Annotated in this window: 52 protein-coding genes and 3 tRNA genes (1 of these 55 running past the window's edge); 20 read left to right on the forward strand and 35 right to left on the reverse strand. The window is 38.7% G+C overall.

Annotated elements, in window-relative coordinates; translation table 11 throughout:
• Positions 1–309 precede the first annotated feature (309 nt).
• Entirely contained in the window at positions 310–876 is a 567-nt protein-coding gene (gene gmhB, locus C0T34_RS10080) for a D-glycero-beta-D-manno-heptose 1,7-bisphosphate 7-phosphatase (RefSeq protein WP_098942028.1), read from the reverse strand.
• Between the two features lie 192 nt (positions 877–1,068).
• Here gmhB and metN point away from each other — a divergent pair, with 192 nt between their 5' ends.
• From metN to proS, 6 genes are all read left to right on the forward strand, one after another.
• Entirely contained in the window at positions 1,069–2,100 is a 1,032-nt protein-coding gene (gene metN / locus C0T34_RS10085; protein ID WP_109850119.1) for a methionine ABC transporter ATP-binding protein MetN, read from the forward strand.
• On the forward strand, positions 2,093–2,746 hold the full coding sequence (locus C0T34_RS10090; RefSeq protein ID WP_023582692.1) for a methionine ABC transporter permease MetI: 654 nt from the start codon (positions 2,093–2,095) through the stop codon (positions 2,744–2,746). Before metN ends, C0T34_RS10090 begins: the two co-directional genes overlap by 8 nt.
• Before the next feature lie 66 nt (positions 2,747–2,812).
• Positions 2,813–3,628 (forward strand): MetQ/NlpA family lipoprotein, encoded by an 816-nt coding sequence (locus tag C0T34_RS10095; protein ID WP_098942027.1) that lies wholly within the window; start codon positions 2,813–2,815, stop codon positions 3,626–3,628.
• Positions 3,629–3,758: 130 nt separating this feature from the next.
• Entirely contained in the window at positions 3,759–4,169 is a 411-nt protein-coding gene (rcsF, locus tag C0T34_RS10100; protein ID WP_083629073.1) for an Rcs stress response system protein RcsF, read from the forward strand.
• Positions 4,166–4,873, forward strand: coding sequence for a tRNA (N6-threonylcarbamoyladenosine(37)-N6)-methyltransferase TrmO (tsaA, locus tag C0T34_RS10105; RefSeq protein ID WP_109850120.1), 708 nt, complete (start codon positions 4,166–4,168; stop codon positions 4,871–4,873). Before rcsF ends, tsaA begins: the two co-directional genes overlap by 4 nt.
• A gap of 207 nt (positions 4,874–5,080) precedes the next feature.
• A complete protein-coding gene (gene proS, locus C0T34_RS10110; RefSeq protein WP_098942025.1) occupies positions 5,081–6,796 on the forward strand; it encodes a proline--tRNA ligase in 1,716 nt (571 codons plus the stop codon).
• A gap of 92 nt (positions 6,797–6,888) precedes the next feature.
• Here the strand turns inward: proS and nlpE are convergent, their stop codons facing one another.
• Positions 6,889–7,569 carry an envelope stress response activation lipoprotein NlpE gene (gene nlpE, locus C0T34_RS10115; protein ID WP_083629074.1) on the reverse strand — a complete coding sequence of 227 codons (681 nt, stop codon included), beginning with the start codon at positions 7,567–7,569 and terminating at the stop codon, positions 6,889–6,891.
• Between the two features lie 262 nt (positions 7,570–7,831).
• Here nlpE and rof point away from each other — a divergent pair, with 262 nt between their 5' ends.
• Positions 7,832–8,092 carry a Rho-binding antiterminator gene (gene rof, locus C0T34_RS10120; protein WP_098942023.1) on the forward strand — a complete coding sequence of 87 codons (261 nt, stop codon included), beginning with the start codon at positions 7,832–7,834 and terminating at the stop codon, positions 8,090–8,092.
• A gap of 33 nt (positions 8,093–8,125) precedes the next feature.
• Here the strand turns inward: rof and tilS are convergent, their stop codons facing one another.
• The 20 genes from tilS to rpsB form a co-directional block, all read right to left on the reverse strand.
• Positions 8,126–9,457, reverse strand: coding sequence for a tRNA lysidine(34) synthetase TilS (tilS, locus tag C0T34_RS10125; RefSeq protein WP_109850121.1), 1,332 nt, complete (start codon positions 9,455–9,457; stop codon positions 8,126–8,128).
• Positions 9,458–9,493: 36 nt separating this feature from the next.
• Positions 9,494–10,387, reverse strand: a complete 894-nt coding sequence (locus C0T34_RS10130) for a DMT family transporter (RefSeq protein ID WP_098942021.1) — start codon at positions 10,385–10,387, stop codon at positions 9,494–9,496.
• A 147-nt stretch (positions 10,388–10,534) separates the two neighbouring features.
• Positions 10,535–11,278: an SDR family oxidoreductase gene (locus tag C0T34_RS10135; protein WP_098942020.1), complete on the reverse strand. Its 744-nt coding sequence runs from the start codon at positions 11,276–11,278 to the stop codon at positions 10,535–10,537.
• A gap of 239 nt (positions 11,279–11,517) precedes the next feature.
• Positions 11,518–12,477, reverse strand: coding sequence for an acetyl-CoA carboxylase carboxyl transferase subunit alpha (gene accA / locus C0T34_RS10140; RefSeq protein WP_075671682.1), 960 nt, complete (start codon positions 12,475–12,477; stop codon positions 11,518–11,520).
• Between the two features lie 12 nt (positions 12,478–12,489).
• Positions 12,490–15,972 (reverse strand): DNA polymerase III subunit alpha, encoded by a 3,483-nt coding sequence (gene dnaE, locus C0T34_RS10145; protein WP_098942019.1) that lies wholly within the window; start codon positions 15,970–15,972, stop codon positions 12,490–12,492.
• 21 nt (positions 15,973–15,993) lie between these two features.
• Complete coding sequence (gene rnhB / locus C0T34_RS10150; RefSeq protein ID WP_098942018.1) at positions 15,994–16,584, reverse strand: ribonuclease HII; 591 nt, start codon at positions 16,582–16,584, stop codon at positions 15,994–15,996.
• The gene (gene lpxB, locus C0T34_RS10155) at positions 16,584–17,756 is read right to left on the reverse strand and encodes a lipid-A-disaccharide synthase (RefSeq protein ID WP_098942017.1); all 1,173 of its coding nucleotides are present in this window, start codon (positions 17,754–17,756) and stop codon (positions 16,584–16,586) included. Before lpxB ends, rnhB begins: the two co-directional genes overlap by 1 nt.
• A 7-nt stretch (positions 17,757–17,763) precedes the next feature.
• Positions 17,764–18,567: an acyl-ACP--UDP-N-acetylglucosamine O-acyltransferase gene (gene lpxA, locus C0T34_RS10160; protein WP_098942016.1), complete on the reverse strand. Its 804-nt coding sequence runs from the start codon at positions 18,565–18,567 to the stop codon at positions 17,764–17,766.
• Positions 18,568–18,570: 3 nt separating this feature from the next.
• Positions 18,571–19,023 (reverse strand): 3-hydroxyacyl-ACP dehydratase FabZ, encoded by a 453-nt coding sequence (gene fabZ / locus C0T34_RS10165; RefSeq protein WP_006535887.1) that lies wholly within the window; start codon positions 19,021–19,023, stop codon positions 18,571–18,573.
• A 123-nt stretch (positions 19,024–19,146) separates the two neighbouring features.
• Positions 19,147–20,175: a UDP-3-O-(3-hydroxymyristoyl)glucosamine N-acyltransferase gene (gene lpxD / locus C0T34_RS10170; protein ID WP_098942015.1), complete on the reverse strand. Its 1,029-nt coding sequence runs from the start codon at positions 20,173–20,175 to the stop codon at positions 19,147–19,149.
• Between the two features lie 3 nt (positions 20,176–20,178).
• Complete coding sequence (locus tag C0T34_RS10175) at positions 20,179–20,676, reverse strand: OmpH family outer membrane protein (RefSeq protein WP_036934019.1); 498 nt, start codon at positions 20,674–20,676, stop codon at positions 20,179–20,181.
• A 92-nt stretch (positions 20,677–20,768) separates the two neighbouring features.
• Positions 20,769–23,162, reverse strand: a complete 2,394-nt coding sequence (bamA, locus tag C0T34_RS10180) for an outer membrane protein assembly factor BamA (protein ID WP_109394054.1) — start codon at positions 23,160–23,162, stop codon at positions 20,769–20,771.
• A 39-nt stretch (positions 23,163–23,201) separates the two neighbouring features.
• Entirely contained in the window at positions 23,202–24,554 is a 1,353-nt protein-coding gene (rseP, locus tag C0T34_RS10185) for a sigma E protease regulator RseP (RefSeq protein WP_098942013.1), read from the reverse strand.
• A 9-nt stretch (positions 24,555–24,563) separates the two neighbouring features.
• Positions 24,564–25,427, reverse strand: a complete 864-nt coding sequence (cdsA, locus tag C0T34_RS10190; protein WP_098942012.1) for a phosphatidate cytidylyltransferase — start codon at positions 25,425–25,427, stop codon at positions 24,564–24,566.
• Between the two features lies 1 nt (position 25,428).
• On the reverse strand, positions 25,429–26,187 hold the full coding sequence (gene ispU / locus C0T34_RS10195; protein WP_109850122.1) for a (2E,6E)-farnesyl-diphosphate-specific ditrans,polycis-undecaprenyl-diphosphate synthase: 759 nt from the start codon (positions 26,185–26,187) through the stop codon (positions 25,429–25,431).
• Positions 26,188–26,413: 226 nt separating this feature from the next.
• On the reverse strand, positions 26,414–27,607 hold the full coding sequence (gene ispC / locus C0T34_RS10200; RefSeq protein WP_098942010.1) for a 1-deoxy-D-xylulose-5-phosphate reductoisomerase: 1,194 nt from the start codon (positions 27,605–27,607) through the stop codon (positions 26,414–26,416).
• 192 nt (positions 27,608–27,799) lie between these two features.
• Entirely contained in the window at positions 27,800–28,357 is a 558-nt protein-coding gene (frr, locus tag C0T34_RS10205) for a ribosome recycling factor (protein WP_075671704.1), read from the reverse strand.
• A 113-nt stretch (positions 28,358–28,470) separates the two neighbouring features.
• Positions 28,471–29,199: a UMP kinase gene (gene pyrH, locus C0T34_RS10210; RefSeq protein ID WP_023582710.1), complete on the reverse strand. Its 729-nt coding sequence runs from the start codon at positions 29,197–29,199 to the stop codon at positions 28,471–28,473.
• A gap of 136 nt (positions 29,200–29,335) precedes the next feature.
• On the reverse strand, positions 29,336–30,187 hold the full coding sequence (gene tsf / locus C0T34_RS10215; RefSeq protein WP_098942009.1) for a translation elongation factor Ts: 852 nt from the start codon (positions 30,185–30,187) through the stop codon (positions 29,336–29,338).
• Between the two features lie 135 nt (positions 30,188–30,322).
• Positions 30,323–31,048 (reverse strand): 30S ribosomal protein S2, encoded by a 726-nt coding sequence (gene rpsB, locus C0T34_RS10220; RefSeq protein WP_023582712.1) that lies wholly within the window; start codon positions 31,046–31,048, stop codon positions 30,323–30,325.
• Positions 31,049–31,647: 599 nt separating this feature from the next.
• Between rpsB and map the strand changes: the two genes are divergently transcribed.
• The 4 genes from map to C0T34_RS10240 all read left to right on the forward strand — a co-directional run bounded on the left by map (position 31,648) and on the right by C0T34_RS10240 (position 36,560).
• Positions 31,648–32,445, forward strand: a complete 798-nt coding sequence (gene map / locus C0T34_RS10225; protein WP_098942008.1) for a type I methionyl aminopeptidase — start codon at positions 31,648–31,650, stop codon at positions 32,443–32,445.
• A 153-nt stretch (positions 32,446–32,598) separates the two neighbouring features.
• The gene (gene glnD / locus C0T34_RS10230; RefSeq protein WP_109850123.1) at positions 32,599–35,244 is read left to right on the forward strand and encodes a bifunctional uridylyltransferase/uridylyl-removing protein GlnD; all 2,646 of its coding nucleotides are present in this window, start codon (positions 32,599–32,601) and stop codon (positions 35,242–35,244) included.
• Positions 35,245–35,278: 34 nt separating this feature from the next.
• Positions 35,279–36,103, forward strand: a complete 825-nt coding sequence (gene dapD / locus C0T34_RS10235) for a 2,3,4,5-tetrahydropyridine-2,6-dicarboxylate N-succinyltransferase (RefSeq protein WP_098942006.1) — start codon at positions 35,279–35,281, stop codon at positions 36,101–36,103.
• Positions 36,104–36,173: 70 nt separating this feature from the next.
• Positions 36,174–36,560 (forward strand): DUF3461 family protein, encoded by a 387-nt coding sequence (locus C0T34_RS10240; RefSeq protein ID WP_006535910.1) that lies wholly within the window; start codon positions 36,174–36,176, stop codon positions 36,558–36,560.
• Between the two features lie 144 nt (positions 36,561–36,704).
• Here the strand turns inward: C0T34_RS10240 and C0T34_RS10245 are convergent, their stop codons facing one another.
• The 6 genes from C0T34_RS10245 to syd form a co-directional block, all read right to left on the reverse strand.
• Complete coding sequence (locus C0T34_RS10245; RefSeq protein ID WP_098942005.1) at positions 36,705–37,148, reverse strand: flavodoxin; 444 nt, start codon at positions 37,146–37,148, stop codon at positions 36,705–36,707.
• 190 nt (positions 37,149–37,338) lie between these two features.
• Positions 37,339–38,802, reverse strand: a complete 1,464-nt coding sequence (locus C0T34_RS10250; protein WP_109850124.1) for a hypothetical protein — start codon at positions 38,800–38,802, stop codon at positions 37,339–37,341.
• A 129-nt stretch (positions 38,803–38,931) separates the two neighbouring features.
• Positions 38,932–40,377 (reverse strand): PTS glucose transporter subunit IIBC, encoded by a 1,446-nt coding sequence (gene ptsG, locus C0T34_RS10255; RefSeq protein WP_098942003.1) that lies wholly within the window; start codon positions 40,375–40,377, stop codon positions 38,932–38,934.
• Between the two features lie 302 nt (positions 40,378–40,679).
• Positions 40,680–41,444, reverse strand: coding sequence for a tRNA pseudouridine(65) synthase TruC (gene truC, locus C0T34_RS10260; protein WP_075671720.1), 765 nt, complete (start codon positions 41,442–41,444; stop codon positions 40,680–40,682).
• 8 nt (positions 41,445–41,452) lie between these two features.
• Entirely contained in the window at positions 41,453–41,776 is a 324-nt protein-coding gene (locus C0T34_RS10265) for a YqcC family protein (protein WP_098942002.1), read from the reverse strand.
• Between the two features lie 466 nt (positions 41,777–42,242).
• The gene (gene syd / locus C0T34_RS10270; RefSeq protein ID WP_162556825.1) at positions 42,243–42,794 is read right to left on the reverse strand and encodes a SecY-interacting protein; all 552 of its coding nucleotides are present in this window, start codon (positions 42,792–42,794) and stop codon (positions 42,243–42,245) included.
• Between the two features lie 156 nt (positions 42,795–42,950).
• Between syd and queF the strand changes: the two genes are divergently transcribed.
• The 3 genes from queF to xni all read left to right on the forward strand — a co-directional run bounded on the left by queF (position 42,951) and on the right by xni (position 46,011).
• A complete protein-coding gene (queF, locus tag C0T34_RS10275) occupies positions 42,951–43,796 on the forward strand; it encodes an NADPH-dependent 7-cyano-7-deazaguanine reductase QueF (RefSeq protein ID WP_098942001.1) in 846 nt (281 codons plus the stop codon).
• Between the two features lie 91 nt (positions 43,797–43,887).
• Positions 43,888–45,255 (forward strand): nucleotide 5'-monophosphate nucleosidase PpnN, encoded by a 1,368-nt coding sequence (gene ppnN, locus C0T34_RS10280; protein WP_098942000.1) that lies wholly within the window; start codon positions 43,888–43,890, stop codon positions 45,253–45,255.
• A gap of 6 nt (positions 45,256–45,261) precedes the next feature.
• Positions 45,262–46,011: a flap endonuclease Xni gene (gene xni, locus C0T34_RS10285; protein WP_109850125.1), complete on the forward strand. Its 750-nt coding sequence runs from the start codon at positions 45,262–45,264 to the stop codon at positions 46,009–46,011.
• Positions 46,012–46,143: 132 nt separating this feature from the next.
• Here the strand turns inward: xni and rlmM are convergent, their stop codons facing one another.
• The 3 genes from rlmM to C0T34_RS10300 are packed head-to-tail and all read right to left on the reverse strand — an operon-like array spanning position 46,144 to position 48,593.
• Entirely contained in the window at positions 46,144–47,241 is a 1,098-nt protein-coding gene (rlmM, locus tag C0T34_RS10290; RefSeq protein ID WP_109850126.1) for a 23S rRNA (cytidine(2498)-2'-O)-methyltransferase RlmM, read from the reverse strand.
• Positions 47,234–47,629 carry a DUF423 domain-containing protein gene (locus C0T34_RS10295; RefSeq protein ID WP_075671732.1) on the reverse strand — a complete coding sequence of 132 codons (396 nt, stop codon included), beginning with the start codon at positions 47,627–47,629 and terminating at the stop codon, positions 47,234–47,236. Before C0T34_RS10295 ends, rlmM begins: the two co-directional genes overlap by 8 nt.
• A 43-nt stretch (positions 47,630–47,672) precedes the next feature.
• Entirely contained in the window at positions 47,673–48,593 is a 921-nt protein-coding gene (locus C0T34_RS10300; protein ID WP_023582728.1) for a transcriptional regulator GcvA, read from the reverse strand.
• 663 nt (positions 48,594–49,256) lie between these two features.
• Between C0T34_RS10300 and csdA the strand changes: the two genes are divergently transcribed.
• Entirely contained in the window at positions 49,257–50,468 is a 1,212-nt protein-coding gene (gene csdA / locus C0T34_RS10305; protein ID WP_098941997.1) for a cysteine desulfurase CsdA, read from the forward strand.
• Positions 50,469–50,473: 5 nt separating this feature from the next.
• On the forward strand, positions 50,474–50,926 hold the full coding sequence (csdE, locus tag C0T34_RS10310; protein WP_098941996.1) for a cysteine desulfurase sulfur acceptor subunit CsdE: 453 nt from the start codon (positions 50,474–50,476) through the stop codon (positions 50,924–50,926).
• A 138-nt stretch (positions 50,927–51,064) separates the two neighbouring features.
• Here the strand turns inward: csdE and tcdA are convergent, their stop codons facing one another.
• Together tcdA and mltA are read right to left on the reverse strand one after the other, a co-directional pair.
• Positions 51,065–51,883, reverse strand: a complete 819-nt coding sequence (tcdA, locus tag C0T34_RS10315; RefSeq protein WP_098944048.1) for a tRNA cyclic N6-threonylcarbamoyladenosine(37) synthase TcdA — start codon at positions 51,881–51,883, stop codon at positions 51,065–51,067.
• Between the two features lie 110 nt (positions 51,884–51,993).
• Complete coding sequence (mltA, locus tag C0T34_RS10320) at positions 51,994–53,088, reverse strand: murein transglycosylase A (protein WP_098941995.1); 1,095 nt, start codon at positions 53,086–53,088, stop codon at positions 51,994–51,996.
• 293 nt (positions 53,089–53,381) lie between these two features.
• Between mltA and C0T34_RS10325 the strand changes: the two genes are divergently transcribed.
• The 3 genes from C0T34_RS10325 (at position 53,382) to C0T34_RS10335 (ending at position 53,664) form a co-directional block, all read left to right on the forward strand.
• Positions 53,382–53,458, forward strand: a tRNA-Met gene (locus C0T34_RS10325).
• Positions 53,459–53,488: 30 nt separating this feature from the next.
• Positions 53,489–53,565: transfer RNA gene (locus C0T34_RS10330), tRNA-Met, on the forward strand.
• A gap of 22 nt (positions 53,566–53,587) precedes the next feature.
• Positions 53,588–53,664 (forward strand) — tRNA-Met (locus C0T34_RS10335).
• Between the two features lie 214 nt (positions 53,665–53,878).
• Here the strand turns inward: C0T34_RS10335 and amiC are convergent.
• Complete coding sequence (amiC, locus tag C0T34_RS10340) at positions 53,879–55,141, reverse strand: N-acetylmuramoyl-L-alanine amidase AmiC (RefSeq protein ID WP_098941994.1); 1,263 nt, start codon at positions 55,139–55,141, stop codon at positions 53,879–53,881.
• Between the two features lie 240 nt (positions 55,142–55,381).
• Between amiC and argA the strand changes: the two genes are divergently transcribed.
• Positions 55,382–56,716 (forward strand): amino-acid N-acetyltransferase, encoded by a 1,335-nt coding sequence (argA, locus tag C0T34_RS10345; protein ID WP_098941993.1) that lies wholly within the window; start codon positions 55,382–55,384, stop codon positions 56,714–56,716.
• A 73-nt stretch (positions 56,717–56,789) separates the two neighbouring features.
• Here the strand turns inward: argA and recD are convergent, their stop codons facing one another.
• On the reverse strand, positions 56,790–57,671 hold the end of the coding sequence (recD, locus tag C0T34_RS10350) for an exodeoxyribonuclease V subunit alpha (RefSeq protein WP_098941992.1). It continues 1,029 nt past the right edge of the window; the window shows 882 of its 1,911 coding nt (coding positions 1,030–1,911); its start codon lies off the right edge, out of view; its stop codon occupies positions 56,790–56,792.

A 57,671-nucleotide genomic window follows, 5' to 3' on the forward strand; every position in this document is an offset into this window, starting at 1 on the left:
TCTAATATTTTAGAAGATATCGTCTCTGCGAGTGCCCACACAGATTGTCTGATAATTTGTTAAAGAGCAGTGCAACAATCGCTGCCGTTTCCGGTCTTCTGCGTTGTTGCGAGGAGGTGAATTCTACATCTTCCTCATTCAGTGTCAAGCGTTTATTTTCAAGGCTTTTCACTTTTTTCTTCGTTCTCTCAGCCAGTTCGCTTAGCGCCCTGTGCCGTGACAACGAGGACGCATTATAGGGAGTTTTCTGAAGCTGGCAATAGTTTTTTTAAAAAAAATGTTCGTTTGTTGGTAAATTAAACGAAGTGCCTATTTTTTGTAGCTTTTTAGCCATTTTGGTAAGTCTGCAAGGCTATCGAGAACAAAATCTGCACACTGTTGTGCCTCTTCAGTTATCTCTTTTCCTGTGCGAACAAGAATTTTATGCCCCACTCCCGCAGCTTTTGCTGCCAACATATCTTCTTTTTTATCACCTACCATATAAGAAGAAGCCATATCGATGTTTAATTGTGCTTTTGCATCCATAAACATACCTGAGGCTGGTTTGCGACAATCACACTCTTTCTTATATTCTTCTACAGTGGCATCAGGATGATGAGGACAATAATAGATACCGTCTAAATCAACACCTCTATCAGCCAAAGACCAATCCATCCACTCAGTTAGGTGTAAAAATTGATCTTCACTATAGTAGCCACGACCAATACCCGATTGATTAGTCACTAGTACCAAGGCATATCCCATAGCTTTTAATTCAGCCATTGCCTCAATGACACCATCGATAAATTCAAAGTTATCAATTTCAGACACATAGCCATGGTCTATATTAATAGTTCCATCGCGATCTAAGAAAATCGCAGAAATCCCCTTGCTCACAGCATTACTCCATTTAGATATTTTTATTAGTATCGCATGTTTTTTCTTATATAGAGAATGATATCCACGGCTTTCTTTCTTTATTATTCTTCAACTCTTTTTTATTGACTTAGCCGTCTAGACGCCTTAACATCTATTTTAACTCGGGCAGAATAGTCTTTATGTCCCATATCTACTTATATAAAGAAAAACATGATTAAACTGACGAATATAAACAAAGTGTTTAAGCAGGGAGAGCGTTCTATACAAGCGCTATCAAACATTAACCTGCATGTGCCTCAAGGGCAGATTTTTGGTGTTATCGGATCGTCAGGAGCGGGTAAAAGTACACTTATACGTTGTGTGAATATGTTAGAAAAACCGACTTCAGGTGAAGTACTTGTTGATGGTCGTGATCTAACTAAGTTATCTGATAAAGAGTTAACAAAAGCACGTCGTGGTATTGGCATGATTTTCCAACATTTCAACTTACTGTCTTCTCGTACAGTATTTGATAATGTGGCACTGCCATTAGAACTTGATAGTACGCCTCGTGCTGAAATTAATAAGCGTGTTAATGAATTACTTGAATTAGTCGGTTTGTCAGATAAGAAAGAGTATTACCCAGCAAACTTATCTGGCGGACAAAAGCAACGTGTTGCAATTGCACGCGCACTAGCAAACTCACCAAACGTTTTATTGTGTGATGAAGCAACTAGCGCACTCGATCCAGCGACAACACGCTCTATTTTAGAATTATTAAAAGACATTAACCGTCGTTTAGGCCTCACCATTTTATTAATCACGCATGAAATGGATGTTGTAAAACGTATTTGTGATCAGGTTGCAGTAATAAGTGGTGGTGAATTAGTTGAAAGTGATGCCGTGAGTGAAGTTTTCTCTCATCCAAAAACACCAGTTTCTCAAGCGTTTATCCAATCAACACTACAATTGGATATTCCTGAAGATTACAAAGAACGTATGAAATCAGAGTGGGAAGAAGGTTTATTTCCATTATTAAAACTTGAATTTAACGGTCAATCAGTTGATGCACCATTAATGTCCATCGTTGCACGTCGTTTTGACGCAGATATTAATATCTTAAGTTCACAAATGGACTATGCCGGTGGTGTGAAGTTTGGTGTGATGTTAGCTGAGTTACACGGTAAGAATGGTAATACTGAAAAGTCGATTGCGTTTTTAGAAGAGCATCATGTGAAAGTAGAGGTTCTCGGTTATGTCTGAAGGAATGGTTTATTTATTAATTAGTGGGATCTGGGAAACCTTAGTCATGACCTTCGTTTCAGGCTTCTTTGGTTTTGTTATCGGGCTACCACTTGGTGTTTTACTTTATGTCACACGTCCTGAACAAATTATGGCAAACCCACCTGCCTATCGTGTTATCTCAGCACTTGTGAATATTTTCAGGGCTATCCCTTTTATTATCTTACTTGTATGGATGATCCCTTTTACTCGTTTGGTTGTAGGAACATCTATTGGCTTACAAGCAGCTATCGTGCCATTAACTGTTGCGGCAGCACCTTTTATTGCTCGTATGGTCGAAAATACGCTATTGGAAATCCCACAAGGATTAATTGAAGCATCTCGTTCTATGGGTGCAACACCAATGCAAATTATTAAGAAAATTTTATTACCAGAATCTTTACCAGGCTTGATTAACGCTGCAACTATTACACTGATTACATTAGTAGGTTACTCAGCGATGGGTGGTGCCGTTGGTGCAGGTGGTTTAGGTCAAATAGGCTATCAATATGGTTACGTTGGCTATAATGCAACAGTAATGAATATTGTGATTGTTCTACTCGTTATTCTTGTTTTTATCATTCAGTTTTTCGGCGATCGCTTAGTGAAGCTGACAACACATAAATAATTAAATTAAAGGTTTCAATTATTAAATCGAAACCTTTTAGTTAACGGATCAAATAAGGGTAAATGTATGTCATTAAAATTTAAATCGCTCGCAGTCGTAAGTGCTTTAGTTGGCGCATTAGCATTAGCTGGTTGTGGTGAAAAAGAAAAAGATCCAAACCATATTCGTGTTGGTGTTATTTCTGGCTCTGAGCAACAAGTGGCCGAAGTAGCAAAACAAGTTGCTAAAGATAAATACGGTCTTGATGTAGAACTCGTTACTTTCAATGACTTCGTAATGCCGAATGAATCATTGAGTCGTGGTGATATCGATATTAATGCATTCCAGCACAAACCTTATTTAGATCAGCAAATTAAAGATCGTAATTTCAAAATTACAGCTGTAGGAAATACATTTATTTATCCTATTGCAGGTTACTCTAAAAAAATTACTGATTTAGCCGATTTACCTGATAGTGCTCAAGTCGCTATTCCTAACGATCCAACTAACTTAGGCCGTTCACTGCTGTTATTAGAAAAAGTAGGATTAATTAAATTAAAAGATGGTGTGGGCTTATTACCAACTTCTTTAGATATTATTGAAAATCCTAAAAATCTAAAATTAGTAGAATTAGAAGCACCTCAATTACCACGTTCATTAGATGATCAAAAAATCTATTTAGCGGTAATCAATACAACTTATGCTAGCCAAGTAAACTTAACACCAGCAAAAGACGGTATTTTTGTTGAAGATAAAGACTCTCCATATGTAAATATCATTGTTGCCCGTGAAGATAATAAAGACAGTGAAAATGTGAAGAAATTTATCCAAGCTTACCAAACTGATGAAGTAGATAGCGCTGCAAATAAAATCTTTAACGGCGGTGCTGTAAAAGGCTGGTAATACGTTAAAATTTAACTTAATTATAAAAAAGGCGGACATTTGTTCGCCTTTCTCTTTTTTACTTGGCTAATTTGCATTAAATTAGTGCCGTTTAATTTTTGTATAGACAATAATAAAGAGGATATTACCCATGCACATGCGCTTGCTACTTATTGGCATCATGGCGCTGTTTATGACAGGCTGTTCAATGCAAAAATCATCTGATGTTGATCAGTCTAAATTTACGGATATGCGTTTAAATAAACCCGGACAGCCACCAAAACCAAGATCACAGACTTTACCTTCGGTGCGTATTGTTGAAAAAACAGAAGACCTTTTAGGTGCTCCTTTTAAAGATCTCGGTATCGTCGCCGGTGAATCTTGTCGTCAAACATTGCAAGATCCACCAGCAAGTTTACCTATTGCTAAAAAAAGTATGGCAGCAAAAGCGGCTTACAAAAATGCGAATGCCGTTTTATTGCATGAATGCCAAATTGTCACAGGCTTAGGTTGCTATCAATCCGCTATTTGTGAAGGCACAGCATTACTCATTACCAAATGAACACCTACCAAATGAATCCTATAGGGTATATCTCAAGCCCTTATAAAGAAAAATTTGCCGTTCCACGCCAACCTGGATTGATCCAGGATGGCGACGGTCAACTTATTCTACATACACCCTATAATCACCCTGATGCAGTTCGAGGCTTAGAGCAATTTAGTCACCTTTGGTTGATTTTTGTTTTTCATCAAACAGCACAACAAGGTTGGCATCCTCTCGTTCGCCCCCCTAGATTAGGTGGAAACGTCAAAATTGGTGTATTTGCAACTCGCTCAACCTTTCGCCCCAACCCAATTGGCATGTCATTGGTTGAATTGAAAAAAGTAAACACGGGCAACCAGTCTGTTATTTTAGAATTGGGTAGCCTTGATTTAGTGGATGGCACTCCTATTCTTGATATCAAACCTTATTTACCGTTTGCAGAATCGCGCCCAAATGCGATTGCAGGGTTTGCACAAGAAGCACCTAGTAACGAAATGCCCGTTTTCTTTTCACAGGTTGCATCAGAACAACTGCAACACTATGCCAATGAGTACCCTCATCTTTTACGTTTTATTACCCAAGTATTACAGCAAGATCCTCGTCCTGCTTATAAAAAGGGCGAACAAAGTGATAGAATTTATGCGGTACACTTACTCGAATTTAATATTCGCTGGCAAGTCAATGGACAACAGACACTTGTTCTTAGTATAGAACCGCGGTAACTTGCTACTATCTTCATTGATATTGCTATCATGAATAGTCTAATCTGAGAGTCATTCTCATGTCTTTAGACAAATCAGATTGAAAAAAATGCTTTGCCCCTTTTGGCAGACCTAAGTCACTGGTAGACTAAAGTCTTTCTCTAATTATATTGATGTAGACTGGCGTGACAGTCAGCCTAAGTATTTTTGTTCTAATGGAACCTAATAATGCGTACTAGCCACTATTTGCTCTCTACTTTAAAAGAGACACCTGCTGATGCAGAAATTGTCAGCCATCAACTTATGCTTCGCGCAGGCATGATCCGCAAACTCGCTTCTGGTCTTTATGATTGGATGCCGACAGGGGTTCGTGTTCTAAGAAAAATTGAAAAAATTGTTCGTGAAGAGATGGACAACGCAGGATCACTTGAGATTTCAATGCCCGTTGTTCAACCCGCTGACTTATGGCTAGAAAGTGGTCGTTGGGAACAGTATGGCCCTGAATTACTGCGTTTTTCAGACAGAGGCGAGCGCCCATTTGTTTTAGGCCCAACCCACGAAGAAGTTGTTACTGATATTGTTCGTAATGAAATTACCTCTTACAAACAACTTCCACTGAATTTATATCAAATTCAAACTAAATTCCGCGACGAAGTACGCCCTCGTTTTGGTGTTATGCGCTCGCGCGAATTTATCATGAAAGATGCTTACTCTTTCCATATCTCTCAAGAGTCTTTACAAGAGACTTATGACAGAATGTATGAAGCCTACAGCAAAATTTTCTCACGTATTGGTTTAGATTTCCGTCCAGTGCTTGCAGATACTGGCTCTATTGGTGGCAACGCCTCTCATGAATTCCAAGTTTTAGCTGACAGCGGTGAAGATGATATCGTCTTCTCTACCGGCTCTGACTATGCAGCCAATATCGAATTAGCCGAAGCAGTAATGCCTGCAACGCCACGTGCAGCTGCAACTGAAGAATTACGTTTAGTAGATACACCAAACGCTAAAACAATTGCTGAATTAGTTGAACAGTTCAATTTACCAATTGAAAAAACAGTTAAGACACTGATTGTTCATGGTACGAAAGAAAGTGGTCATCCATTAGTTGCATTATTAGTTCGTGGCGACCACGAGCTTAATGAAGTTAAAGCAGAAAAATGCGCTATCGTTGCGGCTCCTTTAACTTTCGCTACTGAAGCTGAAATTCGCCAAGCTGTAAATGCAGGTCCAGGTTCATTAGGCCCAGTTAATCTGCCACTACCTGTTATTATGGATCGTTCTGTCTCTGTAATGAGTGATTTTGGTGCTGGTGCAAACGTTGATGGTAAACACTATTTTGGTATCAACTGGGAGCGTGACCTGCCTGTTGCTGAAATTGCTGATATCCGTAATGTTGTTGAAGGTGATCCAAGCCCAGACGGTAAAGGAACATTACTGATCAAACGTGGTATTGAAGTTGGTCATATTTTCCAACTTGGCACAAAATACTCAGAAGCATTAAAAGCAACGGTACAAAACGAAGAAGGTCATAACCAAATTGTTACTATGGGTTGTTATGGTATCGGTATAACTCGTATTGTTGCTGCCGCTATTGAACAAAATCATGATGCTCGCGGTATTATTTGGCCAGATGCGATTGCACCATTCCAAGTAGCTATTTTGCCAATGAATATGCATCGTTCTTATCGTGTTAAAGAAGTTGCTGACAGACTTTATGACGAATTGCGTGCTCAAGGTATTGATGTTCTGTTTGATGACCGTAAAGAGCGTCCGGGTGTAATGTTTGCTGATATGGAACTTATCGGTATTCCACACACTATCGTGATTGGTGATCGTAATCTAGACAACAATCAAATCGAATATAAAGCGCGTCGTAGTGATGATAAATCACTAGTCAATGTTGACGATGTTGTTGCCTTTATTAAAGAGCAACTCGCTTAATTATTAGTCCCCTAATCTTTAAGGGGCTTGATTGATAAAACAAAAAACCCGCATCAGCGGGTTTTTTATTAGAAAGAAATAGAGACTAAAACTTAGCTTCTGCCACCACGATGGTTTCCGCAAGAGCCATGGCGATTAAAACGAGGTTTTTCATCAGTAACCACTAACGCTCTGTCATATTTACCATCTTCCATTGAAGGACGAATGCTGTAATAACCATTAACTTCAAGGTAAACAGGTGTGCCACCATCGACACCAGTTGAGAAATAGCCTTTTTCCAATTCAATACCACTAGCTGCGTAAACACGCCCCGATTGACAATCTTTAAATGTTCCAGCATCAGCAAAATAGGTAAACTCGCCAGCAAGCTGTTTAGGCTGAACCTTAGCTAAAGTATAATTCAGCTCTGAATTAATCACGTTACCATCAATATCAAGCATGACTAATTTATCTTCACGAGGTAAGTAATAGCTTTTCTCACCATAGCTATTAGTCAACGTCAGCTTATCTTTACCTAATACCCATGTTCCTGATTCAAAGAAACTACGTTTATCATCAGGTGAACCTTGATAGCTTTGCTCCATAACATAAGAGCCATCTTGATTAACAAGAATTGTCGTGTCGATACCTGAGCAATCGGCACAAGGCAGAATACTGTTGTAAGTTTGGTCTACAATCTTTCCATCAAGTGATAAGCCAATATTATTTTGGCAACCTGACAGTACAAATAACCCAGCAGCAACGGCTGCAAATAAAAGTTTTTTCCCCATCATCGACTCCCTACATTCTGGGTACTTTTTAATAAATCATTCTCAATACGATTCTAACATTTTTTAAAATAAAAGGGGGCAATAAAACAAGCTTTAAGATAAATGCACCCATAATTATTAATTATTTCTCAAATCACTTCGAATAAAGAACTATTTCAGAAAATTATTATAATAACTATTGTGCTCACATCGAATAACAGCATAATGATTTTATTCTGAATTATTCACTGGCGGCAACACCGCCACGAACGAGTGGTGAGGGAATATGTCAACAAATACAGAATATCAACCAATTAACTGTGATGATTATGAGTATCTGGAGTTAGCATGCCAGCGTAGTTTAGCGCTCCATATTGAACTGCATGATGGTGAGCTTATTGAAGGCGTTGCGGATGACCTTTTCTTAAGCAAGAAGGTTGAATACTTAAAAGTTAAAACGTCTGAAGGTTCTAAAGACTTAAGGCTGGATATCATTGCCAGTTTTTCAAATCCCGAACTTGGGACTATTGTTATAAAATCGGAATAACCGAATAAAGAACAACCGCCAACCGGCGGTTGTTCATTCATGAGCCTCTCTCCACTCAATAGTAATAGCGTGTTCTGATGTTGTTTTTCCCTCAAAAGTAACAAACGTATTAATAGCTGCAATTAACGTATCATTATAATAAATCAAAGGAATTCTAGTTCTACGCCAAGGCGCAACTTCAAGCTCTTGCCAAATCTTTTTACTGTGTCGAGCGTGCTCTCGCCCTACAATACGCAAAGATGCTTGTGTTAAACCAAAACGCACTGTGACTTTTTCATCACTAAAAGGCGCTCTAACGGTGTTTTTTCCTGTTTTGGCTACAAGTGATAAAGTCCCTAATCCATTAGGTAAACACAAAGGCTCAGTGAGCGACCACTCGATAGCATGATGAATCGGGTCTTGGATAATTGAAACTAGATAAAGGCGCTGTTTATAGCGTCTAACTTCATCTTGATAAAATTGCAATCGAGGCTCGGCATCTTCTTTTGCTAAGGCAACCTCTTGCCATAATCGTAAAATTTGTTGTCTTGATGGCATGGTCTTATTGTGCTTAGCAAACCAGCGCCTCAATAAAGCATTACGTTTGATAACACTACAGTGAGCCAGTTGATTGATATCTAAACTGTGCTCACTGTCCATTAAAGCATTAAGTTCAGAATCTAATAGTTCATCTAATAGTGCTTCTTGTTCACCACACAGAGCCGCACTTCGAGTCACTGCTTGAGAAAAGTGAGGCCATCGTTGAGCCAATAAGGGCATAACACGCAAGCGCAAAAAATTACGATCATAGCGATCATCTTGATTACTATCGTCTTCTATCCAATCTAGCCCTTGTTCAGTAGCATAAGATTCAATTTGCTCACGCGTAATATTGAGTAATGGTCGAAGCAAATAGCTATTTTCAAATACCATTTTTGCTGGCATTGAAGAAAGCCCTGCCGGACCACTGCCTCGCTTTAAAGCCAGTAAAAAGGTCTCAGCTTGATCATCTTGATGTTGAGCAGTCACTAACACTTGTTGTGGCTGTAAATATCGACGAAAGGCTTGGTAACGTGCCTCTCTTGCACCATTTTCAAGACCGCCTTCTTTAGGATCTACATTCACTTTTTCACTGATAAAATCGACACACCATTGCTGACAACATTGTTCACAATGAGCAAGCCAGTCATCCGCTTTAATGTTTAATCCATGATGAATATAGATAGCCGTTAATTCTAAAGGTAATTGGAATTCATCACGTAAACGCACAAGCCCTTGTAATAAAACTGTGGAATCGACTCCACCACTAAAACCCACCAAAATTTTAGTGTAAGGATCAATTTGTTGTTTGATTTCTCTAAGGAGTAAGCCGTATTCCTGTTTCATCGTATCGTCATTTATCAGTGAATTCAGATGATTATGTTAATCTTTTCTACCTGATTTTGCACGAATACAAAGTATTCCTGCAATTAATACCAAACCTAGTCCTACTGCATAAGCAATAACAAAAGGATCGTGAAATATAACGACTAACCAAATCATTGAAAGCACAGGCGAAAGAAAAACAATGGAAGCTATTTTGGTCGACTCACCACTATTCATGGCTTTAAACCATAAAATATAAGAGACACCGTTGATTAATACACCATTTAAAACGACAGAAAGCCAAGATGGACTATCTGGTAGTTTAAACTCACTAAACATCAACATTAGAATCAATGAAACCAGTGTTGAAAAAATAAATAACCATACCGTGCTCATATAAGCATCAAGTGAAAATTGTTTGGAAAGCACAGACATTAATGCAAAACAAAAGGCTCCAGCAAAGACGAGTAATAAAGCTTGAGGATTATCGACGGCAATTTCTGTGATGTTTCCTTTAGTGAAGGTGATAATAACGGCAATAAAACCTAAAATAACCCCAATGATTTGACCTAAAGTTAGCCTATCTTTCAGCAAAATAACCGATAATCCAATAATTAATAATGGCCAACTATACTGTATTACCAATACCGCAATGCCATTCTCTAATGTGTAACCGTAATAGAGCAATAAATAGAATAGACAATCTAACCCACCAAGAATAAACACTTTCCAATAGATCGATTTAGATAAATTAAATAATTGTGTTGGCGTTTTCTTCATAAAAAGTGCAGTGAGAATAACTGCAATCATTGAGAAAACATTGGACCAGAATAAAAATTGAAAATTATCTAAAGAAGCTTGCCCTATACGAGAAATAACGGGAATAAAACTCCAAATTAACACACATAGTAATGCGTAGATAAGGGATTTTGTGGTAATTGAGAATGCCATATAAAAACCAAAATAGTTAATTTATTGTTAAAATCGTATTTTTGATAATAAAGCGTTTAAACAAAAAAGACAGTAAAGAATAGAAGTAAGAGATAAATAAAAATCAGCAGAATAATGATTATTCTGCTTTATATTAAAAAAACACCATTAAGCAGTAAAACCACCATCTACTAAATAAGAGGCGCCAGTAACAAAGGAGGCTGCATCACTAGCTAAAAATACCACAACATTAGCTACCTCTTCTGGCGTACCGAGACGACCAATAGGATGCAGTGTCGCTAACTTTTGCTTATCAAGTTCACGATCATCTAATAAAGGTGTATCAATATATCCCGGACAAACTGCATTAACACGAATACCTTTGCTTGCATAATCAATAGCAAGTGTTTGTGTCAGTAATTTAACACCGCCTTTTGATGCGCAATAGGCAGGAAATTCATGTTGACCAACAAAGGAACAAATCGAACTGCAATTAACAATCGCACCTGATAGTTGGTTTTTCAGCCAATATTTAATTGCTGCACGATTAATCAGAAAGAGTCCATTAAGATTAACATCTAATACCCCTTTCCATTTTTCATACTCTAATTTATCTGCGATGTTATCGGTTAAAACACCTGCATTAGCAAAGATAAAATCCAATTGCCCATATTTGTTTACGACATAATCAATAAGTTGTTCGTTTTCTTTTTCACTTTTCACATCCATTTGTATAAATTCACCTAAAAGTCCTTTCTCTTTTAGATGTTTTTCTGCTTTTTTGCCTCGTTCTAAATTACTACCAGTGATAACAACTGATGCACCTAAGGATAAAAATTTTTCCGCAGAAGCCAAACCAATACCACTATTACCGCCTGTAATAATTCCAACTTTACCATTAAACGATATCATCGATTTTTCCTCATAAAAGAAGTAAATGACTCTATAAAATAATAGATATGACTAATTATTCTTTTAGTAAAAAAGTGAATTAATATTGTTTTTGAGATCAACTTAACATATTGATATATAATATATTATAGTTAATATCACCTGGATTTATTGTCTTGGAAAGGGATAGTTATATGGATAAAAAAAACCTCATGTCGTCAACATGAGGCTCTCTTTTATTTTTGAATAGCACCATGCTATCAGCAGTAACCGTATTCCATTAAACGTTGGTAACGACGGTTTGTTAGCTCTTCTGAGTCAAATGTATCTAACTCTTCTAAATCAGATTTAATTTGTGCTTTTAAAGACGCTGCAATTTCATCATGATGACGATGTGCGCCACCTAAAGGCTCAGGAATAACCGTATCAATTAGCTTAAGCTCTTTTAAACGGTTTGCAGTGATACCCATTGCTTCTGCAGCTAGAGGAGCTTTATCTGCACTTTTCCAAAGGATAGATGCACAACCTTCTGGTGAAATAACAGAATAAGTGCTGTATTGCAGCATATTCACTTTGTCACCAACACCAATGGCTAACGCACCACCAGAACCACCTTCACCAATAACAGTACAGATGATTGGCACACCAAAGCGTGACATTTCACGTAAGTTACGTGCGATTGCTTCTGATTGGCCACGTTCTTCTGCACCCACGCCAGGATAAGCACCCGGAGTATCAATAAAGGTGATAATAGGAAGATTAAAACGTTGTGCCATTTCCATTAAACGAAGTGCTTTACGATAACCTTCCGGTGCTGGCATACCAAAGTTACGGCGGATTTTCTCTTTTGTTTCACGTCCTTTCTGGTGCCCAATAACCATAACAGGACGACCGTCTAAACGCGCGATACCACCAACAATAGCTTTATCATCAGCATAAGCGCGATCGCCCGCTAATTCTTGGAAGTCAGTAAAGATACGATGAATATAATCCAGTGTGTAAGGTCTTAATGGATGACGTGCAAGTTGTGCAACTTGCCATGCACCAAGATCAGAAAAAATCTTACGCGTTAACTCTAGGCTTTTTTCTCTTAAGCGTGAAACTTCTTCATCGATATTAATATCAATTTTTTCATCATGTTGGCTAACTGCGGTTAGCGAATCAATTTTCGCTTCTAACTCGGCAATTGGCTGTTCAAAATCCAGAAAATTAAGACTCATAACATTCCTATTTTAGTCAAATTCTAATTCTACCTGCTCATTACCCAGCAGAGTTCGCAGATCCGTTAAAAGCATATCTGTTGGCGTTACACGCCAAGTCGCACCAAATCGTAAACGTGCGCAGGCATCATGCTTTTCAAAATAAAGGTGAACCGGTATCGTGCCTGAACGATGAGGTTCTAAAACGCCGCGAAGACGATTTAATAATTGCTCATTAATTTGCCTGTCCGATAATGAGATAGCAAGTCCTCGTGCATATTTTTCACGGGCTTCGTTGATATCCATAAGTTCGCGGACTGTCATTTTAAGCCCACCATTGAAATCATCAAAGCTGACCTGCCCAGTGGCAATTAAAATCTTGTCTTGCTCTAATAAATGTTGGTATTTATCCAATGCATCAGAAAATAACATAATTTCTAAGCGACCTGAACGATCATCTAAGGTACAAACGCCGATCCGATTTCCACGTTTCGTTGTAAACACTTTAGAAGCAAGTACTAAGCCTGCAACCTTCACCATTTGACCACGAGGTGTTGGTACTAAATCTTTTAGACGCGTTCCTGCCGCATATCGTTCAATTTCTTTTAAATAACGTGTGATCGGATGACCTGTTAAATATAAACCTAAAGTCTCACGCTCACCTTCTAAAACGACTTGGTCTGGCCATTTAGGTATATTGGCATAAGAACGCTCAACTTGTTCAGGAGCTTCAGCTAACACACCGAACATGTCCGATTGTCCTATTGCTTCAGCTTTGGCATGTTGGTCTGCAGCTTTTAATGCATCTTCTAATGAAGACATCAAAGCAGCTCGATGAGGCCCCAGCTTATCGAATGCGCCTGACATTATCAGTTTTTCCATCACTCGGCGATTCAATTTTTTCGTTTCTGTTCTAGCACAGAGATCAAAAATATCTTTAAAGTGACCGCCTTGCTGGCGCGCTTCTACAATTGCTTCAATTGGGCCTTCACCCACACCTTTAATGGCACCAATACCATAAACGATTTCACCTTCATCATTTACGTGGAAATGATAAAGGCCACTATTAATATCAGGAGGAAGAACCTTTAAGCCCATTCTCCAACATTCATCAACCAATCCCACCACTTTTTCCGTGTTATCCATATCTGCCGTCATTACGGCAGCCATAAATTCAGCTGGATAGTGGGCTTTTAGCCATAATGTTTGATAAGAAACTAATGCATATGCTGCTGAGTGTGATTTGTTAAATCCATAACCGGCGAATTTCTCCACCAAGTCAAAGATCCTCATAGCAAGCTCACCATCGACGCCGTTTTTGATAGCACCCTCTTCAAAAACAGAGCGCTGCTTTGCCATCTCTTCAGGTTTTTTCTTACCCATTGCGCGTCGTAACATATCCGCGCCGCCCAGTGTATATCCCGCAAGAACCTGTGCAATTTGCATAACTTGTTCTTGGTATAGGATAACACCATAGGTTGGTTCTAGAACGGGCTGTAAGCTTTCATGTTGCCACTTAACATCAGGGTATGAAATCTCTTCAACACCATGTTTACGGTCGATAAAGTTATCTACCATGCCTGACTGCAATGGCCCCGGACGAAATAGAGCAACAAGTGCAATCATATCTTCAAAGCAGTCAGGGCGTAGACGTTTGATAAGATCTTTCATACCACGAGATTCCAATTGGAATACCGCAGTTGTTTCTGAACGCTGCAACATATCAAAGCTGCGCGGATCTGTTAATGGGATTGCTGAAATATCAACAGGTTCGAGTGACTTTTTAGTACGCCGAGCATTAATCATCTCTAATGCCCAGTTAATAATGGTTAGTGTTCTTAAACCTAAGAAGTCAAATTTAACAAGACCAGCATATTCAACATCGTTCTTATCAAATTGTGTAACGGGGTTATTTCCCTCTGCATCACAATAAAGTGGCGCAAAATCGGTAATTTTTGTCGGTGAAATAACAACACCACCAGCGTGTTTACCCGCATTACGTGTTACCCCTTCTAATTTACGAGCCATATCAATAAGAGACTTAACCTCTTCATCGGCTTCATAAATTTCAGGTAATTGAGGCTCGGCAGCAAACGCTTTTTCCAGCGTCATACCCGGATCAGGAGGAACAAGTTTTGAAATTCTATCAACAAAACCGTAAGGGTGTCCTAAAACGCGGCCAACATCACGAATAACGGCTTTCGCCGCCATCGTACCAAATGTAATGATCTGAGATACTGCATCTCGGCCGTACATTTCAGCAACGTGATCGATAACTCTATCGCGTTTTTCCATACAGAAATCGACGTCAAAATCAGGCATCGAAACACGTTCAGGGTTAAGGAATCGTTCGAAAAGCAAGTCAAACTCAAGAGGATCGAGATCCGTGATTTTCAGTGAATACGCCACTAGTGAACCGGCACCTGAACCTCGTCCAGGACCAACAGGAACACCATTATCTTTAGACCACTGAATAAACTCCATCACGATAAGGAAATAACCAGGGAATCCCATTTGGTTAATCACTTTCAGCTCGATATCAAGACGCTCATCATATTCAGGACGTCTTTTTTGTCGCTCTTCAGGATCAGGAAATAGAAAAGCTAAACGCTCTTCCAAACCTTCTTGTGATTTTTTGACGAGGAAATCTTCTGTACTCATATCCCCTGTTGGGAATTGTGGAAGGAAGTATTCCCCTAAGCGGATCGTGACATTACAGCGTTTAGCGATTTCAACACTGTTTTCTAATGCTTCAGGTATATCAGCAAATAATTCACACATTTCTTCTTCTGTGCGCATATATTGCTGAGGGCTATAATTCTTAGGACGCTTAGGATCAGATAACGTAAATCCATCATGAATGGCGACACGAATTTCGTGTGCATCAAAATCATCACTATCAAGAAAACAGACATCATTGGTTGCAACAACAGGCAAACCTTTTTCAGAAGCCAGTGCAACGGCTTCATGAAGATAAGTTTCCTCATCAGTACGACCTGTACGGATCAGTTCTAGATAATAACTATCAGGGAAATGAGTTTGATAATACTCAAGGCATTGATCGACTAAAGCTCGATTACCACGAAGTAGGAACTTACCCACATCTCCCATTCGACCGCCTGAAAGTAACAAGAGCCCTTCTTTATAGGTTGTTAACCACTCTTGTTTAATCGTCGGTCCAACAGCGCCGTAACCGTGTTTATAAGCTTCAGAAATCAATAAAGTTAGGTTTTGGTACCCTACATTATTGCGTGCAAGAATAGTGAGATGAGCATATTCATCACCTAATAATTCTGTTTCAAGGTAAACATCAGCACCAATGATAGGCTTAATGCCTGCACCATGTGCAGCACCATAGAATTTCACTAGCCCACACAAGTTAGTGAAATCAGTAATCGCAAAAGCAGGCATTCCTAGCGAAGCCACTTTCTTCACAAGAGGCCCTGTTTTTGCCAATCCATCGATCATTGAATAATCGCTGTGTACCCTAAGATGGATAAAACGAGGATCTGCCATAGTGTTTAATTACTCTGTGGATTACTTTAAATTTAAAGCACGTTTTACAGGCGCAAAACTTTTTCGATGATAGGGTGTTGCCCCTAATAAGGCTAGTTTTTCCATATGGAAAACAGTTGGATATCCTTTATGTTTAGCAAAACCATAATCAGGGTAAAGCTTATCTAACTCTTCCATTTCTCTATCACGAGTCACTTTAGCAAGTATAGAAGCTGCACTAATTTCTTGAACTAAACTATCACCTTTTATAACCGCTTGAGAGGCCATAGGTAATTTAGGGCAACGGTTACCATCAATTAAGACCATATCAGGTGTTATTGATAACCCTCCAACAGCTCGTTCCATTGCTTTCATGGTTGCCCAAAGAATATTTAATTCATCAATTTCTTCAGGCTCTGCACGGCCTATCGCCCAGCATAATGCTTTTTCTTTTATTTCGTCATAAAGAGCATTACGCTTTTTTTCTGTTAGCTTTTTGGAGTCTGTTAACCCTTCAATTGGATTTGCTGGATCAAGAATAACGGCAGCGGTAACCACTGCACCCACTAATGGGCCTCGACCAACTTCATCAACTCCAGCAATAAGGTTTGCTTTTGGATATACAAATTCCATTATTTCTCTACCAATTCTAATACTGCATTTGCTGCTTGCTCATCCGCATTGCAACGAATGGCGCTATGTAGCTGTAAAAATATCTCTTTTAATTGACGTACTTTTTCTTCATCGGTTAAAAGAGGTAAAAGCTGTTGTGCTAATGCCGAAGGTTCGCACTCTTCTTGCAATAATTCTTTGATAATTTCTCGACCAGCTAACAAGTTAGGTAGTGAGACATAAGGCGTTTTGACTAATCGTTTTGCTAACCAGAAAGTAAATGGTTTCATACGATAACCAACAACCATTGGGCATTTCGTTAGCATACATTCTAATGCGGCTGTACCTGATGCTAACAGAGTCGCATCACTCGCAGTCATTGCTTCTCTTGCTTGTCCATCAAGAAGTTGTATCTCAAGTTCTGGCGCCACATTCTGATGTATTAGTTCAAATTGGGCTCGTCGCTTAGCATTAACTAATGGCACAACAATATGAAGAGAGGGAATTTGCTGTTTTAGTAATTGTGCTGTTTTTATAAAATCAGCACTTAGCATCTCAACTTCAGCATGACGGCTACCGGGAAGAAGTGCTAAACAAGGGGTTTCCTCAGATATCCCTAGGTGTTCACGAGCAGCCTTTTTGTCTGGATTTAAGGCTATGGCATCAGCCATTGTATGACCAATAAAACGACAGGGAACCTGATACTTATCATAAAACGATTTTTCAAAAGGCAGAAAAGCTAAGACGAGATCTGTCGCTTTACCAATTTTGAAAACACGTTTTTGACGCCAAGCCCATACAGATGGACTGACATAGTGAATAGTTTTGATCCCTTTTTGCTTTAAACGACCTTCAAGGGTGATATTAAAATCAGGTGCATCGATCCCCACGAAAACATCAGGCTTTAATTCTGAGAATCGTTGAGTGAGATCTTTCCTGATCTTTAATAAGCGAGGTAATCGTTCAAGAACTTCAACGATCCCCATAACGGCGAGCTCTTCCATCTCATACCAAGCTTCACAACCTTCAGCTTGCATAAGAGGCCCAGCAACACCGACAAACCGAACATTGGGATGCATTTGTTTTAGAGCGCGGATTAATCCCGCGCCCAAGATATCACCGGACGTTTCACCAGCAACTAAGCCGATAACTAACGGACGCTGAGTAGTAGATAATTGGCCTGACAAGGTCATATCCTAATTAGCGAATGATACCGCGGTTAGATTTTGCTGAGTTTTCCAGAAAATCACTGAACAATTTGACATGCGGATTATTGTTATCAGCAACCAATTGTCCAATTTCTTCACGCGCTTCTTCCAGTGTTTTACCATTACGATAGAGCACTTTGTAAGCATTACGGATTGCATGAAGATCTTCTTTAGCAAAACCTCTGCGCTTTAATCCTTCAATATTCAGCCCATAAGGGGTTGCGTGGTTTCCTTGTGCAATAACAAAAGGAGGGACATCTTGTGCCACACCTGAACATCCACCGACCATCACGTGAGAGCCAATTTGGCAAAACTGATGAACCGCACTCATACCACCGATAATCACAAAATCACCTAAAGTGACGTGACCACCCAGAGTGCCGTTATTTGCAATAATACAACGATCACCAATGATACAATCATGTGCGATGTGGGTATTAATCATCAGTAAGTTATCGTTACCAATTTTTGTGATATTACCACCTTGGGTTGTTCCACGATGGATAGTCACACTTTCACGAATAAGGTTTCGATCACCAATAATGACTTGCGTTGGTTCACCTCGATATTTCAAATCCTGATTAACTTCACCAATAGAAGTAAATTGATAGATCTGATTTTCTCGACCAATGCATGTGTGCCCATTGATAACAACGTGAGATTTGATGTCAGTTCCTTCACCAATCTCAACATTAGCACCAATGACACAAAAAGGGCCAATGCGAACATTAGCACCAATTACCGCACCCTCTTCAATAATTGAAGAAGGGTGAATTACTGCGGATTTATCTATCATAGGCTAGACCTCACGGCGGCGAGCACACATCATTTCAGCTTCGCAAGCAATTTCCCCATCAACTTTAGCGACGCCTTTAAAGCGAGCAACACCACGACGTTCTTTAATGAATTCTACTTCTAGGATCATTTGATCCCCAGGTAAGACAGGACGTTTAAAGCGAGCACCGTCAATAGCAGCAAAATAGTAGAGTTCACCAGGTTCCAGCTTTCCTACGCTTTTGAATGCTAAAATACCCGTTGCCTGTGCCATGGCTTCGAGGATCAGAACGCCCGGAAAAATTGGTTTTCCTGGAAAGTGACCTTGAAAGAAAGGCTCATTAAAAGATACATTTTTTACTGCTCTTAGAAATTTCTTTTCTTCAAAATCAAGAACACGATCAACCAATAAGAATGGGTAACGGTGTGGAAGTAAATCTAAAATTTCTTCGATTTGCAGAGTATGATTCTCACTCATTGCAATACTCTTCCTGTCTAATAAAACTGAGTCTAATTAATAATGACACGACCTGCTGTGACTCAAAAAGTGAGTTAACCCGCAGGTCGCAAAATAGGTAACATTCGTCAATGACGTATATTGTTACTTGTCGCTACTTTCTACTTGACGTTCAAGCGACTTGAGCCTTTTTTGCATTTCATCAATTCGCAACACAAGTGCTGCGGTTTTACGCCATGCTTTATTCGGTTGTAGCGGAATTCCTGAAGAATAAACACCCGGCTCAGTGATAGGACGCATTACCATTCCCATACCTGTTACCGTGACTTTATCACAGATTTCCATATGACCATTGATAACACTTGCTCCACCAATCATACAATAGCGGCCTATTTTCAGGCTACCCGCCATGATGACACCACCAGCAACAGCGGTATTATCACCAATAATGACGTTATGTGCGATTTGGCACTGGTTATCAATGATAACACCATTACCGATAACTGTGTTATCTAATGCGCCTCGGTCGATTGTAGTACATGCACCGATTTCAACGCGATCACCAATTACCACTGAACCTAATTGTGGAATTTTAATCCAATTACCACGTTCATTAGCATAACCAAAACCATCTGAACCAATCACAGTACCTGATTGAACCAGACAATCTTTACCAATGATAACCTCATGATAAACGGATACATTTGCCCATAAACGGCTATTATCGCCAATATGTGCTTTTTTACCCACAAAACAACCAGCACCAATCACAACATTATCGCCAAGGATAACATCAGATTCGATAACTGCATTTGCACCCACTGATACATTCTTTCCTAACTTAGCATCAGGAGAAATAACAGCACTTGGGTGAATATCCTGTGCTGGCTGTGGTGTTGTATCCATAATCTGTGCCATTTGAGCGTAGGCAAGATACGGATTTTTCACCACAAGTGCGGCAACGGGACAAAATGGAAGATCAGCTTCTGTTAATACAACGGCAGCAGCCTGACATTCGCTTAATTTTTCACGATAGCGACTATCGGAAAGAAATGTAATTTGTTCGCCATTTGCTAGGCTCATTGAAGCAAGACCGGCGATAGTGATATCACCATCGCCGTGTAACTGTGCATTCAACTGCTGAGCAAGATCAGCTAATCGAATTGAAAACATCTATTATTTAACCTGTTTTTGAACCTGAGCAGTAATATCTTTACCATCTGCGAAATAAGGTACAGTGTTAGCATCAAGGATCACATCATAGCCTTCTTTCTTCGCTACTGCATCAACAGCGTCTAATACACGTTTCATGATTTTGTTACGTTCTTCAGCTTGACGACGGCTAAAGTCTTGCTCAAAAGCTTGTGCTTTTTGTGCATATGCTTCACGTTTAGCAACCAGATCTTTCTCTGTATTTGCACGTTGTGTTGCATTCATAGTTGGTGCATCTTTTTGATATTTCTCAACAGCGGTCTGTAGTGCTTTACCTAAGTTCTGCAATTCAGTATCACGTGATTTGAATTCATTTTCCAATTGTTTCTCTACCGCATCACGGTTAGGAATTTGTTGGAGAACTTGACCGATGTTCACAACACCTACTTTATCTGCGGCTTGAACACCTGCTGACATGGTCAATGCCATTCCTAGGGCAGCGGCACATAACAATTTTTTCACGATTAAACTCCTTAAAACCAAAAATAATTTTTTGTCAGAAATCGGATGCCTTTTTCAGCATTATGAATCAGGCATCAACTTTACTTACATCGCTACCACGTTCTACCAATATTAAACTGGAATTGCTCTGATTTATCACCTTCGTAATCTTTTATCGGCTTAGCATAAGAGAATACTAGCGGACCTAAAGGAGATAGCCATTGTAACGCAACACCTGTCGAAACACGTATATCACTTGCACGACTATAATCTGGCATACCTGCTGTCCAAGCAGAGTTTGTACTACTCCAATTGGTATCCCATACTGTACCCGCATCAACAAACACCGACGTTCTGACTGAAGAGGAATATTTATCATCCACAAATGGGGTTGGTGTGATCAGCTCGAAACTTGCCACAGCCATAGCATTACCACCAATTGCGTCACTCGATGGTTCACCTGGTTTTGGCTTACCATTTTCACCAAGGTAAATGGCTTTAGGTCCGATATTATTTGAACGGAAACCACGAACGGTGCCAGAGCCCCCCGCATAGAAGTTTTCATAGAATGGTAATTCTTTACCACCTAAACCATCCCCGTAGCCTAAACGACCTTTAAACAGGGTTACCCAAGACTCTTTTTCATCAATTGGGTAGTATGCCATACCGTCCCAAGTTACTTTGTAGTACTTGTTATCAGAGCCAGGTACAGTCACACGTCCACTTAAGTTACTTCTCACACCAGATGTTGGGAAGAAACCTTTGTTTAAGTTATTGAATGTCCAACCAAGGCTGACAGTATAATCATCAGCATTAAAAGATTCGCGATCTTTAAAATTAGGATGTTCACCCATACTTTCAAGATAACGCCACATTGCAACCTGAGGTTCCATACGTGACAGACCATTATGAGTATAGCCTAAGCCAAGACGTGCTGAGTTATATTCATTAATTGGGAAGCCTAACGTACCATCTACACCGTAAGATTTATTGGTATAACCTGATAAATCAGCATCATTAGCGCGGAAGTCGTTATAGAAAATACGACCACCTAAACTCACACCATTAACGGTAAAGTATGGGTCAGTAACAGATAATTCTGCGTAAGTTGAGTAATCATTTTTACTCGCATTAATAGCGACTGCGTTACCTGTACCTAACCAGTTATCTTGAGTAACACCCACTTGGAAGCTCACACCACTTTCAGTACCGAAACCGACACCAAAGTTAAGAGAACCCGTGTTACGCTCTTTTACACGATAAACGATATCAACCTGATCAGGAGAACCTGGAATACGCTGAGTTTCTGTTTCAACCGTTTCGAAATAACCTAAACGATTTAAACGCTCTTTACCTTGTTCAACTAAATCGCTACCTAACCACGCACCTTCCATTTGACGCATTTCACGGCGTAAAACAGAGTCTTTAGTGATGTCATTACCCGCAAAACGTACTTGACGAACATAGAAACGGTTTCCTGCATCTACGTTTACATGCAGTTTCACGGTTTTATTTTCATCATTAATTTCAGGGTTTGTCATAACACGAGGATAAGCATATCCATAACGACCTAACAGATTTTTAATGTCATTTTCTGTTTTTGTTACTTGTGCACCATTATAAAGAGAGCCCGGTGCAATTTCGATAAGCTCTTCAATTTGTTTAGTGTAGCCAGCTGTATTACCATTGATTTCAGTATTTTCTACTGTGTATTTGTCACCTTCTTTCAGGTTAATGGTAATGTAAATTCCTTTTTTGTCTGGCGTTAAACTGACATTCGTCGATTCAATATCAAAACGTGCATAACCACGATCAAGATAGAAGCTTCTTAATGTTTCTAAGTCACCAGCCAGTTTTTGCTTCTGATATTTTTCATCAGCCGCTAAGTTCCACCAAGGAACATCGTCACGTAATTGGAAGCGGTTAACGAGCTCAGCAGTAGAAAACGCTTTATTACCAACAATGTTGATTTGCTGAATAGTTGCTGAAACACCCTCTGCAAACACGAGTTTTAAGTCGACACGGTTACGAGGAAGAGGTGTAACAACTACTTTTACAGTTGCATTATATTTACCAACACTATAATAGAAATCTTCAAGCCCTTTCTCGATATTTGCTAGCATTGTACGGTCAAGTGTTTCACCGATACGAATGTTAGAAGCATCAAGGTTCTGTTTTAGCATCTCTTCTTTGATTGCTTTGTTACCAGAGAAAGTAATGCTGGCAATAGTTGGACGCTCTTTTACTTGAACAATCAGAGTATTTCCGTCACGCAGGACACGAACATCATCAAAGTTTCCTGTCGCAAATAATGAACGGATAGTTCGGCTGATATCATCATTACCGACCGAGTCTCCAACCCGGACAGGCATATTCAGTAATGCTGCACCAACGGCGACGCGTTGAAGACCTTCAAATTGAATGTCCTGAACTACGAATCCGTCTGAACCGTATGCAGTGGCGCTGCCCAGCAGCAGCGACGCTATAAGCAACTTTTTCATCGCCATCGTTGTTTTGTGTTTTCCTAACCGGTCCCTGCTTACCAATTATAAGCGAGAGAAATCATTGAAAAGTGCAAGTCCCATTAAAAGCATCAGTGCCATAATACCAATACGATAACAGAAATCTTGTACACGCTCAGATACCGGCCCTCCCTTTATCTTCTCGATAACCAGGAAAAGCAGGTGCCCGCCATCTAAGACAGGCAGGGGAAACAAGTTAATGATCCCCAAATTGACACTGATAAGCGCCATAAACATCAAATAATAAATAAAACCAGAATCAGCGGACATTCCAGCGCCTTTCGCGATAGAAACAGGCCCACTAAGGTTAGTTAATTTGACGTCACCTACGACTAACTTGCCAATCATTTTGACAGTTAAACCCATCAACTGCCATGTTTTATCAGATGCTTCATAGAGCGCCGAAAATGGGTTGTATTGCTGCATTATCAAATATTGCTCATCAGGAGGTAATATTTGTAATTGCGCACCAACTTGCCCTACTTCAGTGCCATCTTTCAGTGCAACAGCTGTCGGTGTAACATTCAATATCAACGACGAGCCGTTACGTTCAACAAGAAGCTCCAAGGCCTTATTTGGGCTTTGTCGAACAAAATAAGTAAATGGATGCCATGTATCAATTGGCTGACCATCAACTTTAACGATACGATCCCCTGCCTGTAAACCCGCTTTTTCAGAAGCAGAGCCTTCAGTAACCTCAATAATTTTTGAGTCCAATCGCGCGCCAACAGGCATTATCCCTAGGGACAAGATAGGATCTTGTTTTTCAGGATCAAAACTCCACTGTTGTAAATTCAGTATATTCTCACTCTCAGAGAGAGAATTTGGATCTGAAACTACGAATGAAACCTCTTTGGCACCAATTTTACTGACTAATGCTAAACGAACTGCATTCTGATCAGGCGTTTCGATACCTGCAACGGATTTTAGTTCCATTCCAGGCGTTAATTTTGCTTGTTCTGCGATAGAATTCGGACGAATGTCTGCAATTATAGGTTTTAATGCAGGAACACCTATCATAAAAACTATCCAATAGGCGACTATTGCTAACAAAAAGTTGGCAATAGGCCCTGCAGCAACAACAGCAGCACGTTGACCAACTGTTTTATTATTAAATGCTAGATGACGACGCTCAGGTGCAACCTCAGCGACTCTCTCATCTAACATTTTTACATAGCCACCCAAAGGTATCCATGCGATAACAAATTCAGTGCCATGTTTATCTGTTTTGCGCCAAATTGCTTTTCCAAAACCAATAGAAAAACGCTCGACATAGATACCACAGCGCCTAGCTACCCAAAAATGCCCAAACTCATGTACCGTAATTAAAATACCTAAAACGATAATAAACGCGGCAAGATTCCACAGGATACCCATTACTTACCTTTATAGTTTAAAGCCAGAAGAAATCAGAAAGACCAATCCTGCAAAGACTGGGATAGCCGCAGTCAAACTATCAATTCTATCAAGCACACCACCATGCCCCGGTATCAGTTGGCTACTGTCTTTAATACCTGAAACACGTTTAAACATGCTTTCTGCTAGATCACCAAATACTGATACAATGACAACAACGCCAGATATTAATAACAAGTTACTAGGTACTTCAGTCACAGGTGCAAAATAAGTAAATAACCATGATGCAACACCTGCCGTAATCAACCCACCAACTAACCCTTCAAGGGTTTTACCCGGTGATACTTTAGGCGCCATTTTATGTTTACCCATTAGGCGTCCGAAGGCGTAGGCACCAGAGTCAGCAGCCCAAACTAATAACATGACATACAATAACCACCATGCGCCTGTATAAGTGTCAGTGTTATAACCCAACATACGCAACGCCATCATGCCACAATAAAAGGGAACAATCGTCAATATACCGAACAATAGCTTAATAAAAACTGAATTTTTCCACATATTGGCTGAATTCGGATAACTTACAACTAATAAAATTGCTGCTATCCACCAAATTAAACCCGCCCACAAACCATTTTTTATCATTGGAGTATCTAGTAGGTGGTCAAAATTAGGCAAAGAAAACTGCATAACGAGTAACAATGCAGCAAAGCCGATCCCTGTCGCAATACGTTTACCTTGAGAATGCCAGCCAATAAATTGTGCCCATTCCCAACCCGCTAAACCTGATATTGCGATAATGACTAATCCGAAACCTGCTGGAGGAAGTAGAAATAGTGCAGCAATAACAATAGGGATTAAAATTAATGCAGTGATGACACGATACTTAAGCAAGTTATCCTCCCAGATTTATAGTATCTGTTTCTGATGTAGTACCACCGAAACGTCTTTCCCGTTTAGCAAAAGCATCTAGTGCATTCTGAAAAACTTGTTCATCAAAATCAGGCCATAAAACCTGTGTAAAATAAAGCTCAGCATAAGCAATTTGCCAGATAAGAAAATTACTTATACGATGCTCACCACCTGTACGAATAACAAGGTCGACGTCAGGCTGATTATGCAAGCAAAGGTGTGAAGATATTGTATTTTCATTGATATCTTCGAGATTAATGTCCCCTTTTGCGAGGGATGTCGCTAATTGTTTTACGCTTTGAGTAATATCCCATCGACCGCCATAATTAGCTGCAATATTTAAATTAAGCCCAGTATTATTCGCAGTGAGTGCCACAGAACTTTTAATTCGATCTTGCAAGCGGCGACTAAAACGGCTGATATCACCAATGACAGTCAATTTAACATTATGTTTATGTAGGCTCTTCACTTCGTTATCTAAAGCAAAAACAAATAATTCCATGAGGGAACTCACTTCCTGCTCTGGTCTATTCCAATTTTCGCTACTAAATGCATATAACGTTAGTGATTCAATTTTGTGTTTTACGGAAAAGCTAACCGCATCCCGAACTGCTTTAATTCCCGCGCGATGCCCCGTTACTCGGAGTTTCCCTTGCTTTTTAGCCCAACGCCCATTGCCATCCATAATGATAGCAACATGCTTTGGTTTTGATGCGGATGAATCGTCACTGGATAAGTTCACTCAATTTAACCCTTTGCTAATCTGATACTGATACAGACAGTCCTCTTCGGATAACCTATGCACAAAAAAAAACCGTGTCACCCACGGCCTTTGGCAAAGCCTCAAAGTTGCTAAAGCAATAGCCTTAGTAATGAACTGTTAATTTTCATTATTGTCTTTAGTGATTCGGCAACTATACCATTAGCCAGAAAGACGAACAAACACCCTATATTAAATATAATCACCATTATACAAATTGAGTGATTATCTGATGAGTTTCTAATCTCGCTAATTTATCAATTTCTAGAACATCATTAATACTTTGAGGCTCTGATAGGTCAAAATGTTCAACAACTTTGCGATTAATTTTAGCAATATCAGTAAACTTCACTTTTTCGTGTAAAAATGCATCAACAACAACTTCATTAGCCGCATTTAACACTGTTGTTGCCGCTTGCCCACGTTTTGACGCTTCAATAGCAAGTGCCAAACAAGGGTAACGTTGATAGTCAGGGCGAATAAACTCTAGAGATTGAATCTCAAAGAAATCTAATGCTTTTGCACCGGATTGGGTACGATGAGGATAAGCCATTGAGTATGCAATCGGTGTTCTCATATCAGGTTCGCCAATTTGAGCAATAATACTACCATCACGATAACGAACCATTGAATGAATAACAGATTGTGGATGAATGATTACTTCCATTTCTTCTTCAGAAGCATTGAAGAAATAACGAGCTTCAATATATTCGAGCCCTTTATTCATCATTGTTGCAGAATCAACTGAAATTTTACGTCCCATAGACCAATTTGGATGCGCACACGCTTGATCTGGAGTCATTGCTTCCAGCTCTTCTAATGGTGTATAGCGAAATGGTCCGCCAGAGCCCGTTAACAGAATACTTGTCACACCTTCATCAGCTAAGGACGCATGACCTAGGTTTTCTTGAATTGCTTTAGGTAAGCTTTGATAAATTGCATTATGTTCGCTATCAATGGGTAAAATTGTCGCGCCATATTTAGCAACTGCATCAAAGAAAAGACGCCCACTGGTTATCAGTGATTCTTTATTCGCTAATAAAATTCTTTTGCCTTTTTCAATGGCCGCAAGTGTCGGTTTTAATCCTGCAACACCTGTTATAGCAGACATGACTTGATCAGCTTCATCAAGAGCTGCAATTTCATTGATCGCGTGAGACCCAGATAGAATCTCTGTTTTACAAGATGTATTAGCGAGTAGTTGTTTAAGCTGATTTGCACTTTTTTCATCAGACATCACAGCGTATTTAGGCTGGAAAGCAAGGCACTGTTGCGCCATTTTGTCTGCATTTTTTCCTGCGGCTAAAGCAAGAACCTGATACTCATCAGGATTATTTTCAATTACGGAAAGAGTGCTAGTTCCGATAGATCCTGTTGAGCCTAATATAGTTATTTGTTTCATTTATTAATCAATCAGTATGTCTACAACGTTTTAATTAAAGAGAATTATATCAGTATGACGAGGTAAATGAGGATTAAAGATGAAAACTTTAATAAATAATGTGACAAAAGAAGGTATTAAGCACGAATTTTCAAATAAATAGTTAAAAATAATGCCGCTAAAAAGCGGCATTATCGAAAAAAGATATAAAAATTAGAATTCCATTAACTCTGCTTCTTTCAGCGCTAATGCATCATCAATTTTTTTAATGAACATGTCAGTTAATTTCTGAATGTCATCTTGGGAGCGGCGCTCATCATCTTCGCTGATTTCTTTATCTTTCAGTAATGCTTTTACTTTATCGTTAGCATCACGACGGATATTACGAATAGAAACGCGACCTTGTTCTGCATCACCACGAACAACTTTGATTAGGTCTTTACGACGTTCTTCAGTTAATGGAGGCAGTGGAACACGGATAATGGTGCCCGCAGATGAAGGATTTAAACCCAAATCTGATGCCATAATTGCTTTTTCAACGGCAGGAGCTAAAGTACGGTCGAATACAGTGATTGCCAGTGTACGGCCATCTTCTGCGACAACGTTAGCAACTTGGTTTAATGGAGTTGGCGCTCCGTAGTATTCAACTACAATGCCATCTAAAAGGGCAGGAGACGCACGACCAGTACGAACTTTATTAATCTGGCTTTTTAGTGCTTCAACGCTTTTATCCATGCGTTCTTGAGCATCTTTTTTGATTTCATTAATCACGTTATAAACCCTTGGGAACTGGTTATCTTCCAGTCGATATGAAAAACATACCGACATAAATGAATTGGCGTACTCTAGATGTTAACGCCAAATTATACCGTTGTCTCTGTGTATTAAGCGTGAGAAATCAAAGTTCCTTCACTTTCACCCATTACAACCCGACGTAATGCACCCGGTTTATTCATATTGAATACGCGGATAGGTAAATTATGATCTCGGGCTAATGTGAATGCAGCAAGATCCATGACTTTCAATTCACGTTCTAATACATCCTGATAAGTCAGTGTTTCATAAAGTACTGCATCAGGATCTTTGGTTGGATCGGCAGAATAAACGCCATCCACTTTCGTTGCTTTTAGTACAACGTCAGCTTCAATTTCAATACCGCGTAAACATGCAGCAGAATCGGTAGTAAAGAATGGGTTACCTGTACCAGCCGAGAAAATAACAACTCGACCGTGGCGTAATAAGCTAATTGCTTCTGCCCAACTGTAGTTATCGCAGACACCATTCAATGGAAATGCAGACATAAGGCGCGCGTTTACATAAGCACGGTGCAATGAATCACGCATTGCTAAACCATTCATTACTGTCGCGAGCATTCCCATGTGGTCACCCACAACACGGTTCATACCTGCCGCAGCAAGACCTGCGCCACGGAACAAGTTACCACCGCCAATTACGACACCGACTTGTATACCTAATTCAACGAGTTCTTTGATTTCCTGAGCCATGCGATCAAGTACGCTCGCATCGATACCGAAACCTTCTGCGCCTTGCAGGGCTTCGCCACTCAGCTTTAATAAAATTCGCTGATATACAGGTTTTGCATTGGTAGCCATGGTGTTCTGTCCTAAGCAGATTAGTTAATTGGAGGTTTTAGATAGCTTCTCTTTTTAACAAAAAAAAGCAAACAGCTAGTGGAGATTACAACAAAACAGAACCGCCATTAGGCGGTTCTGTTAACGCTAAGCGTTATTATTTGCTCATTGCAGCAACTTCAGCTGCGAAATCAGCTTCAACTTTCTCAATACCTTCACCAACTTCGAAGCGAACGAAGTTGATAACATCAGCATTGTTTTCTTTCAGCAATTCGCCAACAGTTTTGCTTGGTTCCATTACGAAATGCTGACCAGTCAGAGAAATCTCACCGGTGAATTTGTTCATGCGACCGATAACCATTTTTTCTGCGATTTCGCGTGGTTTACCTGATTGCATTGCGATATCCATCTGAATTTGGTGCTCATGTTCAACAACATCAGCAGGAACATCTTCAGGACGAACATATTCTGGTTTGCTTGCAGCAACGTGCATAGCAATGTGTTTGATCAGTTCTTCGTTAGCGCCTTTAGCTGAAACTAAAACACCGATGCGAGCACCGTGTAGATAAGTACCTAATTCTTCAGCTTCTAATACAGCAACACGACGAATGTTGATGTTTTCACCGATTTTAGCAACTAATGCAGTACGAGCTTCTTCAAATTTAGCTTTCAGAGCATCGATATCATCAGTTTTGTCTGCTAATACAGCAGCCATAACTTCTTTACCGAAAGCAATGAAACCAGCATCTTTAGCAACGAAGTCTGTTTCACAGTTCAGTTCAACCAGCGCACCGAATTTACCATCAGCAGCAACTTCTGCAAGGATGATACCTTCAGCTGCAACACGACCAGCTTTTTTAGCAGCTTTAGCTTGACCTGATTTACGCATGTTGTCGATTGCTAATTCGATATCACCATTAGCTTCAACCAGCGCTTTTTTACATTCCATCATGCCTGCGCCAGTACGTTCACGCAGTTCTTTTACCAATGCAGCGGTAATTCCAGACATTTGTTTCTTCCTCGACTTTTCTATGGGCTAGCCATAGATGTTCTCATAGCAGATGTGTAAAGGGGGCCTATGGAGGCCCCCTAACCAATATATAGCAATACCTGGTTAAATAAGGGCTCTTACGAGCATGCCTTATTATTCAGCTTCGACTAAGCCTTCTTCAGCCTGAACAGCCAGATCTTGAGAACGACCTTCACGAACAGCTGTAGCTGCGGCGGTCAGATATAATTTAACCGCACGGATTGCATCGTCATTACCAGGGATAATGAAGTCGATACCATCTGGATCAGAGTTAGTATCAACGATAGCAAATACTGGGATACCCAGGTTGTTTGCTTCTTTGATAGCAATGTGTTCGTGTTCAGCATCGATAACAAACAGAGCGTCAGGTAAACCGCCCATGTCTTTGATACCACCCAGGCTGTTTTCTAACTTACCAAGTTCACGAGAACGCATTAATGCTTCTTTCTTGGTCAGTTTGTCAAAAGTACCGTCCTGAGATTGTGATTCTAAATCTTTCAGGCGTTTGATTGACTGACGAACAGTTTTCCAGTTAGTCAGCATACCGCCTAACCAGCGGTGGTTTACATAAAACTGGTCACAGCTTTCTGCTGCTTCTTTAACAGCTTCAACGGCAGAGCGCTTAGTACCAACAAACAGGATTTTGCCTTTACGAGAAGCAATTTTGTTCAGTTCAACCAGAGCTTCATTGAACATTGGAACAGTTTTTTCCAAGTTAATGATATGAACTTTGTTACGCGCACCAAAGATGAATGGTTTCATTTTTGGATTCCAGTAACGAGTTTGGTGACCGAAGTGAACACCGGCTTGCAGCATATCGCGCATTGAAACAGTTGCCATTTTAGACCTCTATAAATTTAAATTTGGGGTTATTTCGTCCACAAATCCCATACGACCGACTCATCAGCTGTAAAGGTTTAGAGCCTTTACATAAGAGCACCCCGGCGTTATGTGTCGATTTGTGTGTGTAATTAACACAATTGAATGTTTCAGATTTACTGCCATTACTCACAGTGTGATGCAATAACAGAACTCCGGCGCGCTTTATACCATAAATAACCTTAAGAAACCACTATTACTTACGATTGCCACGGCCTTATTTGACATAAAAACACATCATTTAGGCAAAGAAAAAAGCGAGATTAGTGCAGTGATAATAAATATTGCTCTAATATCAATTTGCTAGAAAAACACTAAATAGAAAAGCGCAATATGTAAAGACAATCAGATTAAGAAGGCGTAATGTTCGTCATTACTCTCGATATCAGACAGATTGCACACATCCTCTTTATTGGCACACCTACATTCTGCTGATATCATAAATGGTAATCAGAATTATTTCTCATCATCATTCATTCAACCTGCAATACAAAATATGAATACAACAAAGCGTGTTATCTAATTCGTATTGTGGCTTTTAATCTAGACGAAGAACTCAAATGGCTATTGTAATCAAGACAGAAGAAGATATTCAAAAAATGCGCGTCGCAGGTCGTCTTGCGGCAGAAGTTCTTGAAATTATCGCACCGTTCGTAAAACCAGGCGTAAACACCGCTGAATTAGACCGTATTTGTCACGAACATATTGTTAACGCGCAACAGGCTATTCCTGCTTGCCTTAACTATCATGGTTTTCCTAAATCAGTCTGTATTTCGGTTAACGATGTTATTTGCCACGGTATTCCTAGTGAAGAAAAAATCCTTAAAGATGGTGATATCGTTAATATTGACGTCACTGTCATTAAAGATGGTTTTCATGGCGATACCTCAAAAATGTTTATTGTGGGTAAACCAACAATCCAAGGTGAACGCTTATGTCGTATCACTCAAGAAAGCCTCTACCTTGCCATTAAAATGGTTAAACCGGGCATTCGCTTACGTGAACTTGGCAAAGCAATTCAAAAATTTGTTGAAGGTCATGACTATTCTGTTGTCCGCGAATATTGCGGCCATGGTATTGGTGAAGGATTCCATGAAGAACCTCAAGTTCTACACTATGATGCAGATGATAGCGGTGTTGTGTTACAAAAAGGCATGGCATTTACGATCGAGCCAATGGTAAACACTGGTGATTACCGTATTCGTACAATGAAAGATGGCTGGACTGTTAAAACTAAAGACAGAGGTTGGTCAGCACAGTACGAGCATACATTAGTTGTTACCGATAATGGCTGTGAAATCATGACATTACGCAAAGAAGAAGAGCCATTTATTTCTGCAGTATTAGTCAACAAATAAGCTTCTTTAGCTAAAATGTAAAAGCGACATATTTTTTCGAGATGTGTCGCTTTTTTTATTTTATTTGCTACGAAATGGCAGAATCACTAGTCAGCTTATCGTTTTAACATTAGTCTTAATGTCATAAGCAAACATTGAGAAAGAAGACGCATAATGACTAATAAAAACGCATTTCAAACACCGCCCCCTTCCCCTTTTTTGCTGACAGAAAATACACAAAATTGTGCTGAGCTTAAGCAATCAATTGAACAATTTCACTCTTGGTTAACAGATGCTTTTCATCATGATGTTGATGTGGCTTTATTACTTCAAGCTCGTAGCCATTTCATTGACCAACTCTTAACGCAATTGTGGCACCATACACTGCTATCTGATTATTCTGATCTTAGTATTATTGCCGTTGGTGGTTACGGCAGACAAGAATTACATCCGCTTTCTGATATTGACCTTCTCTTTTTAAGTGAAACACCTTTATCACCAGAGGCTGAAGATAAAGTCAGTAAACTCATTACACTGCTGTGGGATGTACGCCTTGAAATTGGTGCCAGTGTTAGAACAATGGAAGAATGTCTTTTAGAAGGCCTTTCAGATTTAACGGTTGCAACAAACTTACTAGAAGCTCGCCTTATTTGCGGCAATAACTCGCTTTATCAGCAATTAATTAATCATATTTTTAGCCAAGGTTTTTGGCCATCACCAGATTTTTTCGCTGCAAAAGTTGAAGAGCAAAAGCAAAGACATCAACGATATCATAGCACTAGTTACAATCTAGAACCTGATATCAAAAGTAGCCCCGGTGGACTGCGTGATATCCACACTTTAATTTGGGTAGCACATCGTCATTTTGGTGCAGCATCAGTTTCTGAAATGGTTAATTTTGGCTTTTTGACGCCAGCAGAAGGACAAGAGTTATTAGAGTGTCAATACACACTATGGAAAATTCGTTTTGCTCTCCATCTTGTGCTTTCTCGCTATGACAATCGACTATTATTTGATAGACAACTCAACGTTGCCCAACTTTTAAATTATGAAGGTGAAGGCAATCAACCTGTTGAAAAAATGATGAAGGATTATTATCGCGTAACTCGTCGTGTTAGTGAGTTAAATGATATGTTACTTCAGCTATTTGACGAAGCTATTCTTGCTCTGCAACCTAATGTAAAACCGCGTCCATTAGACAGTGAATTTCAGCTACGAGGTTCGTTAATTGATGTTGTTGATGACAGTTGCTTCCTTGATGATCCTATCGCTATTATGCGTCTCTTTTTGCGTATGGCAGAGCATAAAGAGATCACTGGAATCTATTCAACAACACTCCGCCATTTACGTTATGCTCGCCGACATTTAGTACAGCCTTTATGTGAGTACCCACTCGCACGTCAAGTTTTTATGCAGATATTACGCCACCCTCGTGCGGTTTCTGGTGCATTTGTCCCAATGCATAAACACAGTGTACTCGCGGCTTATTTCCCGCAATGGAATAATATCGTAGGCCAAATGCAGTTTGATTTATTTCATGCCTACACCGTTGATGAACATACTATTCGTGTTTTACAAAAACTTGAAAGCTTTGCTTCTTATGAAAACCATGAAAAACATCCGCTTTGTGTTGATATTTATCCCAAACTTCCTCAACTTGAATTACTACGTTTAGCTGCACTCTTTCATGATATTGCCAAAGGTCGCCATGGTGACCATTCCATATTAGGTGCGCAAGACGTTGCTTATTTTGCTCAGCAGCATGGTTTAAATCAAAGAGAATCAGCCTTAGTTGAGTGGCTTGTTAGTCATCACTTACTTATGTCTGTCACCGCACAACGACGCGATATTCAAGATCCTGACATTATTTTTCAGTTTGCATCAGAAGTAAAAAATGAAAGTCGATTACGTTATCTTTTGTGCTTAACTGTTGCGGATATCTGTGCGACCAACAGCAGTCTATGGAATAGCTGGAAACAGAGCTTATTACGTGAACTTTTTCTATCAACAGAAAACCAGTTACGCCAAGGTATGCATTCTATTCCCGACCTACGTGAACGTATTCGACATCATCGTTTGCAAGCACTAACTATTTTACGAATGGAACAAGTCGATGAAGAGAAATTGCAAGCAATTTGGGGACGCTGCCATGCCGACTATTTTTTACGGCATACACCAGAACAAATTGCATGGCATGCACTTGCATTAATTGAGCATAATAGCGATGAACCAATGGTGCTAATCAGTCAACAAACTGAACATGGTGGTACTGAAATCTTTATTTGGTGTGCAGATAGACCTTCCCTTTTTGCATCTGTTGCAGGAGAATTAGATAGACGTAATTTAAGTATCCATAACGCTCAAATTTTTACTAACCGCGATAATATGGCTATGGATACTTTTATTGTGTTAGAGCCTAATGGTAAACCGCTGGCGATTGATAGATATAATGCTATTCGTAACGCATTGATCCAAGTCGTATCCGCCCCTTATAACGCCAATGCCAAAACTCGCTCATTACCAGCCAAATTGCGCCATTTTGACGTTCCAACAAAAATTAATTTTATAGCCTCTAATCATAATAAACGCACCTATATGGAACTATTTGCACGCGATCGCCCGGGATTATTAGCAATTATTGGTAAAGTTTTTGCTGATCTTTCACTTTCATTGCATGGTGCTCGAATAACCACAATAGGTGAACGCGTTGAGGATTTCTTTGTATTAACTGATAGCGAAAATAAGGCATTAAACCAAAAAATGAAGGATGAAGTCGTAGAAAGGTTGACAAAAGCCCTAGTTTCAAAGGATAAAATATAGGAACCCACGACAATACATATAGGAAATACTATTGATGCAAGCATTACAATCTATTATTGATAACGCCTTCGAACATCGTGCAGATATCACTCCAAACAACGTTGAGCCTCATATTCGTGATGCCATTAATAACGTTATTGCACTGCTAGACAGCGGAAAACTGCGTGTCGCAGAAAAAATTGACGGTCAGTGGGTGACTCATCAATGGTTAAAAAAAGCGGTTCTACTCTCTTTTCGTATTAATCACAATCAAGTGATAGATGGCAGTGAAAGTCGCTATTTTGACAAAGTGCCTATGAAGTTCGCTGATTATGACCAAGCACGTTTTGAAAAAGAAGGCTTTCGTGTTGTTCCCCCTGCCGCAGTTAGACAAGGGGCTTACATCGCTCGCAACACTGTTTTAATGCCATCTTATGTCAACATTGGTGCTTACGTCGATGAAGGTAGCATGGTTGATACATGGGCAACGGTAGGTTCATGTGCTCAAATCGGTAAAAATGTCCATCTCTCTGGTGGTGTTGGTATCGGCGGCGTGTTAGAGCCACTACAAGCAAACCCAACCATTATTGAAGATAACTGCTTTATTGGTGCTCGCTCTGAAATTGTTGAGGGTGTCATTGTCGAAGAAGGCGCTGTTATTTCAATGGGCGTTTATATTGGCCAAAGTACCAAAATTTATGACAGAGAAACAGGCGAAGTACATTATGGCCGAGTCCCTGCGGGCTCAGTCGTTGTGTCAGGTAATTTACCCTCTAAAGATGGAAGCTACAGCCTTTACTGTGCAGTGATCGTAAAAAAAGTTGATGCTAAAACACGTGGAAAGGTTGGTATTAATGAATTGTTAAGAACTATCGACTAATATAAGAACAGCGGATAGAATTAATTCTATTCGCTATTCTTTCATTCATCTTTCTATCAGGTGCCAATATATGTACGATAATTTAAAAAATTTAGGGATCCCGCATCCTGAAGATATTGACCGCTATACCCTGCGCCAAGAAGCTAACAACGATATTTTAAAAATCTATTTTCGCAAAGATAAAGGTGAATTCTTTGCAAAAAGCGTAAAATTTAAATATCCACGCCAACGTAAAACAATTTCTGATGGTCAATCAGGACAAGGTTTTAAAGAAGTAAATGAAATCAATACTAACTTACGTTATGTAATTGAAGAATTAGATCAAATTTGCCAACAAGACCAAGTAGAAGTCGATTTAAAACATAAAATCCTAGATGACTTGCGCCACCTTGAGCATGTTGTAGCAAATAAAATTGCTGAAATTGAAGCTGATTTAGAAAAGCTGACTCGCCGTTAATAACAGGCAATTTTAGCCAATATATAGGTTAGGTTTATAAAAAACACCGCTTACTTACTGTATAAAGCAGAAACAGCGGTGTTTTAAAATCAAAAATATTATTCATTATTTTGTTAACCAACTAATTATTGGGTTATTTTTTATTTAATCTAATAGATTGACCCAGTTTTCAAGCCAATCTATTGCAAATACTTCTGGCTCTGCGACATCCATTCCGTCTATTTTTAATATTTCTCCAATACGCTTTGCTTGATGTTCTTGTAATAGCGCTTCAAATTGTATACCTGCACCACAAAAATGGTCATAACTACTGTCACCTAAAGCAATTAAGCCGTAACTTAAATGCGGCTGATACCCCAGATTATCACGCAGTTCATGAAATAAAGGTGCGATAGTATCAGGTAAATCCCCTTGCCCTGTACTCGACGTTATCACTAATACGGTCGAATATTTTTTCCAATCCGCAAGAGTTCCTTCTTCATAAACATTAGCTTGGTGTTTATGCTCAAGTAAAATACGTTGAGCCTCTTCAGCAACCGCTAATGCATTTCCGTAAACTGTACCTACAAAAATACCAATTTTAGCCATAATAATTACCTACTTTATGCGGTTTAAAATTCAATAAACTTAGTTTGCCTAACATATAGAAATTTAATCTTTATCTCAAGCTTCAGCATCTTTAATTACTTAATATCATTCTTAAACTCACTAGAATAAATAAAATACTTATTATATTTTTATTAACAACATCTTAGCTATCAATAATTCCTTTATGCCTTTATTTAACAATAAGCATGTTGAAAATTTTATTCCATTCTTTTCTTTCTTTTGAAAAAAGCCAAAGAATATCATTTTTAGGTTTTGATTCTTTTAAAGTTTTTGTTATTAGTTTATTAGCCCACTCGGGTAGTTTTCTATCTTTAAAATCACCGCTATTCAATATGACATTTAAATTATCGTGCATTAGCATTATATTACCATACGCTTTATTATTGACATCTAGTCGTTTTTGATATGATTTAGGAAAAAGAAATTTATATGCTTTAGAAAAAAAACCATTATAACTCTCTCGAACATTATTATTAACACAAAGTACTGAAGCTATTTTATTAATACCCAATAAAATATTTTCTTTTGGTATTTCACTATTAATCCCAGCAGTGTATTTCTTCAATTTATTATCTAAACTTCTTAACAGTGAAATTTGTCTACCATTAACCGATTCAACAAAAATAAAATATTTATTTTTTATACATTTTATTCTTTCCAAGCTAGATTTTAATTTCTTTAATTTATCACCACCATCTATTTCCTCCATTGAGTTTAATTTACTGACAATAATTACCTCATTATTAAATTCCGCTTCATTTGCAATTAATATATCAACATTTATTTTAGATAAATCATTACATTCTAAAAGATCAATAAGTTTATTTATTGCTAAGGTTGTATCAATTGTTTTTTTCTTATTAATTCTTATATTAGAAGATAATTCACTTTCAATTAATTTAATTTCACTTTGAATATTTTTAATTTCAATTTCATTCATATTAAATTTCGGAAGTGGAGTATTAACCTCACCATTACCCTCCTGATTGTCTTTTATTTCCTCTTCCATTTTCATAATAGATATATTATATCCATAAAAACCAACATTATTATTTTTAGGTGAAAATAAATTAAAAAACTTATTCCCTTCATTACTCTTATTGTCTAAATTATCATTAATATCATCTAATTTGTAAAACTTACCATCATGATTTATAAAACTATTTATAATTGGATTGCTATCATTAAAAATAACTTTTTCAAGAGAACTAAAATTATAAATAGCCTTTCCAACTTTAGTTAAAAAACCATCCTCTTTTTTATAAGAAAATAAGCCAGAAAATATCCACTCAACGTCACTGACATCATCAATATCTTTTACATTAATTATTTTATCTTTATTATTGAAAAAAGTTTCAACATCTCCAGAAATAATCCTATCCTTTATTTTTTTTAGATGTTTTTTATTTTCACCATGGTTAGTATATTTATCAATTGAATTGTCTAATTCTTTTTTTATATTGCTTAACAATAACTTCTTATCTTTATTAGCAATAAAAATATCATCATTTCCTTTTTTAAAAAAAAGTGAAATATTATTTTTATCGAACTCAATACTCTCTCTATTTGTTTTATCATTTATATCTGTTATGGATAATAAAAAACTTCTATGACTATCTATGAAGGTTCGCATGATATCTCTCCACTCTGTTTAATACTTAACAGAATGCCATATCCAGCATCAATATTATTGCAATAAAAAAGCACTCCCTATTTTAATATGGGAGTGCTTTATGATTTAATATTACAATCAATAAGTTATTTATTCGGCACTATCCAAAGACCGAATATATTCATCCATTTCAGTTTTTAGATTATCTGACTTAGGACCAAAAATGGCTTGAATACCTGAGCCAACGACTACCACACCCGCAGCACCTAGTCGTTTTAATTCATCACGATCCACTTTTTCAATTTCTTTGACACCAATACGTAAACGAGTAATGCAAGCATCTAAACTACTGATGTTATCTTTACCACCAAACGCGGCGACTAAAGACTGTCCCATGGCACTTTTATCCGCTTGTTTCGCATTTTTATCTTCCACTTCTCGACCTGGAGTTTTCAGGTTTAGTTTCACGATTAAAAAGCGGAAAATAGAGTAATAAGTTATCGCGTAAAGTATGCCAATAATCGGGAACAGATACAGTTTGCTGCTGTTGCCACTTAGTACGATAAAGTCAATTAATCCATGAGAGAAACTTGTACCATCACGCATACCTAACAAGATACAAATAACAAATGCTAAGCCTGCTAAAATAGCGTGAATAACATAAAGAATAGGTGCAACGAACATAAATGAGAATTCGATAGGTTCAGTGATCCCTGTTAAGAAGGCAGTTAATGCCGCAGAAATCATAATACCCCCCACTTTTACACGATTCTCAGGGCGTGCTGAATGCCAAATCGCAATAGCAGCAGCAGGTAAACCAAACATTTTAAATAGAAAACCACCTGATAACATACCTGCTGTTGGGTCACCAGCCATATAGCGAGGAATATCGCCGTGGAAGACTTGTCCTGCACTATTTACATATTCACCCACTTGCATTTGGAACGGCACGTTCCAAATATGGTGTAAACCAAATGGCACTAATCCACGCTCTACAACACCATAAATACCAAAAGCAACAGCTGGGTTTTGATATGCAGCCCACTCAGAAAAACGTTGAATTGCTGTACCAATAGGAGGCCAAATAAAGGCTAAAATAATCCCAACAAAAATAGCGATTAAGCCTGAAATAATAGGAACAAAACGTTTTCCTGCAAAAAATCCTAAATACTCAGGTAATTTGATTCGATAAAAACGATTAAACATAGAGGCGGCAATAATACCAGCAATGATCCCCCCTAATACCCCTGTATCAGTAAGGTGTTGAGCCTCAATTTCTGCTGGAGTTAAACCTAAAACCCAAGGAGCAACCACAATCATAGTTTTAGACATGATACCGTAAGCGACTACAGAGGCCAGTGCTGATACCCCATCATTATTGGTAAATCCTAATGCAACACCAATAGCAAAAATAAGTGGCATATTAGAGAAAACCGAACCACCAGCCTCCGCCATAACTTGAGAGACAGAAGAAGGTATCCATGAAAGATCAGCGGAACCAACCCCTAATAAAATACCGGCAATAGGCAATACAGATACCGGTAACATCAAGGACTTTCCGATTTTTTGTAAAACAACAAATAGGTTTTTAAACATCAAGCAGACTCCCGGAATGTGGTTTTTTATATGTTGTAAGTTTTTATTTATTTAAAGTAGTGTGGGTTTTATTTCATAAACTTATCTAATGATAAGCCTTATTTATTTCACATCATAAAATAAATCGCTTAATGAATACATGATAGCTGTCACGTTTCAAAGCATGTGATCAGATCAATTAATAGAATTATATATTTTACAAATAGTTAAAATAGACTATAAATTTGCGCAAACCATCAAGACTTAAGTAAAAAAGCCTTGATAGTCACACAATGAAAGCAATGATTAAAATAAGAAAGGAATTAAAAATGATGAGCTAAATCTTCACCATACTGCTCTAATTCAGGTCTTAATCCGCGCCAACCAAATTGATTAATAAGATGTTGCCAAGGCAGATCCCATTTAGCTGTTAAGTTAAGTGGTTGCAATGTAATTGGATGAATTAAGTTTAGATGGCTTGCATGTAACATCAAGCGATGAGATTGAAAATGATTTACAACACCACGGTTTTGACGTAAATCACCATGAGCGGTATCACCAATAATTGGGTGTCGAATATGAGACATATGACGACGTAATTGATGCTTGCGACCCGTTTCAGGACGTAGCTCTAATAGACTAAATCGAGATGTAGGGTAGCGTCCAATTGCAACCTCTTTTTCAACCGTTCCTAAGGGCTGGCAGTGAGTTACACAATCTTGAATTTGTGGTGGTTTAGTTGCAAATTTATCTGCAATTTTATCGAGTTCTTCGACTAAGGGGCTATCTATAACAGATGCCTCTTCAACGTATCCTCGAACAACAGCATGATAAATTTTTTCTGTTTTATGTTGTTCAAAAGATTGAGAAAGTACTCTAGCAACATCAGAAGAAAGTGCCATTAATAGAACACCTGAAGTAGGCCTATCTAAACGATGCACAGGGAAAACATGTTGCCCAATTTGATCTCTTAATGTCTGCATGACAAACACGGTTTCATGTCTATCTAACCAACTGCGGTGAACAAGCCAACCCGCAGGTTTATTCACCGCAACAAGATGTTCATCTTGATAAATTATATCTAGCATTATCGGCCTTATGATTTAAACATTGCGTCAAGTTCACGCAAATGATTGAGTAAATCAGTAACATCTCGGCTCTTATCTTCTTTAAATGCTTCTTCGTAATAAGGTGCGATGGCAAATGTATTAGGTAATGGCATTTCGCTTTCAATCATCGATGACAATCGCGGAATTAATACCCACTGTAGCCATTCATGAGCACTCATTGTATCAATACAGAAAGGCTCAACACTTTCAAATGCTTGTTCAGTAGGAGATTCTAATTGCCATAGCTCAATGTTCTTCATCTCTTCTTCAATCAAGAGCAATTTCGCTAAAATGCGTTGTTCTGGTGTCATCATTTATCCCTTATATAAAACTTACGAATAAGGATAACATTGGGATGGAATAGCAGAAAACAAATAAAAAAATAAAAGGAGCCGAAACTCCTTTTAGACAAGAAAAATAGTTGTCTGTACAACACGTGCATCCAAGCAAGACCGTTTTTATCTATCCCTGTGATTAAGTCCGTATTCACATTAATGGAAATATCCTATTTCCTGTGTCCTTGATTACTCTACATTTTATCGGTCACCAAACAGTCCCTTAGTTGGTGGACGTAGAATGCCAATAATTGATTAGTTAAACAACCCACAAAACAAAAACAATTAAAGAGTTATAACTATAAATAAAAACAATAAGTTAATAACTTATTGCTCTGCTTAAATAAATCAATTTTATTTTTATCAGTGACATCTTTTTGATAAAAACACACACACTTTTTTGTAAGATATATCTCACAAGAAAAAAGGTTTATAGAGTACGTCAGTCATTATATACAGCGACTAATTCTGATAGAAAAAGAGATAAATTTTCAGCTAAAACTTCTCTTTTCTTTTTGCCGAAAGTTTCAAGAATGACTTCACCGGAAACATTACATACGGAAATTATTTCATTCTCTGAATCAGTGGTGCCAATAAACAATGTAGGTGTAAGTTTTAAACGTTTTTGTGTCACTAAATGACCAATAATATTTTCTTGTAAGCGAATAAAATCTTCTTCACTCCACACTTGGATCAAGCTGAAATCTATCTCTCTAAAACGAACTTGCATATCACCAGCATACTGAGTGGTAAAGTAATCGTGCAATTCAGGGCGAATAATTATTCCCATCGCTTTTTCAACTTTTTCTAGTTTATCTGTTCCTACAAAAGGCTGTGGTAACCAATAAACAACTTCATCTCCTGTTCTTGATATACAAATAGAAGGAACCCCATAAAGATCTTCACTTGCAGGAGGTAATCCTGATTTTTCTTGCCATAAATCAACATATTTTTGCGTAAAGGCTTTTAATTCAGAGGAGATGTTTTCAATCATGATTGTCTGTTTTATCTATTTAAATAAGAATTTCCTTTATGTTACCTGATTATGTCACTAATTCAGAGCATCAAAAATAAAGCATTCGTATACTATTGATGTTTCAATAGTATAATTAACCTTCTTTTATTTTCAGCTAAAGTTAGGATGTAAATTATGTCTTTATATCAAGGTGATAAATCTCTTGAAGCATTATCTCTGGGCAAAGAGACTCGATATCATGATCAATATGATGCCGGATTATTGCAAGGTGTACCACGTAGCCTAAATCGAGATTCACTCTCTTTAACTGCTGAAAATTTACCTTTTCATGGTGGCGATATTTGGACTATGTATGAGCTATCATGGCTTAATAGCAAAGGCTTACCACAAGTTGCTATTGGTCATGTTGAATTAGATGCAACCACTGAAAATCTTATTGAATCTAAAAGCTTTAAATTATATCTCAACAGTTTTAATCAAACTCGTTTTGAAAGTTGGGATATCGTCGAAAAAACCTTACTTAAAGATTTAACGACTTGTGCTAAAGGCAAAGTTAATCTGACCATTTATCCACTTTCGCATTTTACATCACAACCTATTGTTGATTTTGCTGGAGAGTGTATTGATGAACAAAATATTGAAATTAATAATTATCAGTTTGATGCGCAATGGTTAAACGAATCGACAACCGATACATTAGTTGAAGAAACCCTTGTCAGCCATCTGTTAAAATCAAATTGCCTGATTACCAATCAGCCAGATTGGGGATCAGTCGCTATTCAATATAAGGGTAAAAAGATTGATCGTGAAAAACTACTGCGCTATTTAGTTTCATTTAGACAACACAACGAATTTCATGAACAGTGTGTTGAGCGAATTTTCCACGATATCATGCAATTATGTGCGCCAGAAACATTAACTGTTTATGCAAGATATACACGACGCGGTGGATTAGACATCAATCCTTGGCGTAGTAATTGTGAGTTTGTTCCAGAAATTAGTCGATTAGCCAGACAATAACGGGAATAATGCCTGTATGTTAATATGATCTGTGTTATACCAAGATCAGTTGCACTTCAGTTTGTTATTTCAGGAGAAAAAGGAGTCCTACGTGATAACTCATGTCAGCCCATTAGGTTCCATGGATCTGCTTTCACAGCTAGAAGTTGATATGCTAAAGAGAACCGCAAGCAGTGATCTTTATCAGCTGTTTCGCAATTGTTCTCTCGCTGTTCTCAACTCTGGTAGCCTTACTGATAGTAGTAAAGAACTGTTATCTAAATACCAAGATTTTGATATTAACGTACTGCGCCGTGAACGTGGCGTAAAACTAGAGTTAGTCAATCCTCCTGAAGACGCCTTTGTTGACGGAAAAATTATTCGTTCACTACAAGCTAACTTATTTGCAGTGCTTCGTGACATATTGTTTGTTCATGGGCAGATCACAACAGCAGAGCGTGATCTTCACCTGAACTTAGAAAATAGCACTCATATCACTAATACTATTTTCTCGATTTTGCGCAATGCGCGAGCCCTTCATATTGATGAAGATCCTAATATGATCGTTTGCTGGGGTGGTCACTCAATTAATGAAACTGAGTACCTTTACGGCAGAAAAGTAGGTAACGAATTAGGGTTACGTGAACTCAATATCTGCACAGGTTGTGGACCTGGTGCGATGGAAGCACCAATGAAAGGGGCAGCCGTTGGTCATGCTCAACAACGTTATAAAAATAGCCGCTTTATTGGTATGACAGAGCCTTCAATCATTGCAGCTGAGCCACCAAATCCATTAGTTAACGAACTGATTATTATGCCAGATATTGAAAAACGTCTGGAATCGTTCGTTCGAATTGGACATGGGATTATTATTTTCCCAGGTGGTGTAGGGACAGCGGAAGAATTGCTTTATTTGCTTGGTATTCTTATGTCACCAGAAAACCAAGATCAAGTATTACCACTGATTTTAACCGGCCCTAAAGAGAGCGCGGACTACTTTAATGTATTAGATGATTTTATCGCAAATACATTAGGTGACGAAGCTCGACGCCATTACCAAATTATTATTGATGATGCACCTGAAGTTGCTCGTATCATGAAAAAATATATGCCTTTGGTAAAAGATAATCGTCGCAGTACTGGTGATGCTTATAGCTTTAACTGGTCAATGAAGATCAATGCTGATTTACAGCTTCCTTTTGAACCAACACATGAAAATATGGCATCACTTAACTTAAGTACTGATCAATCACCTGAAAAATTAGCGGCTGACTTACGTCGTGCGTTCTCGGGTATTGTTGCCGGTAACGTAAAAGAAGTGGGTATGAAGGCGATTGAGGCTTACGGCCCTTATAAAATTCATGGTGATCGTGAAATTATGCGTCGCATGGATATTTTATTGGCGGGCTTTGTTGAGCAACATCGTATGAAGCTTCCGGGCGGTACAGCTTACCAACCATGTTACGAAATTATCAGCTAATTTATTATGATACATTTGCTGATTATTGATGCTTTAAACCTGATCCGCCGCATTCATGCGGCATCAGGTTCTTCCTGCCAGACAGTGTGTGAACAGAGCGTCAACCAACTGCTTGGTCACACACAACCTACCCATGCCGTAGCAGTCTTCGATGAGGATGACAGAGACGGTAGTTGGCGACATCAACTCTTACCTGATTATAAAGCGGGTCGCACGCCAATGCCTGATGACTTGCGACAACAATTACCTGAAATTAAAGCCATGTTGCTTAATTTAGGAATACAGAGCTGGCACTCGGGCGGTAATGAAGCAGATGACGTTGCCGCAACATTGGCAACAAAAGTGGCGAGTGCAGGTTTTCGAGTTACGATTATTTCAACGGATAAAGGTTATTGCCAACTACTTTCGCCCTCTATTCGTATACGCGATTATTTTCAACGACGCTGGTTGGATTTAGAGTTTATTAGAGCTGAATTTGGTGTCGAACCATCTCAACTTACCGACTATTGGGGATTAACAGGTGTAAGTAGCAGTAAAGTTGCGGGTGTCCCCGGTATTGGACCGAAAAGTGCCACCGAGCTTTTACAAATTCATCCAGATCTAGAATCGCTTTATCAACATATTGATGATGTCCCTACTAAATGGCAAAACAAACTTATTACCCATAAAGAATCTGCATTTATCAGTCGAAAAATCACCACATTACGTACTGATATTCAATTAAACGGTAATCTACAACAGTTACGTTTAAAATAGCTAAGTTCCCAATCATCAAGACTCAACTCACTGATATTTTTTTAAAATAACTAGCCCATTAAAAAGGCGAAGCTTATAAATAGAAACTTCGCCTTTTATTGCCATCAATAAGTCAATGTACTTAAGTTGTTTTTAGAATTCACGATCTGGTCGATATGCAGCCCAAATATTTTGAATATGGACCGTGATCTCTTCTCTATCATGATAAAGGTGCTTAGCTTGGATCTTAACGTTGATCCCTTTTCCCGCTAACTCTGACTTTATTTTTTCAAGGATATGAGAAACTTCCTCATAACGCTTTTTCATTGGCAGTTTTAGGTTAAAGATAGCTTCTCGACACCATTCATTAGCAATCCAAGTCGTCATTAATGCAGCAACTTTAGCTGGTTTTTCAACCATATCACAAACAAGCCATGTGATATTTTTAGATGTAGGTTCAAATTTAAAGCCATCAACTTGGTGATGACGAACTTGCCCTGTATCCATTAAAGATTGTGCCATTGGGCCATTATCAACAGCATGTACCATCATACTGCGTTTCACTAATTGATATGTCCAACCGCCGGGGCATGCACCTAAATCGACTGCTTTCATTCCGCTTGCTAAACGCTCTTCCCACTCGTCATAAGGAATGAAGATATGAAATGCTTCTTCAAGCTTCAGTGTCGAACGACTTGGTGCATCAGATGGGAATTTTAATCGAGGAATACCCATGTAAAATGCGGAATTATTGAAACTATAAGAATAGCCAACATAACAACATCCAGGTGCAATAAAAAACACATGGATAATAGGGCGGCTAAAATTCTCAGCTTTCAGCAAAATTTTCTCATTACGTAAATGATTACGTAATGGCACCGTAAATTTACGGCAGAATTTTAATAATTCTTTGCTTTCGTTAGTGTCTGCAACTTCAACTCGCAATTCCCCCGCTTTTTCAACAACACCTTTTAGCATTCCAACGATCGGTGTAATTCTATCTTCTGGCGGTAAATCTTTAAGTAATTCACCAGTCACAAACATCTGACGAGCAAAAATTAATTCACGGAAACTCACTTCACGTGCAATCTTGTCCGCGTCACCTTCTTGGTAGCATTCAAAGATCACATAACCACTTCCCTCTTTAACACGAGGAAAGCCGTAAACGCCGATTTGACCTGCTTTATCCGTAATCTCAGCCGCGCACTCTTTTTCAAAACCTTGGCGACAATATAATGCAACTTTATTCATGGCGAGACGCCGGTGCCCTTAGACGCAAAGCGCCAATAAAAATTAAAGCCCAACCAATAAGAAAACTAAATCCACCAATTGGCGTAAAATAAGATAACAATCTAACTTGTGTTAGCGCCATACAATAAAGGCTACCACTAAAAAGTAGAATACCAACACCAAAGAAAATACCTGCCCAATAAAACCATAAAATGGTTTTACGCATTAACATTGCCGCGATCCCGACAAGTAATAAGGTATGGACGATTTGGTAGCGCATCGCCAACTGAATGTAATCCCAATGTTGTGGCGATAAATGAGGTGCTAACTTATGAGTTGCAAATGCACCAAAAGCAACATAAAAGAAGCCACTAATCGCGGAAAACATAAGCAATGTACGACTATTCACTGTTTATTCCTTCCTATCTAGAAGATATTTGCCAATCGCAATATTAAGATGATGTCAGTAAACCTAGCTTTTCTTGCTCATTCGCTGCTTGAGATAAAATCCATTGGCGAAAAGCCGCAATTTTACCCAATTCAGCCTGACTATCTTGGCAAACTAAATAAAATGCATTTTTACTAACAAGGACATCTGGAAAAGGCCTCACTAATCGACCTGATTCTATTTCACTACGAGCCATTACATTATTAACTAATGCAACACCTTGTCCATGTACAGCAGCCTGTATCACCATTGAACTATGGCTAAAAATAGGCCCTTGTTGCACATTAATCTGATTTTGTATCTCTAATTGACGTACATAAGCTTGCCAATCTCTACGAGATGTATCATGTAGCAGTGTATGATAAATCAGATCGGATGGGGTTTTTAGTGGTTTTTCACCTGTAAGTAAAGATGGCGCACAAACAGGGATTAAATATTCCGCATAAAGACGGTCTGTACGTAACCCAGTCCAATTACCTCGACCATAAAAAATAGCTACATCAACATCGTCAGCCAGCTTATCTTCTTCTCTATCAACAGCCTGAATTCGCACATCAATCCCTGGATAAGCTTGGTTAAATCCGGATAACCGTGGTACCAACCATTGAATAGCAAAACTTGGAGAAAGGCTAACGGTAAGTGCGCCTTTCGCGCTTCGAGCTAATAATTTACGAGTTGCCTCGTTAATTGATGAAAAGATTTCTTTAATGTCGAGGTAATAACTTTGCCCTTCTTCTGTTAATAAGAGAGAGCGATTGCGCCTTCTAAATAATTTTAGCCCAAGGAATTCTTCTAATGTTTTAATTTGGTGGCTCACTGCTGCTTGTGTCACAAATAATTCTTCAGCGGCTTTAGTAAAACTTAAATGACGTGCCGCTGAATCAAAAACCCTAAGCGCATTTAATGGCGGTAAACGTTTAGACATATTCGGTTCTTAAACCCCTATTTTGGCTATTAGTAGACCCTAACTTTCATCATTAGTTTTTTTTATGCGAAGCATTATAAATTGTCCCTTGATGATTAGCCAGTAAATACCTATAGTAAGCGCACTTCCTAAGCCGGAACGAAAAGTTGTGTAGTAGTAATACTGCAAAACTTTTGGCTTTGTGGTTGTGATGTTGTGTTTGCAAGTTGTCTGGAAATTCCAGACTTAGTAGCTGATGCTACTGTTTTTTTTCACTTCCTGTACATTTACCCTGTCTGTCCATAGTGATTTTATAGTGCACCGCCAAGGCGGTGCTTTTTTTATTCCCTATTTTTCTCTACTTTTTAATTACTCACACATACTGTTTTGATGTTTTCATCCAATTTTTATAATAAAGTTATCATCATTATTCTAAAAAAACTCACCATAAATTATCCAAAATAAATTTAAACAAGAAAAAATAGAATATTAATCTGATCTCAGTGATTTTTTATTGAGTGAACTTTCACCATCTTAATCGTGTTATTATGGACACAATAAACCAGAACAAACGGATGCTCCTAGGTTTCCGTTATAAATAAATATAATTAACCGTATAATCTATACGTCCTATTTTTAACGACAAATCGCGAAAATTTATTCGTCTACCAATACAGCCTAACTATGAACGTATTTTCACCTGATTTATTTCGACAACAATTTCCTGCTCTTAAAGAAAAGACTATTTATCTCGATAGTGCAGCGACTGCATTAAAGCCTCTTGCCATGATAGAGGCCTCTGATGCATTTTATCGCTATAATTTTGCGACAGTTCACCGTAGCCAATATCAACATGCTAAAGAAACAACACAACAATATGAGGCGACGCGTCAACAAGTTGCCGAATTAATCAATAGTACTGATAGTGATACTATTATTTGGACAAAAGGCACCACAGAATCACTAAACTTTATTGCTCAAGGCTATTTTCGTCCGCGCTTGCAAGCAGGCGATGAAATAATTGTTAGTGAGCAAGAGCATCATGCAAACCTTATACCTTGGTTGATACTGGCAGAACAGACAGGCGCACGTGTGATCCGCTGGGCAATAGAGGATAATTTTCTACCTTCAATTGATAGCTTAAATGCTTTAATCAATAAACGGACACGAATTGTCGTTGTTAGCCAAATGTCAAATGTAACAGGCGCTCAAATCGCATTAGATAAAGTGTCTCATTCTGTTCATCAATATGATAATTGCTTACTGGTTGTCGATGGTGCACAAGGTATTGTTCATCACCCAACAGATGTCACAGCACTCAATATCGACTTCTATGTTTTTTCTGCCCATAAACTTTATGGCCCTAATGGATTAGGTATTTGTTATGGTAAACGTGAGCTTTTAGAAGCGACGGCACCTTGGCATGGTGGAGGAAAAATGCTCACTAACGCAACATTTGATGGCTTTACCCCAGCCCCTATTCCTCAGCGTTTTGAAGCTGGAACACCTAATGTTGCAGGTGTTATTGCATTTTCAGCCACATTGGCATGGTTAGAAAAACAAGATATGTATCATGCTAATCAATATGCTCTTGAGCTTGCAGATAAAGCAGAGAAGCGCCTCAGTGAGTTAGATGGGTTTATCAGTTACCGAGCTGCTAACTCATCGGTTGTTTCTTTCAATTTCGAAGGTGTTCATCATAGTGATTTAGCCACACTAATCGCAGAGAAAGATATTGCATTACGCACAGGGCAACACTGCGCGCAACCTCTTATTGATTCATTAAATATTTCAGGCTGTTTACGCATTTCTTTTATGCCTTATAATCAACATGCTGATATTGATACTTTTATTAATGCCGTTAAATTTGCTCTATCACTCTTAAAAGATGAATAATTGAAATGAATAACAATACACCTCTGCTTGCAACTCAGCACCCATTTGGCCATGAAATTACCTTAGCTATCTTGCTTGAGGATTTCCAAAAATCAAAAGCATGGGAAGATAAATACCGTCAATTAATTCAACTCTCGCGTAAATTACCAACATTACCTGATGAATTAAAAACAACAGAAAAAGAGATCAATGGTTGTGAAAATAGAGTGTGGCTTGGTGTCGAATTAAATAATGACGGCAAATACCATGTTTATGGCGATAGTGATGGTCGTATTGTAAAAGGCTTACTGACTATTATTTTAGCCGTCGTTGAAAATAAAACAGCGCAAGAAATAGCTGATATCGATATGTTAGCTATTTTTGATCAATTAGGATTGGCTAATCAAATTAGCCAATCTCGCACTGACGGAGTGAATGCGATTATCGCACGATTAAAATCACTCACCTCTCAATCATAACCTTAGCTGAGACTCAAGATCTCAAATAAGTTAATATATAACAAATCGATACTCTAAATAATTCAAGTCACAGCTAGGCGACAAGTAATGAGTCGCTAGGAGCATACATAAGTATGTGGCTAGTGCGAATGAACGCCGTCAACAACGCTGTGGCCGAGTACGCTGCGCCTTCGCTAGCATCTTCTTCAATGCATGAGATACCGCAATAAAACCAAACGACGCCGTTACCATCGTTACGGCGCCAAAGCCAGCTGAACAATCCATTCTTTTTACGCCATCTGCCGTACTTTTTGCCGCGCAAACCGTACCATCACCTTGTGGATAAACCAGTTGCTCTGTTGAAAAAACACAATCTATTCCTAGTTTTCCCTTACTATTTTTTACGACATTAAAATCAGATTTCAAACGTTCTCTTAATTTAGCTGCTAAAGGATCTTGAATTGTTTTTGCTAAATCAACCACTTGAATTTGTGTTGGATCGATTTGTCCACCAGCACCACCTGTTGTGATCACTGGAATTTTATAACGACGGCAATAAGCTAATAATGCAGCTTTTGGTCTTACACTATCAATTGCATCGATGACATAATCAAAATTGTTATTCATCATTTCAGCGACATTATCCACCGTGACAAAATCATCAACACTAGTCACTTTGCATTCTGGATTAATTTCTAAAATACGCTGTTTCATCACTTCACATTTTGGTTGGCCCACACTCTCTTTCAGCGCATGTATTTGCCGATTAGTGTTAGTCACACACACATCATCCATATCAATTAAGGTGATAGCACCAATACCACTGCGGGCTAATGCTTCAGCAGCCCAACTGCCGACGCCACCTATACCCACGACACAGATATGAGCCTGAGCAAAACAAGACAATGCTTTTTGCCCATAGAGTCGCCCTATTCCAGAAAAGCGTTGTAAATATGAATCTGATAATGAATTTTGCATAATGCGATAACAACCTAAATAACAGAAATAATCATGGCTATTAATATCAATAGCCATGTCGTTTGCATAATTTTACCGTTAATAACGAACAGATAAAGAGTAAATCTTTTTTATAACGAAGGGTTTAATGAGTTAAGCTGTGATTTTTTTAATACCCAAACACGTCCATAATGATTATAAAAACCTGCCATATGACCAGCATCTTTACCAATTCCATGATAAATATCGAAATGATGCCCTTTAATTGCGCCACCTACATCTAATGCCACCATTAAACGCATTTGATATTCACCTGTAAAATTACCTGCATTATCAAGTACAGGAATTTCAGCCAGTAACACCGTTCCTGCTGGAATAATGCTTCTATCTGAAGCCACTGAGGCAAGTGCAACAAGTGGGATAGCACTAGCACCTCTAACAGGTGTAAAAGGCTCTGGTTTGAAAAAAACAAATGATGGGTTTTCTTCTAATAATTTTCTCACTTCAGCATCATTGTGCTTATCAGCCCAATCTCTAATAGCGAGCATAGACATATCTTTTCTTTCTACTTCACCATTATCAATAAGCACTTTTCCAATACTACGGTAAGGGTGCCCGTTTTTCCCTGCATAACCAAAGAAAGTTAAAGGTTTACCATCACCAAAATCAACATAACCGCTTCCCTGAACTTCCATCATAAAGTTATCCATAATGGAGTTACTGTAAGCTGCAATTAAAGATTGGCTTAATGCACCATTATAAATAGCAGCACGGGAAGGCAATTTTGAACGACTATTGGCTGGCATTTTATAAAGAGGATATTGAAACTCACCTTGTGGCGTTAAACGAGCTTCAAGAACAGGAGTGTAATATCCCGTAAATTGAACATTTCCGTAATTATCGACCCCTTCCATTTGAAATGCAGAAAGATTGAACTGACGTAATTGGCGTGTATCTGCACCAGAGCGTATCCAGTTTTCGACCGCCTGATAAGTCTCTTTATTACTATTATACAAACGAGATGATGTTTGGTTTATCTGGCTTACTTGTTGTAAGTAATCAGGACCATTAATGGGTGTACCTTGCGTATTTGGCGAACTTACCTCAATGAGATCTTGCTTAAGCTTTCCATCTTTATACTGTTGCCCTTGCTCTGTTGGACGATGACATCCAGTCAAGGCAAGCGCTAACATACCTAAAATTAACGATTTTCGCCAAGTAACCATTTTTAACCCGCTTAATGACTAAATTTGAGTGTTGATTTTGACTTAGAAAGATACCAAAGCAAAATCAATAAAGATATGAATATACCGATTGCTAAGACTTTCTATTATCACCCAATCAATATGACTTTTAAACATCAAGTATATATTCTAAATAACTTGAAGTAGGACGCGTATAACTGCCTAAATTTGCGCCTTGATGTGTTATTTCTGACCGTTTTTAAAAGAAAACTGTAAAAATTTCATAAAAAACTTGCAACTCGGCAGATCCTGAGTATAGTGCCCCTCTGTGGAGACGCGGGGTGGAGCAGCTTGGTAGCTCGTCGGGCTCATAACCCGAAGGTCGTCAGTTCAAATCTGGCCCCCGCAACCAATTCACAAAGTAGTAAGTTATAGTATCAGTCGCGGGATGGAGCAGCATGGTAGCTCGTCGGGCTCATAACCCGAAGGTCGTTGGTTCAAATCCAGCTCCCGCAACCAATTCTATAAACAACAATTCAGTCGCGGGATGGAGCAGCATGGTAGCTCGTCGGGCTCATAACCCGAAGGTCGTTGGTTCAAATCCAGCTCCCGCAACCAATTTCTATTCAAGATTTCCCCTTATTTTTACTTTCTCTCTTAATCCACAAACTTAATCGTATCAATCATAGATTTACTATATTAAATTTCTGTTATCTCAATAACGCATTGTATTGGATAAATTTATTGTGCTGAAAATACAATAAGAGACTCCAATAGAAAGCGAATGTTCTTGGCTTTCTATTGGAATATAAGAAAAGGGTATAGGAAGAAATTAGCTACGATCAGCTAGCGTTAATTCACCACCATTAGCGAAATAAGCTTTGATCCCTTTGAAAATAGACTCTGCGATCTGTTGCTGGAATTTAGCGGTTTTTAGTTTTTTCTCTTCTTCAATATTACTGATAAAAGCCGTTTCTACTAAGATAGAAGGGATCTCTGGAGCTTTTAATACCGCAAAACCTGCCTGATCGACTTTATTTTTATGCAGTTTATTAATCCCACCCAATAGCTTAAGCACTTCACTACCAAATTTTAGGCTATCATTAATAGTCGCAGTTTGTACGAGGTCGAGCATTGCATGGTCTACATAACGATCGCCACTTTTACTCACCCCACCAATTAAGTCAGACTCATTTTGTGTTTGAGCAAGATAGCGTGCTGTGTTACTAGTTGCGCCCGTTTTTGATAATGCAAAAACAGAAGAACCTCTTGCAGAGCGGTTTGTAAACGCATCAGCATGAATAGAGACAAATAAATCTGCCTGCATTTTTCTCGCTTTAGCAACACGTACTGTCAATGGAATAAACACATCTTCATTACGTGTCATATACGCCTTCATTTTGGCGTCTTTATCGATAAGTGTTCTTAAACGACGAGCAATTTGTAAAACCACATCTTTTTCACGCGTTTTATATTTACCAATTGCGCCAGGATCTTCACCACCATGTCCCGGATCGAGCATAATAATAATAGGTCTATCTCGCCCAGCTCTACCCGGTTTGCGTGTGTCGGTTTGTGCTGGTACAGCTTGTTGTAAATCACCGTCATTATATTCACGCAATAGCGCTAAAAGAGGATCATCTTCCGTGTCAGCGCCGTGGCTTGGGTAGAAATCTAACACCAAACGGTTTTTAAATTCAGCCACAGGTTTAAGCGTAAACATTTGCGGTTGTACAGGCGTTTTTACTTCAAATACCAGTCGTACTGTTTTAGGTGTATTTTGACCAACGCGAATAAGTTTTAAATAGGGATCGCTAGCCTGAACCTGATTAGCGACACCTTTCAGTACGCTATTAAGTTGAATACCTTCTAAATCCACCACAATACGTTCAGGGTTTGATAATGCAAACTGACGATATTTCAGTGGGGTACTGGATTCTATAGTCACGCGAGTATAAGTCGAAGCAGGCCAAACCCTCACAGCAACAATAGATGCTGTGGCAGCAAGGCCAACAGGACTAACACTTAACAATAATAACGCGCCAATTCCTTTAACAAGACGACGACGAGTTTGATTGTGCTCAGAATGACTCATGAAAATATTCCAAAAAAACGATTAACGTCAATAAACTCTAAAAAGAGATAAAAAAAGTTAAGAACGAAAAACTTTACCGAATCCACACTTCACTGTCACTTAAAAACAGCACAATTACTCACTTTTACACGAATATTCTGCCTTCAGGGAAAACAATAAGATAGGATTTTACTTGCCATTCCTCTCCAAAAAGAATAAAAATACACTAAATGCGAATAAAAATTCACTTGAGAGGGTTTTATGAAAGAGCGTAGCACCGAATTGGTCGATGGATTCCGCCACTCGGTTCCGTATATTAATGCACATAGAGGCAAAACATTTGTCATTATGCTAGGTGGTGAAGCCATTGCTCACGAAAACTTCCCATCTATCATTAATGATATTGGGTTGTTACACAGTCTAGGCATTCGTTTAGTGGTTGTTTATGGTGCTCGCCCACAAATAGATACTGCTCTTGAAGTGCAAAAGGTATCTCCGATTTATCATAAATATACGCGCATCACCGATAGCAAAACCTTAGAAATTGTTAAACAAGCTGCGGGTACATTGCAACTCGATATTACGGCTCGCCTATCAATGAGTTTAAGCAATACGCCATTACAAGGTGCACATATTAATGTTGTTAGTGGTAACTTTGTTATCGCACAACCATTAGGGGTTGATGATGGCGTTGATTATTGTCATAGCGGGAAAATCCGTCGTATCGATGAAGAAGCTATTCATCGCCAATTAGACAGTAATGCCATTGTATTAATTGGACCAGTTGCGGTATCTGTGACCGGTGAAAGCTTTAATCTCACTTCAGAAGAAGTAGCAACACAGCTTGCGATAAAGCTTAAAGCACAAAAAATAATTGGTTTTTGTTCATTCCAAGGTGTTGTCGATGAAGAAGGACACATTGTTTCTGAACTATTACCTAATCAAGCCGAAGATAAAATTCGAGAGCTACAAACGGAAGGTGATTACCATTCAGGTACCGTAAGATTCTTACGGGGAGCAGTTAAAGCCTGCCGTCGTGGTGTAGAGCGTAGCCACTTACTAAGTTATCAATCTGATGGTGCTCTTATTCAAGAATTATTCTCTCGTGATGGTATTGGTACTCAAATCGTTATGGAGAGTGCAGAGAAAGTTCGTAGAGCAAATATCAATGATATTGGTGGCATACTCGAACTTATTCGCCCATTAGAACAGCAAGGCATTTTAGTCAGACGTTCAAGAGAACAATTGGAAGTTGAAATTGACCAATTCACCATTATTGAACGCGATAATATGACTATTGCATGCGCTGCACTCTATCCTTATCCATCAGAAAAAATTGGTGAAATGGCTTGTGTCGCAGTACACCCCGATTATCGTAGCTCTTGTCGTGGTGAAGTTTTACTACAACGTATTTCAGCACATGCTAAGCAATTAGGGTTAGAAAAGCTGTTTGTTTTGACAACTCGTAGCATACACTGGTTTCAAGAAAAAGGATTTGAACCGGCTGAAATAGATAAGCTACCGATTGAAAAACAAGCACTTTATAATTACCAACGCCGTTCTAAAATTTTGATTTTAGATTTACATAAAGAGTAATTACCAAATATAAAAAAAGACAGGTATCCCTCTCAATGCCTGTCTTTTATTATTTTTCATTATTAACTGATGGCTAATAACGTAATTTATCAATTAATCCACTTCGACGCTGAATACGCGTTTGTATTGCCATTTTCACCATCAGCTCTGAGGCATAAAGAGAAAGCTTCTGTTTAGCCCGTGTTAATGCTGTATATAACAATTCACGACTAACAACAGGTGAAAATTTATCGGGCAGTACTAACGCTGTATGGGTAAACTCAGAACCTTGTGATTTATGCACTGTCATTACATACGCAGTTTCATGTTGTGGTAATCGGCTAGGTTGGATCGCTTTCAATTTTCCATCAGGTAGTTGGAAAAAAGCTTTCATTTCACCTTCATTATTATTGAGCATAATGCCAATATCACCATTAAACAGGCCAAGTGTACTGTCATTTCGTTGGATCATAATCGGGCGTCCAATATAATCACTTTGATAACTATTTGTAGGGCGGCGGATCAATCGCTGGCGATGCAATAGCATTTCAATTCTGTCATTTAAACCACTCACACCAAAAGGACCGTCTCTTCGCGCGCACAATAAACGGTATTGGTTAAATGCATTAAGAATAATATCAGGAGATGCTTTTTGAGAAACTAAAGTGAGATATTCTCGATAAGCGTTAACGGCATCTTGTATCATCAGCAAATAGCTTTCTTTGGACTCTAAAGCAATAAAGCTCACATCTTGGGGCTCTAATGCCATTTCAAGCTGTTGAGGGCTAACCTCTGCTTTTTTCAACAACGCAATAGCTGTTTTGGTCTGCCCTTTATTAACCGCGAAAGCAAGTTGCCCTATCCCTGAATCTTCACCAAAGCGGTAGCTTTTTCGTAGCAGGCACAGAGAATCACTAACGACAGAAACTGGTGTTTGAGAGACAGGAATGATATCAGTAGATTTAGCCAACTCACC

The organism is Proteus sp. CA142267 (assembly GCF_003336825.1).
GTDB lineage: Bacteria > Pseudomonadota > Gammaproteobacteria > Enterobacterales > Enterobacteriaceae > Proteus > Proteus terrae.

Bases quoted from the DNA above. Each gene is read 5' to 3' on its own strand.
- metN (WP_109850119.1), top strand. From the start codon at position 1,069: ATGATTAAACTGACGAATATAAACAAAGTGTTTAAGCAGGGAGAGCGT.
- C0T34_RS10090 (WP_023582692.1), top strand. From the start codon at position 2,093: ATGTCTGAAGGAATGGTTTATTTATTAATTAGTGGGATCTGGGAAACC.
- C0T34_RS10095 (WP_098942027.1), top strand. From the start codon at position 2,813: ATGTCATTAAAATTTAAATCGCTCGCAGTCGTAAGTGCTTTAGTTGGC.
- rcsF (WP_083629073.1), top strand. From the start codon at position 3,759: ATGCACATGCGCTTGCTACTTATTGGCATCATGGCGCTGTTTATGACA.
- tsaA (WP_109850120.1), top strand. From the start codon at position 4,166: ATGAACACCTACCAAATGAATCCTATAGGGTATATCTCAAGCCCTTAT.
- proS (WP_098942025.1), top strand. From the start codon at position 5,081: ATGCGTACTAGCCACTATTTGCTCTCTACTTTAAAAGAGACACCTGCT.
- nlpE (WP_083629074.1), bottom strand. From the start codon at position 7,569: ATGATGGGGAAAAAACTTTTATTTGCAGCCGTTGCTGCTGGGTTATTT.
- rof (WP_098942023.1), top strand. From the start codon at position 7,832: ATGTCAACAAATACAGAATATCAACCAATTAACTGTGATGATTATGAG.
- tilS (WP_109850121.1), bottom strand. From the start codon at position 9,457: ATGAAACAGGAATACGGCTTACTCCTTAGAGAAATCAAACAACAAATT.
- C0T34_RS10130 (WP_098942021.1), bottom strand. From the start codon at position 10,387: ATGGCATTCTCAATTACCACAAAATCCCTTATCTACGCATTACTATGT.
- C0T34_RS10135 (WP_098942020.1), bottom strand. From the start codon at position 11,278: ATGATATCGTTTAATGGTAAAGTTGGAATTATTACAGGCGGTAATAGT.
- accA (WP_075671682.1), bottom strand. From the start codon at position 12,477: ATGAGTCTTAATTTTCTGGATTTTGAACAGCCAATTGCCGAGTTAGAA.
- dnaE (WP_098942019.1), bottom strand. From the start codon at position 15,972: ATGGCAGATCCTCGTTTTATCCATCTTAGGGTACACAGCGATTATTCA.
- rnhB (WP_098942018.1), bottom strand. From the start codon at position 16,584: ATGGAATTTGTATATCCAAAAGCAAACCTTATTGCTGGAGTTGATGAA.
- lpxB (WP_098942017.1), bottom strand. From the start codon at position 17,756: ATGACCTTGTCAGGCCAATTATCTACTACTCAGCGTCCGTTAGTTATC.
- lpxA (WP_098942016.1), bottom strand. From the start codon at position 18,567: ATGATAGATAAATCCGCAGTAATTCACCCTTCTTCAATTATTGAAGAG.
- fabZ (WP_006535887.1), bottom strand. From the start codon at position 19,023: ATGAGTGAGAATCATACTCTGCAAATCGAAGAAATTTTAGATTTACTT.
- lpxD (WP_098942015.1), bottom strand. From the start codon at position 20,175: ATGTTTTCAATTCGATTAGCTGATCTTGCTCAGCAGTTGAATGCACAG.
- bamA (WP_109394054.1), bottom strand. From the start codon at position 23,162: ATGGCGATGAAAAAGTTGCTTATAGCGTCGCTGCTGCTGGGCAGCGCC.
- rseP (WP_098942013.1), bottom strand. From the start codon at position 24,554: ATGGGTATCCTGTGGAATCTTGCCGCGTTTATTATCGTTTTAGGTATT.
- ispC (WP_098942010.1), bottom strand. From the start codon at position 27,607: ATGAAACAAATAACTATATTAGGCTCAACAGGATCTATCGGAACTAGC.
- pyrH (WP_023582710.1), bottom strand. From the start codon at position 29,199: ATGGCTACCAATGCAAAACCTGTATATCAGCGAATTTTATTAAAGCTG.
- tsf (WP_098942009.1), bottom strand. From the start codon at position 30,187: ATGTCTGGAATTACCGCTGCATTGGTAAAAGAACTGCGTGAACGTACT.
- rpsB (WP_023582712.1), bottom strand. From the start codon at position 31,048: ATGGCAACTGTTTCAATGCGCGATATGCTGCAAGCCGGTGTTCACTTC.
- map (WP_098942008.1), top strand. From the start codon at position 31,648: ATGGCTATTGTAATCAAGACAGAAGAAGATATTCAAAAAATGCGCGTC.
- glnD (WP_109850123.1), top strand. From the start codon at position 32,599: ATGACTAATAAAAACGCATTTCAAACACCGCCCCCTTCCCCTTTTTTG.
- dapD (WP_098942006.1), top strand. From the start codon at position 35,279: ATGCAAGCATTACAATCTATTATTGATAACGCCTTCGAACATCGTGCA.
- C0T34_RS10240 (WP_006535910.1), top strand. From the start codon at position 36,174: ATGTACGATAATTTAAAAAATTTAGGGATCCCGCATCCTGAAGATATT.
- C0T34_RS10245 (WP_098942005.1), bottom strand. From the start codon at position 37,148: ATGGCTAAAATTGGTATTTTTGTAGGTACAGTTTACGGAAATGCATTA.
- C0T34_RS10250 (WP_109850124.1), bottom strand. From the start codon at position 38,802: ATGCGAACCTTCATAGATAGTCATAGAAGTTTTTTATTATCCATAACA.
- ptsG (WP_098942003.1), bottom strand. From the start codon at position 40,377: ATGTTTAAAAACCTATTTGTTGTTTTACAAAAAATCGGAAAGTCCTTG.
- truC (WP_075671720.1), bottom strand. From the start codon at position 41,444: ATGCTAGATATAATTTATCAAGATGAACATCTTGTTGCGGTGAATAAA.
- C0T34_RS10265 (WP_098942002.1), bottom strand. From the start codon at position 41,776: ATGACACCAGAACAACGCATTTTAGCGAAATTGCTCTTGATTGAAGAA.
- syd (WP_162556825.1), bottom strand. From the start codon at position 42,794: ATGATTGAAAACATCTCCTCTGAATTAAAAGCCTTTACGCAAAAATAT.
- queF (WP_098942001.1), top strand. From the start codon at position 42,951: ATGTCTTTATATCAAGGTGATAAATCTCTTGAAGCATTATCTCTGGGC.
- xni (WP_109850125.1), top strand. From the start codon at position 45,262: ATGATACATTTGCTGATTATTGATGCTTTAAACCTGATCCGCCGCATT.
- rlmM (WP_109850126.1), bottom strand. From the start codon at position 47,241: ATGAATAAAGTTGCATTATATTGTCGCCAAGGTTTTGAAAAAGAGTGC.
- C0T34_RS10300 (WP_023582728.1), bottom strand. From the start codon at position 48,593: ATGTCTAAACGTTTACCGCCATTAAATGCGCTTAGGGTTTTTGATTCA.
- csdA (WP_098941997.1), top strand. From the start codon at position 49,257: ATGAACGTATTTTCACCTGATTTATTTCGACAACAATTTCCTGCTCTT.
- csdE (WP_098941996.1), top strand. From the start codon at position 50,474: ATGAATAACAATACACCTCTGCTTGCAACTCAGCACCCATTTGGCCAT.
- tcdA (WP_098944048.1), bottom strand. From the start codon at position 51,883: ATGCAAAATTCATTATCAGATTCATATTTACAACGCTTTTCTGGAATA.
- mltA (WP_098941995.1), bottom strand. From the start codon at position 53,088: ATGGTTACTTGGCGAAAATCGTTAATTTTAGGTATGTTAGCGCTTGCC.
- amiC (WP_098941994.1), bottom strand. From the start codon at position 55,141: ATGAGTCATTCTGAGCACAATCAAACTCGTCGTCGTCTTGTTAAAGGA.
- argA (WP_098941993.1), top strand. From the start codon at position 55,382: ATGAAAGAGCGTAGCACCGAATTGGTCGATGGATTCCGCCACTCGGTT.